The organism is Thermodesulfobacteriota bacterium, assembly GCA_025062045.1.
In the GTDB taxonomy this organism is placed as follows: domain Bacteria; phylum Desulfobacterota; class Syntrophorhabdia; order Syntrophorhabdales; family JANXAF01; genus JANXAF01.
Genome location: JANXAF010000012.1, coordinates 1 through 47,596, shown reverse-complemented (window position 1 = coordinate 47,596; position 47,596 = coordinate 1). Strand labels below are relative to the sequence as shown.

At 42.2% G+C, this 47,596-nt stretch carries 49 protein-coding genes and 1 pseudogene; 22 read left to right on the top strand and 28 right to left on the bottom strand.

All coding sequences use genetic code 11. The features are described 5' to 3' along the window. Both NZ583_08190 and NZ583_08185 read left to right on the top strand, forming a co-directional pair. Positions 1-77, top strand: a 77-nt coding sequence (locus NZ583_08190; protein MCS7281579.1) for a sodium ion-translocating decarboxylase subunit beta, incomplete at its 5' end; no start/stop codon positions are given. A 7-nt stretch (positions 78-84) separates the two neighbouring features. Further along, positions 85-789, top strand: a complete 705-nt coding sequence (locus NZ583_08185; GenBank protein MCS7281578.1) for a transglutaminase-like domain-containing protein — start codon at positions 85-87, stop codon at positions 787-789. Here NZ583_08185 and NZ583_08180 read toward each other — a convergent pair. Next, positions 778-1,284 carry a methylated-DNA--[protein]-cysteine S-methyltransferase gene (locus tag NZ583_08180; protein MCS7281577.1) on the bottom strand — a complete coding sequence of 169 codons (507 nt, stop codon included), beginning with the start codon at positions 1,282-1,284 and terminating at the stop codon, positions 778-780. The genes NZ583_08185 and NZ583_08180 overlap by 12 nt on opposite strands. Positions 1,285-1,346: 62 nt before the next feature. Between NZ583_08180 and NZ583_08175 the strand changes: the two genes are divergently transcribed. Continuing rightward, positions 1,347-2,114, top strand: coding sequence for an MBL fold metallo-hydrolase (locus NZ583_08175; protein ID MCS7281576.1), 768 nt, complete (start codon positions 1,347-1,349; stop codon positions 2,112-2,114). Here the strand turns inward: NZ583_08175 and NZ583_08170 are convergent. The 4 genes from NZ583_08170 to NZ583_08155 form a co-directional block, all read right to left on the bottom strand. Beyond that, entirely contained in the window at positions 2,087-2,986 is a 900-nt protein-coding gene (locus NZ583_08170) for an ATP-binding protein (protein MCS7281575.1), read from the bottom strand. The two genes, NZ583_08175 and NZ583_08170, sit on opposite strands and share 28 nt — an antisense overlap. A gap of 8 nt (positions 2,987-2,994) precedes the next feature. Continuing rightward, positions 2,995-3,444, bottom strand: coding sequence for a DUF2507 domain-containing protein (locus NZ583_08165; protein ID MCS7281574.1), 450 nt, complete (start codon positions 3,442-3,444; stop codon positions 2,995-2,997). Continuing rightward, the gene (locus NZ583_08160; protein ID MCS7281573.1) at positions 3,441-4,223 is read right to left on the bottom strand and encodes an inositol monophosphatase; all 783 of its coding nucleotides are present in this window, start codon (positions 4,221-4,223) and stop codon (positions 3,441-3,443) included. Before NZ583_08160 ends, NZ583_08165 begins: the two co-directional genes overlap by 4 nt. 74 nt (positions 4,224-4,297) lie before the next feature. After that, positions 4,298-5,542 carry a B12-binding domain-containing radical SAM protein gene (locus NZ583_08155; protein ID MCS7281572.1) on the bottom strand — a complete coding sequence of 415 codons (1,245 nt, stop codon included), beginning with the start codon at positions 5,540-5,542 and terminating at the stop codon, positions 4,298-4,300. Positions 5,543-5,722: 180 nt separating this feature from the next. On the opposite strand from NZ583_08155, the gene NZ583_08150 reads away from it, so the two are divergent. From NZ583_08150 to NZ583_08100, 11 genes are all read left to right on the top strand, one after another. Next, positions 5,723-6,175, top strand: a complete 453-nt coding sequence (locus NZ583_08150) for a pilin (GenBank protein MCS7281571.1) — start codon at positions 5,723-5,725, stop codon at positions 6,173-6,175. 52 nt (positions 6,176-6,227) lie between these two features. Further along, a complete protein-coding gene (locus NZ583_08145) occupies positions 6,228-7,010 on the top strand; it encodes a prepilin peptidase (protein MCS7281570.1) in 783 nt (260 codons plus the stop codon). A gap of 11 nt (positions 7,011-7,021) precedes the next feature. Further along, positions 7,022-7,294 (top strand): hypothetical protein, encoded by a 273-nt coding sequence (locus NZ583_08140; GenBank protein MCS7281569.1) that lies wholly within the window; start codon positions 7,022-7,024, stop codon positions 7,292-7,294. Positions 7,295-7,301: 7 nt separating this feature from the next. Next, positions 7,302-11,111 (top strand): PilC/PilY family type IV pilus protein, encoded by a 3,810-nt coding sequence (locus NZ583_08135; GenBank protein ID MCS7281568.1) that lies wholly within the window; start codon positions 7,302-7,304, stop codon positions 11,109-11,111. After that, the gene (locus NZ583_08130; GenBank protein MCS7281567.1) at positions 11,108-11,617 is read left to right on the top strand and encodes a type II secretion system GspH family protein; all 510 of its coding nucleotides are present in this window, start codon (positions 11,108-11,110) and stop codon (positions 11,615-11,617) included. The genes NZ583_08135 and NZ583_08130 overlap by 4 nt, the downstream gene beginning before the upstream one ends. Further along, on the top strand, positions 11,592-11,975 hold the full coding sequence (locus NZ583_08125; protein ID MCS7281566.1) for a prepilin-type N-terminal cleavage/methylation domain-containing protein: 384 nt from the start codon (positions 11,592-11,594) through the stop codon (positions 11,973-11,975). The genes NZ583_08130 and NZ583_08125 overlap by 26 nt, the downstream gene beginning before the upstream one ends. Position 11,976: 1 nt before the next feature. Then, the gene (locus NZ583_08120; protein MCS7281565.1) at positions 11,977-13,065 is read left to right on the top strand and encodes a PilW family protein; all 1,089 of its coding nucleotides are present in this window, start codon (positions 11,977-11,979) and stop codon (positions 13,063-13,065) included. After that, on the top strand, positions 13,020-13,688 hold the full coding sequence (locus NZ583_08115) for a hypothetical protein (GenBank protein ID MCS7281564.1): 669 nt from the start codon (positions 13,020-13,022) through the stop codon (positions 13,686-13,688). Before NZ583_08120 ends, NZ583_08115 begins: the two co-directional genes overlap by 46 nt. An 82-nt stretch (positions 13,689-13,770) precedes the next feature. Then, positions 13,771-14,910 carry an alanine--glyoxylate aminotransferase family protein gene (locus NZ583_08110; protein ID MCS7281563.1) on the top strand — a complete coding sequence of 380 codons (1,140 nt, stop codon included), beginning with the start codon at positions 13,771-13,773 and terminating at the stop codon, positions 14,908-14,910. Between the two features lie 9 nt (positions 14,911-14,919). After that, a complete protein-coding gene (serA, locus tag NZ583_08105; GenBank protein MCS7281562.1) occupies positions 14,920-16,521 on the top strand; it encodes a phosphoglycerate dehydrogenase in 1,602 nt (533 codons plus the stop codon). 8 nt (positions 16,522-16,529) lie between these two features. Then, positions 16,530-17,168, top strand: a complete 639-nt coding sequence (locus tag NZ583_08100; protein ID MCS7281561.1) for an HAD family hydrolase — start codon at positions 16,530-16,532, stop codon at positions 17,166-17,168. 2 nt (positions 17,169-17,170) lie between these two features. Here the strand turns inward: NZ583_08100 and NZ583_08095 are convergent, their stop codons facing one another. From NZ583_08095 to NZ583_08085, 3 genes and pseudogenes are all read right to left on the bottom strand, one after another. Continuing rightward, positions 17,171-17,413: a hypothetical protein gene (locus tag NZ583_08095; GenBank protein ID MCS7281560.1), complete on the bottom strand. Its 243-nt coding sequence runs from the start codon at positions 17,411-17,413 to the stop codon at positions 17,171-17,173. Further along, positions 17,403-18,415: pseudogene (locus tag NZ583_08090) on the bottom strand (SDR family oxidoreductase). Before NZ583_08090 ends, NZ583_08095 begins: the two are co-directional and overlap by 11 nt. After that, complete coding sequence (locus NZ583_08085) at positions 18,408-19,736, bottom strand: UDP-glucose/GDP-mannose dehydrogenase family protein (protein ID MCS7281559.1); 1,329 nt, start codon at positions 19,734-19,736, stop codon at positions 18,408-18,410. Before NZ583_08085 ends, NZ583_08090 begins: the two are co-directional and overlap by 8 nt. A 91-nt stretch (positions 19,737-19,827) precedes the next feature. Here NZ583_08085 and NZ583_08080 point away from each other — a divergent pair, with 91 nt between their 5' ends. Genes NZ583_08080 through NZ583_08050 form a run of 7 tightly spaced genes read left to right on the top strand, consistent with a single transcriptional unit; the run spans position 19,828 to position 27,086 of the window. Beyond that, complete coding sequence (locus NZ583_08080) at positions 19,828-20,616, top strand: glycosyltransferase family 2 protein (GenBank protein MCS7281558.1); 789 nt, start codon at positions 19,828-19,830, stop codon at positions 20,614-20,616. Continuing rightward, positions 20,594-21,586: a GDP-mannose 4,6-dehydratase gene (locus NZ583_08075; GenBank protein MCS7281557.1), complete on the top strand. Its 993-nt coding sequence runs from the start codon at positions 20,594-20,596 to the stop codon at positions 21,584-21,586. The genes NZ583_08080 and NZ583_08075 overlap by 23 nt, the downstream gene beginning before the upstream one ends. Further along, entirely contained in the window at positions 21,549-22,700 is a 1,152-nt protein-coding gene (locus NZ583_08070) for a DegT/DnrJ/EryC1/StrS family aminotransferase (protein ID MCS7281556.1), read from the top strand. The genes NZ583_08075 and NZ583_08070 overlap by 38 nt, the downstream gene beginning before the upstream one ends. Continuing rightward, positions 22,697-23,842, top strand: coding sequence for a glycosyltransferase family 4 protein (locus NZ583_08065; GenBank protein ID MCS7281555.1), 1,146 nt, complete (start codon positions 22,697-22,699; stop codon positions 23,840-23,842). Before NZ583_08070 ends, NZ583_08065 begins: the two co-directional genes overlap by 4 nt. Beyond that, positions 23,811-24,977: a glycosyltransferase family 4 protein gene (locus NZ583_08060; protein ID MCS7281554.1), complete on the top strand. Its 1,167-nt coding sequence runs from the start codon at positions 23,811-23,813 to the stop codon at positions 24,975-24,977. The genes NZ583_08065 and NZ583_08060 overlap by 32 nt, the downstream gene beginning before the upstream one ends. Positions 24,978-25,020: 43 nt before the next feature. Continuing rightward, complete coding sequence (locus NZ583_08055; GenBank protein MCS7281553.1) at positions 25,021-26,661, top strand: glycosyltransferase family 39 protein; 1,641 nt, start codon at positions 25,021-25,023, stop codon at positions 26,659-26,661. Positions 26,662-26,669: 8 nt separating this feature from the next. Then, positions 26,670-27,086 carry a DUF296 domain-containing protein gene (locus NZ583_08050; GenBank protein MCS7281552.1) on the top strand — a complete coding sequence of 139 codons (417 nt, stop codon included), beginning with the start codon at positions 26,670-26,672 and terminating at the stop codon, positions 27,084-27,086. Positions 27,087-27,091: 5 nt separating this feature from the next. On the opposite strand, the gene ybgF is transcribed toward NZ583_08050, so the two are convergent. From ybgF to rplU, 17 genes are read right to left on the bottom strand one after another with little or no spacing between them, the layout of a single operon-like run. Then, positions 27,092-27,940 carry a tol-pal system protein YbgF gene (gene ybgF, locus NZ583_08045; protein ID MCS7281551.1) on the bottom strand — a complete coding sequence of 283 codons (849 nt, stop codon included), beginning with the start codon at positions 27,938-27,940 and terminating at the stop codon, positions 27,092-27,094. An 11-nt stretch (positions 27,941-27,951) separates the two neighbouring features. Next, positions 27,952-28,572 carry a peptidoglycan-associated lipoprotein Pal gene (pal, locus tag NZ583_08040; protein MCS7281550.1) on the bottom strand — a complete coding sequence of 207 codons (621 nt, stop codon included), beginning with the start codon at positions 28,570-28,572 and terminating at the stop codon, positions 27,952-27,954. Between the two features lie 16 nt (positions 28,573-28,588). After that, positions 28,589-29,872: a hypothetical protein gene (locus NZ583_08035; GenBank protein MCS7281549.1), complete on the bottom strand. Its 1,284-nt coding sequence runs from the start codon at positions 29,870-29,872 to the stop codon at positions 28,589-28,591. A 15-nt stretch (positions 29,873-29,887) separates the two neighbouring features. Continuing rightward, positions 29,888-30,619, bottom strand: coding sequence for an NAD-dependent deacylase (locus tag NZ583_08030; protein MCS7281548.1), 732 nt, complete (start codon positions 30,617-30,619; stop codon positions 29,888-29,890). Between the two features lie 3 nt (positions 30,620-30,622). Then, positions 30,623-31,486, bottom strand: a complete 864-nt coding sequence (locus tag NZ583_08025) for a DUF2520 domain-containing protein (GenBank protein ID MCS7281547.1) — start codon at positions 31,484-31,486, stop codon at positions 30,623-30,625. A 2-nt stretch (positions 31,487-31,488) separates the two neighbouring features. After that, on the bottom strand, positions 31,489-34,545 hold the full coding sequence (locus tag NZ583_08020) for an AsmA-like C-terminal region-containing protein (GenBank protein ID MCS7281546.1): 3,057 nt from the start codon (positions 34,543-34,545) through the stop codon (positions 31,489-31,491). Beyond that, positions 34,545-35,237, bottom strand: coding sequence for a ComF family protein (locus tag NZ583_08015; GenBank protein MCS7281545.1), 693 nt, complete (start codon positions 35,235-35,237; stop codon positions 34,545-34,547). Before NZ583_08015 ends, NZ583_08020 begins: the two co-directional genes overlap by 1 nt. Continuing rightward, entirely contained in the window at positions 35,230-36,426 is a 1,197-nt protein-coding gene (locus tag NZ583_08010; GenBank protein ID MCS7281544.1) for a 2,3-bisphosphoglycerate-independent phosphoglycerate mutase, read from the bottom strand. The genes NZ583_08015 and NZ583_08010 overlap by 8 nt, the downstream gene beginning before the upstream one ends. After that, positions 36,423-37,784 (bottom strand): hypothetical protein, encoded by a 1,362-nt coding sequence (locus NZ583_08005; GenBank protein MCS7281543.1) that lies wholly within the window; start codon positions 37,782-37,784, stop codon positions 36,423-36,425. Before NZ583_08005 ends, NZ583_08010 begins: the two co-directional genes overlap by 4 nt. Next, entirely contained in the window at positions 37,784-38,137 is a 354-nt protein-coding gene (locus tag NZ583_08000; protein ID MCS7281542.1) for a TraR/DksA family transcriptional regulator, read from the bottom strand. Before NZ583_08000 ends, NZ583_08005 begins: the two co-directional genes overlap by 1 nt. After that, complete coding sequence (gene rsfS / locus NZ583_07995) at positions 38,130-38,504, bottom strand: ribosome silencing factor (GenBank protein MCS7281541.1); 375 nt, start codon at positions 38,502-38,504, stop codon at positions 38,130-38,132. The genes NZ583_08000 and rsfS overlap by 8 nt, the downstream gene beginning before the upstream one ends. Next, positions 38,505-39,140, bottom strand: coding sequence for a nicotinate-nucleotide adenylyltransferase (gene nadD / locus NZ583_07990; GenBank protein MCS7281540.1), 636 nt, complete (start codon positions 39,138-39,140; stop codon positions 38,505-38,507). Continuing rightward, positions 39,140-40,384, bottom strand: coding sequence for a glutamate-5-semialdehyde dehydrogenase (locus NZ583_07985; protein MCS7281539.1), 1,245 nt, complete (start codon positions 40,382-40,384; stop codon positions 39,140-39,142). Before NZ583_07985 ends, nadD begins: the two co-directional genes overlap by 1 nt. Next, positions 40,381-41,484 carry a glutamate 5-kinase gene (gene proB / locus NZ583_07980; protein ID MCS7281538.1) on the bottom strand — a complete coding sequence of 368 codons (1,104 nt, stop codon included), beginning with the start codon at positions 41,482-41,484 and terminating at the stop codon, positions 40,381-40,383. Before proB ends, NZ583_07985 begins: the two co-directional genes overlap by 4 nt. Continuing rightward, entirely contained in the window at positions 41,484-42,461 is a 978-nt protein-coding gene (gene obgE / locus NZ583_07975) for a GTPase ObgE (GenBank protein ID MCS7281537.1), read from the bottom strand. The genes proB and obgE overlap by 1 nt, the downstream gene beginning before the upstream one ends. Further along, a complete protein-coding gene (rpmA, locus tag NZ583_07970) occupies positions 42,458-42,712 on the bottom strand; it encodes a 50S ribosomal protein L27 (protein MCS7281536.1) in 255 nt (84 codons plus the stop codon). The genes obgE and rpmA overlap by 4 nt, the downstream gene beginning before the upstream one ends. Then, entirely contained in the window at positions 42,702-43,031 is a 330-nt protein-coding gene (rplU, locus tag NZ583_07965) for a 50S ribosomal protein L21 (GenBank protein MCS7281535.1), read from the bottom strand. The genes rpmA and rplU overlap by 11 nt, the downstream gene beginning before the upstream one ends. A gap of 192 nt (positions 43,032-43,223) precedes the next feature. Here rplU and NZ583_07960 point away from each other — a divergent pair, with 192 nt between their 5' ends. Then, positions 43,224-44,333: a tetratricopeptide repeat protein gene (locus tag NZ583_07960; protein ID MCS7281534.1), complete on the top strand. Its 1,110-nt coding sequence runs from the start codon at positions 43,224-43,226 to the stop codon at positions 44,331-44,333. Positions 44,334-44,373: 40 nt separating this feature from the next. On the opposite strand, the gene NZ583_07955 is transcribed toward NZ583_07960, so the two are convergent. The 3 genes from NZ583_07955 to NZ583_07945 all read right to left on the bottom strand — a co-directional run bounded on the left by NZ583_07955 (position 44,374) and on the right by NZ583_07945 (position 47,149). Then, positions 44,374-44,808 carry a glycine zipper 2TM domain-containing protein gene (locus NZ583_07955; GenBank protein MCS7281533.1) on the bottom strand — a complete coding sequence of 145 codons (435 nt, stop codon included), beginning with the start codon at positions 44,806-44,808 and terminating at the stop codon, positions 44,374-44,376. A 309-nt stretch (positions 44,809-45,117) separates the two neighbouring features. Further along, positions 45,118-46,257: a hypothetical protein gene (locus NZ583_07950; GenBank protein MCS7281532.1), complete on the bottom strand. Its 1,140-nt coding sequence runs from the start codon at positions 46,255-46,257 to the stop codon at positions 45,118-45,120. 166 nt (positions 46,258-46,423) lie between these two features. Continuing rightward, complete coding sequence (locus NZ583_07945) at positions 46,424-47,149, bottom strand: MBL fold metallo-hydrolase (protein MCS7281531.1); 726 nt, start codon at positions 47,147-47,149, stop codon at positions 46,424-46,426. Between the last annotated feature and the right edge of the window lie 447 nt (positions 47,150-47,596).

Here is a 47,596-nt window from a genome sequence, read left to right as displayed (position 1 = left end):
ACGCCATGGGTCCCAATGTGGCAGGTGTCATAGGAACAGCTGTTGCAGCAGGAGCATTTTTGACGTTGCTTAAGTGAGGGAAAGTTGGAAAAAGATCTCGAAATTTATCTAAAACCCACAGAAATCATAGATTCAAATAACCCACTAATAGTAGAGACATCACAAAAAATAAAAGGGAATTTAAAGGATCCTGTCGAGATTGCGAAAAAACTGTTCCTCTACGTAAGAGATACCATAATTTACGACCCATACACACCCTTTTTTCTTCCGGAACACTACAAAGCTAGTATCGTGCTTAAAAGGAAAAGGGGATTCTGCATCCCTAAAGCCTCCCTTCTCTGTGCTCTTTCAAGAGCCAGTAACATCCCAACGAGGGTAGGTTTCGCCACTGTGAGAAACCACTTAGCCACACCGCAGCTTATAGAGTTCTTAGGTAGTGACTTGTTTCCGTACCATGCGTACGTCGAATTCTACCTTAATGGTATTTGGGTAAAAGCAACCCCTGCTTTTAACAAAGAACTCTGCGAGAAATTTAGAGTTCCCCCTCTAGAATTCGACGGAAGAAATGACGCCATATTTCAGCCTTACAATCTGGAACAGAAGAAATTCATGGAATACGTCGAATTTTTAGGAGTTTATTCGGATATTCCCGTAGAAAGGATAGTGGAAGGGTTCAAAAAAGCTTACGGTAGTGAAAGAGTGGATCTATGGATTAAAACATACCTGGAAAAGGGTTATATAAGAGAACCATTCGAGAAAGAGGTCGAATCTTTCGTTTCATTTTTCTAGCTTTATTCCTTCCAGCTCGAGAAGTCGTCTCTTTATATGAACCCCGCAAGAGAACCCACCCAATCTTCCGTCTTTTTGGATGACCCTGTGGCAAGGGATAATAAGAGGGATGGGATTCCTTCTCAGAGCTTGTCCCACCGCCCTTGATGCGTTTCTGTATCCTATCTTTTCTGCAAGCCACCCGTACGTACGAGTCTCACCATAAGGGATCGTTCTCGTTTCAAGAAAAACTTTCTTTTCGAAGGGTGTTGAAGAGGGGAAGACCACATCCACATCAAAACCCACGTTTTCCCCCCTGAAATACCTTTCAAGAAGAATGCGTAAAACTTTAAATTGAGCTTCATCCTCATACGCATCCGGAAAGCGCGAAAGAATAAGTTTCTTTATCACCATCTCCTCCTCTTCAACTAGGCGAAGCTCAAAAAGTTTCCCATCCATCGCTAAAAGAGCTATGTTACAAAGGGATGTGGGGTAGATAGCGTAACTTATTACCAATGATTGACAACCTCTCTTTGCTCTTCGTATAATCGACTAACATTTTGCGGGCTTAAAATCAAATGGCTGATGGTTTTATAAAATTTTTAGGAACTGGAGGCGCAAGATTTGTACTTTCAAAACAGCTTCGGGCCACAGCAGGGCTCTGGTTAAATTACAAAAACACGAACGTTTATATAGATCCTGGTCCTGGCGCAATCGTCAAAATAAGGGCTTCGAAAAAGAATTTGGAACCTGAGCAACTGGACGGTCTTATCTTGACACATAGACACCTAGACCACTCAAGCGATGCAAATGTCCTAATTGAAGCTATGACGGAAGGAGGATTCAGAAAGAGGGGCGTTCTTTTGTGCCCAAAGGACGCCATCATCGGCGAACCTGTAATTTTTTCAAGTTTTTCAAAGAAACTTGAAAGAGTTGAAATCATGGAAGAAGGGAAGACCTACCGGATTGCGGATATCGTTCTTACTACACCCGTAAGACACATTCATCCTGTCGAAACGTATGGTCTTTTGTTCGATTTGGGTGTAAAAATCGGTTTAGTTTCCGATACTAAATACTTCGAAGACCTACCCCAGTATTACAGCTGCGATGTCCTTATTGTAAATGTTTTAAGGCTAAAGCCTATAGAAAAGAACGAGGAAATTGATCATTTATCCGTAGAGGACTTCAAAAGACTCATAGAAAAAATCAGGCCAAAGACAGCAATTATGACGCATTTCGGAATGAGTCTTATCCGACAAAAACCGCACACTATTGCGGAAGAAGTAAAAAGAGCAACAGGAATTGAAGTGATAGCTGCTTACGACGGTATGGAGTTTGAGTTCTGACCCACAGGGAAATGAACGAAAAATTTAGTACCGCGGCCTTCTTCGGTCTCAAAACTTATTCGGCCCCCATTTGCCTCCACAAGCCTTTTGCAGATAGCAAGACCTAAACCGGTACCCTCGTTTTTGGGCTTAGTGGTGTAAAAAGGTTCAAATAACTTATCTCGCACCTCTTCCGGAATTCCTTTGCCCCTGTCAATCACGGCAAAGTAAACACCTTCATCGTCCTTACCGGTCTTTATAACTATAGGCCCTCCATCCGGCATAGCCTGAGCCGCATTCACTAGAAGATTTGCAAGAACCTGTTGGATATGAATCTTGTCGACATGTAGATCCGGAAGGTTTTCAGCAAGTTCGAGATTAAGTTCGATTTTTTTAAACCGTGTAAGATGGTGTTCAAAAAATCCAAGTGTGTCCAAAATTAACCGATTGATGTTTATCCATTCTTTCTTTGGGTTCTCCATTCGCGAAAATTCTAAAAGTCTTGATAGAACCTCCGTTAGCTTTTCTGCGGACTCCAGTATGATCTTCGCGTAGGATTTGATTTTGTCCAAGTTTTCGGTATCCTGGATTCTTTTTGCGAAGCCTTGGATTGCGATAAGAGGATTTTTTATCTGATGCGCTATGGCCCCGGTTATTTCTCCCATAAGAGAGAGCTTGTTCGCTCTTTCAAGTTTCTCAGCGATTTCCCTTATTTTCAAATCTTTTTGCTTTAAATCTTCAAGTTTTTCTTTGAGTGAGGCATAAAGCTCTTCCATTTCCTTAAGACTTTTTTCCAATAGTTTCCTTCTTACTTCGGAGAGCTCTTTTTCTTCCGATATGACTAGTTCGAGTCTTTCTTTGTTTTTTACTAGTTCACGAATCTCGTCTTCCACTGGAAGTCTCAGTAAAGGATGATGTCGAATTCGCAGTAATTGTAACCTACGGACCAGCTCTTTGTCTGGGTTGATTTTGCCTTTTTGCCGGTCACTTTCTCAAAAAGTCCCGCAAGGATCCCGCTTTCCATATCACAAAACATTTCTCCTGTCACAGGAAAACCGGCGCAAGTGATACACTCGTAGAGTTTCACGGTGTAACGGTTTTCGTCGATTCTCTCTACTTCAGGTATGCCGATCCGCAAATCTTTGACGACACTAACAATGTCTTCTTCTGTTTTGGGTGTGAACATTGAGCCGACTTCTTTTCCCATCATATATAGAGCCGGTCCTGCGCTCTCTCCAAGGAGGTTTCTCATGCCTATTATCCTCAATACTCGAAAAAGCTCGAGCGGAACATCCGCACCTAATCGCGGTCTTACTATCTTCTTTATGTCGGAAAGAGTATACTCCTTCACCTTGACTCTCTAGAGTTTAATATCTCTAGCATCTGTTTGTGAATGATCCCGTTAGATGCCAGAATTTCGTCCTTGTAAATGTCTATCGGGTTTCCAGAAAAATCTGTAACCCTACCACCTGCTTCCATTACGAGCAATGTTCCAGCTGCGACGTCCCAGGGGTTAAGTTTTATCTCCCAAAACCCATCGAATATACCGGCTGCCACATAGGCAAGGTTAAGTGCAGCAGAACCGTCCCTACGTATGGCCTGTGCCTTAAAAATAAATCTCAAAAAGTTGTCGATATTGTTTCTTTTACTAGTTGCGAGATCGTAAGGAAATCCTGTGCTAAGTAATGCGATGGATATATCCGATATGGATGAGACTCTTATCCTTTCCCCGTTAAGATATGAACCATAGCCTTTCTTTGCGTAAAATAACTCTTCATGTATCGGATTGTAGATTGCCCCCGCGTAAAGCTCTCCGTCCATTTCGCACGCGATGGACGTGCAAAAGAACGGGTAGCCATGTGCATAATTTGTTGTTCCATCCAACGGATCTATTATCCACTTCCTTTTGGCGGAAGAGATTGTGTTAGTACCTTCCTCGCTTAAGATATCGTCCTCAGGAAACTCGGACCGAATCATGGAAACTATCTTTTCCTGACATTCCAAATCCACATTGGTGACGAGATTTATGCTTCCTTTGTGCTCAATCTGCAAGGTTTTCTGAAAATATTTCCTTTGTATTTTTCCCGACTCCTTCACGCAATGAATTACAAACTTTAAGATCTCATCCATGCTCATATTTTAAATATCCCAGGAAGAATTTTCAAAGAAAATCAGGGAATCTTCAAGCTCTTGTTGGAAATCCACTATCTTATAAAATCCCAGAAAAGTTTTAGTTCTCCGAGAGTGGGGAAACTCCTAAGTGTTCTGCGTAAAAGATAAGAAGGCCTAAGGTAAAACTTAAAAAAGGCCATTTTGGCCGTAAAGAAGGGCGCGTTCTTTCCCTCTTTCTGTGCCGTGCCGTAAAGAACGTCAGGATAGGGTATGTAGATGTGGAAGGATGCATAATCTAGAGGCAACTTCAAAGCAAACGAAACAGTTGCCTCAAGATCTCTCTCGCTCTCTCCGGGATATCCGAGGATAAAAAATCCGGCGGTCTTTATCCCTAGGCGGTTTGCTTTTTGAATAATGTTTTTAGCCTCCTCGAGATCTATACGTTTTCCCATTGAAGTAAGGGTTGTCTCTGAACCCGATTCCAAGCCGAAATGGATCAATCTACATCCGGCCCTTTGCATAAGGTGAAGGATTGGTTCATCGAGGGAATCGACCCGGGTCTGACAGCACCATTGAAAATTAAGCTTTTCCCTTATAATAGCTTTACACATCTCTTCAACATAAAGCCTGTCAAGGACAAATTCGGAATCGATGAAGTAGACATTTCTGGCACCGATCTTTCTTACAACGTAGTCTATTTCCTCCATTACCTTGGGGAGCGATTTTCTAAGAATCCTATTTCCATACATTAGCTTGAAGCAAAACTTACACTGGAAATAGCATCCGCGGGACGTTTCAAGAAGGGCAAATCTGGAACCTAGCAGTGGATAAAAGTATTTCTCTATTTTTACCTTTTCGTATGCGGGAGGGGAGAGAATGTCAAGATCGAAGGTATCTGAGCTTACTATGCCATCTCTATTTTTTAGACAAGCCTCGAGGATACCGAGTTCTGGTTGACCCATAACGACTCCTTTTATTTTTGTTTCGAAGAGACACTCCTCGGGCATCAACGTAATGTGGGGGCCCAAAGCGTATATCTTTTCCTTTGCAGGTAAAGATTTCAAAAACTCCATAAATTCCTTCGTGTAAGGCGGCGGACATGTCCACCTATCTATAGACGCAGATGAGACAAAAATTTTGTCGAACCTCTGGATTAATCTATTAAGGCTTCCACTTGATAGTCTTTCCGTATTTAAATCCAGAATCAAATTTTCTATCCCGTGTCGGGAAAGGAGTGTGGAAGCATTCAAAAGGTCAAGAGGAGGCCACTTTCTACTTATGATTTTCCAGGGATGAATAGATTTTTCAGTAAAAAAATTGATTAGGAGGACCTTCATCCGCAAAAACTTAAAATTATCCTAAAAAACATGTCAATCGTTTGTTTCTGACAGAAACTTTAAAGGACCCGATATTAGGGACCTTCTTCTTTAAAAAGGCTGTGACAAAAATCATTTACAGTCTCCTCACCTGGTGGTAAAATTGAAAGGAAATTTTATAAAAAAACAGGAGGTGTCCTCATGCTAAAGGCTAAAAAGGTTTCAAAAGGTTTCACGCTTATCGAACTACTTATCGTGATAGCCATCATAGGGATCCTTGCGGCAATTGCAATACCGGCTTACACTGGTTATACGAAGAAGTCGAAAATCTCAGGGGTCATCAATGCGATGGGTGCGGTGAAGAATGCCGTGGTTGCATATCATACTGAAAAAGGGACTGTAGAAGGGCTAAATCTTGACACGGAAGCGAAAGTAAAAGAGAGCTTGGGAATTTCTTTTCCTATGCAGTACGCAAAAGCAATAACAGTGGTAGGCCAGGGTCCAGACAAAGTTGTGATCACGGTGACTCTAGATAAAGTAGCATCTGATGTTAATGATAAGAAAATCACACTCACCGGGGAAAACCTGGGTGGTAGTGCCAAATGGACTTGGGGAGGAGATGACGAAGTCAAAGAATACCTTCCAAAGGGCTAAGGTAGCTTGATGGGGGCTATGCCCCCTTTTTATTTTCATAGCTATGGGATAGATGGAAGAGCTTGGCGTTATCATATTCCTACTTGGTTTGGCCGTTGGAAGCTTTCTTAACGTCTGTATTTACAGGATACCGCGAAAAAGATCCATCTTAAGACCATTCTCCTATTGTCCATCCTGTGGAAAGACTATCCGGTTTTACGATAATGTACCCCTCTTAAGTTTTATCCTTCTCAAAGGGAAATGCAGAGAATGCAAAAGCCGAATCCCTGTAAGGTACCCGCTCGTGGAACTTCTCACGGGAGTTATCTTTTACAGTCTCTATACTACGAAGGGTATTGGGGTAGAATCCTTGGTCTTTATGGTCCTTCTTTGTTTGCTTATCGTTATATCCTTCATAGATTTGGAATTTCAGATAATCCCTGATCTTTTGAGTGTAGGCGGTATGTTTGCCGGTTTTGCGTTCTCTTTTTTTAGGAATCCTCATTTTCACTTAAAAGACGCTATCTATGGCACACTTTTCGGAGGAGGGGTCCTGTTTATCATAGCTTACATTTACGAGTTTTTAGCAAAGAGGGAAGGAATGGGTTTTGGAGACGTAAAACTTCTTGCCATGATAGGCTCTTTTCTGGGTGTGAGAGGAGCCATTTTTTCTTTAATCTCTGGTGCCTTTTTCGGGACCATATTGGGTATAGTACTTATCGCTGGATACGGGAAGAATTTGAAATACGCAATCCCATTTGGCCCATTTCTTTCCCTCGGTGCAGCAACTTTCATATTCTTTGGGGACACGCTAACATGGTTTTTAATAAGAACCATCTTCGCTCGTGGCTTATAATTGGTTTCTTCTTGGCATTTTTTTTGCTAAAATCTATCACTCATCAGGACGTTTACGCTCAAGACAATCTTTATCTTACCGGATACATAAGGGCAATTGATAGATCGAGAGGAATAGTAACGATCTTTGTAACAACACCGAGCTGTGAAGGATCAAGGCAGTTTTTTATGCCAGAGGATGCAAAGGAGGATTTCGATCCGTCCCTTATAGGCAAAACTATAAGTTTTTTTATCAATAGCTCGGTATGCGAGAAAGGAAAGATATATCAGATGATTTTCAAATAGCAATTCTATGAGAGTTTTCGTTCTCGTTGTTATTTTCATCTATTCGATCTTTTTTCCTTCCTTTTTGGGATCACAATCGATGATTGATTATTGCCAATTACCAACGTCAATTGCTCCTCCTATTGAGCCGAATGTCCTTTTTGTAATCGATACAAGTGGTAGTATGGCTTGGAAGGCCTATTCTTTGGGTGACAGCGATGCGAATGGTGATGGAGTGCTTGACCGTTACGATCCGTCAAAAACCTACGAGGGATATTTTGACCCAAAAAAATATTACAGGTTGGATGCGAGCGGAGTTTATGTTGAGACTACTCCTACAGGTATCCCATGCACGACCGAGTGTACGAGATGGGTTTGCAGAAGAAACCCAATAGGGTGTTATATCGTCGAGCCTATGGGTTCGCGCGGGTGTCGGGTAAATCAGTATGCCTGTTGTATAGAAGCTAAACAGTCAGGAGATTGTAATTTATATTCTGGAAACTATCTAAACTACGCGCTTATGTCTAGGATGGATGTTTTAAGATGGGCGCTTACAGGAGGATCCCCAGATAGTTGTAGTAACTCCGTAAAATCCTGTAACCCTGAGATGTATCCAGACCCTCAACTAAGTTGCGACAGTTTCGGATGCGTAATGAAAAGCACGGACGGATCAACAAAAGTAAAGGTGCCATGGGAAAGGATCACGGGTTCCCAAGGAGGACTTCTTTTCCAGCTAAAAGGTCTCTCTCCTAGACCTGTGATCGGTGCCATGTTTTACAATTCCTCAGGGGTTATACGGACCGTTTACATAGGAGATTTTACTGCGGCCGCAAATATCGATGCCGTAAATCCTTACAAGAACGTAATAACTGCCATAAATTCTGAACCACCAACTGGAGCTACACCTACCGCTCCTGCCCTTTGGGATGCCTATAACTATTTCGCGCAAAGAACTCCAAAATACGGAGGTCCCCATCCTCAGTCTGGAGAGGGCGATAAATGGAAGAATCCCATGTACAGGTGCTATGACAGAAATAACGACGGAAACTGCCAGGGTCACGAATTCGAGTTAGTCAGATGCGTAAAGAATTTTGTTGTCTTAATGTCGGACGGACAATGGAACAGGGGGGGTTATCCAGTTTCTTCGACTTGCAGAATAGATGCTGATATAGAGACAGAATCTCCCGATCCCGTTGTACCCGCGTATTACCTGCATAAGATAGGGTTTATAAATGAACCTACGGGTATAAGAAGTCACGTTGAAGCTATCTATTCTGTGGCTTTGTGGCTTGGTGGAACTGGTGAGCTTTCTATGAAAAATGTGGCTATGTACGGCTCCTTCGACAGGACAAGGACTTATCCAGGAGGAACGAACGGATTTCCTCAAGGTGTCTGCGGCCCTGTCGATGATTGCTGCACAACGGCCAACTGTGGAAAAGGTTCGGCCTGCACACCCATTCCAAGCTCATCCCCCGACTGGGATAAGGATGGAGATGGTGTACCTGATACGTTCTACAGCGCAAGTGACGCAATAGAGATAAAGCTGAAACTAGCGGAAGTAATACTCGACATATTAAGACAGGTCTCCACAGGGACTGCGGTTTCAGTTCTTGCATCGAGTGAAGGAAGTGGAGCTACCTTGCTACAGGCCCTTTACTATCCCAGAAAATCTTTTGGGGACCAGGAAATAACTTGGATTGGAAAAATGCATAGTCTCTGGTATTACGTAGATCCGTACCTTGAACTGACAAGTATAAGGGAAGATACGAATAGGGACCGAAAGCTGGATCTAAGACAGGACTATATAGTGCGGTTTTACTACGACGAGTCCGCAAACGAAACTATGGTCGAAAAATACCGGGACATCGACGGAAATGGAACGCCCGATGGCCTGGCCTCTAAAGATACGATTGAGAATATTCTTAGCCTATGGGAAGCTGGTTATAGGCTTTGGGAACGAGACATAGTTACATCTCCAAGACGGATCTATACTCAGATCGGAGGATCCCTGATCGAGTTTTCGATTTTAAATCTTTCTTCTCTTACACCACATCTTGGGGTTTCCACAGCTCAAGAGGCTGAAAAAATTGTAAGATTCGTCATTGGGGAAGAAGTCTCCGGAGCGAGAACAAGAAGAGTAAAAATAGGTGATAGAACTAGCATCTGGAGGCTTGGTGATATTGTCAATTCTACACCCAGGATCCAGTCGTTTAATCCGATAAACAGCTACCATCTTGCTCCACCTCTCGGATATAACGATTGGACTTATTATGAATTCGTAACAGCAGAAACTTACAAACGGAGGGCAGTTGCATACGTTGGGGCGAATGACGGGATGCTTCATGCGTTCTACATCGGAAATCTTAGACAGGATTGGCCAGGAAGAGTTTCCTTTGAGAAGGCTTATCTTGAGGGTTCTGAGCTTGGAAAGGAGCTATGGGCGTTTATACCGAGGAACGCTCTTCCCTATCTTAAGTACCTCTTAGATGAGGATTACTGCCACATATACTACGTTGATTCATCTCCCTACCTTGTGGAGGCAAGTATAAATGGCAATCCCGAGAGTCCAAAAACTAAAGAGAGCTGGAGAACGATTCTTATAGGGGGTATGGGTCTAGGTGGAGCCACGAGAAACTACGGTGCAGCGTGTACAGAATGCATAAAGACTCCTATTCCCAATATCGGATTTTCTTCCTACTTTGCTTTGGATGTGACGGATCCTGAAAATCCACAGTTCTTGTGGGAGTTTTCCGATCCGGAACTAGGTCTTACTACATCCGGTCCTGCAATTGTAAGACAGGGGGAAGGTACTAAGAATGGAAGATGGTTCGTGATCTTTGTATCCGGTCCAACAGGTCCAATCGATCGAAACTATAACCAGTTTCTTGGAAGATCAGACCAAAGCTTAAAAATTTTCATACTTGATCTTAGGACGGGAACGCTTTTAAGAAAGATCGATACCGGTATCTCTTCTGCCTTCGGTGGCTCTTTGTACAACTCCACTGTGGACACTGACCGTCATGATCCAAACTCTTCTGGTTTTTACAAAGATGATGCGATCTATTTAGGATTCACTAAGTGCGAGATGGGAAGCTGCACGAAAGGGGGTGTTCTTAGGATTCTCACGAATGAAAGTCAGAATCCTGCAGATTGGACAGTTTCTATTTTGATTGATAATGTGGGGCCAGTTACGGCTTCCGTTGCAAAACTGCAGGATAGGAGGAATGGAGCTCTTTGGCTCTATTTTGGAACTGGAAGGTATTTCTATAGAAGGGGAGCAGAAGTCGACGATCCGGGAAACCCGGCGGACGATTCAACAAGAAGGAGAATATTCGGGGTAAGGGAGCCGTGCTACCTACCTGCAAAAAACGATCTGATTTCTGGATGCTCTTTGAGTGTTAGTTTCTCTGCGTTAAAAAATCAGACTGAAAACCCGTCAGAAAACATAGGAACCCACATCGGCTGGTACGTAAACCTAGATCCTCCGACGGGAGAGGATCTCCAGGAAAGGGTGATTACCGATCCTTTGGCTACCCCGACGGGTACTGTCTTTTTTACGACATTTAAACCGTCTTCTGACATTTGCAAAATAGGCGGGTCTACGTATCTTTGGGCTCTGAAATACGACACAGGAGGAAGCCCGGGCTTTTTAAAAGGAAAGGCAATCCTTCAGGTCTCAACGGGTGAGATAAAAGAAGTGAACCTTTCCACCTTTTTTTCCGAAAAAGCTGGAAGAAGAGGAACAGCTGTAACTGGAATGCCACCTAAAGGACAGGGGCTTACTATCCTTGTTCCACCTCCACCACAGAGAAAGATCCTTCACATAAAAGAAAGATGAGAAAGAACGGCTTTTCGCTACTTGAGATCCTGGCAGTTATAGCAATAATTGGGATCCTTGCGTCTTTGTCTGCAGTCAGTTTCCGGGACCTTGTATTGAGGTACTCGATTGAGGGTCAGATAAAAGAGTTATACTCGGATTTGATGAATCTAAGGCTTAATGCGATGCACCGGAATAGAACGTGTTTCCTCGTAATCTCCACTTACGCGTATAGGGGTTACGAAGATTCGCACCCCTCACCATTTGGTGACGACGCTTTAGATCTGTCCCGAGATAACCTCATCCTTCCGGAAAAGAAAGTCAAGTTTCCTTTTACGTATGGCACTGGAGATAGAATTCTTTTCGACTCCAGGGGATATTCAGACACAAACAGAACAATCTGCGTTTTTTCAAACGTTAATCCCGGTTACGACTGCCTAAAAATTTCACGCACAAGGATAAGTATGGGAAAAATAAAGGATAGAACGAGAGCGTGTACAAGTGATAACTGCGAAGAGAAAGAGTAATGGATTTACACTTTTAGAGGTCCTTGTTGCATTTGTGATTCTCACCATCGGCATGCTTGCCATATTTGAGGGCCTCATACTTTACATGAGAATGAGTCTTATAAATCTAGCAAGGGATGAGGCTGTAAGGATAGTGGAGGAAAAGTTGAACCAATTTAGAAATTCAGGGATACCGTCTGCAAATGGAAGTGAGGTAGTAACAAGGCAGCTTAGAAACTTTTCTAAAGACTTTTTTGTGAGATGGACCTCGGAAAAGATATCGAACTTTAGCAGCTCCATAAGAATCGATGTAAGCTGGAACATAGGGGGAAAGGAATATACGCATTCTTCTGTTTCAATTCTTTCAAGGCCTCAGTGACATGAAAGGGACATCCAGAGGTTTTAGCCTTATAGAAATTCTCGTCGTTATGGCTATCCTTTGTATAGTGATAATGATGGGTTCAGAGACATTTATGGCGACGATTAAAGGAGCGAGAAGAGAAACAGCAAGCTCAATGACGCAGATAGAATTAACGGTTGCCCTAAATTATATCCGTTACGATGTCGAACACGCAGGATATGGCCTCTGCAGGAAATTTATGGGGAATATACGGTATGAAGAAGCCCGTGATTTAGAGATTTCACACCTCAATGATGCGCCGTCCGGAATTCCGCGACCAATCATTTCGGATAATAACAAGGGCATGAACGGATCGGATAGACTAGTGATAAAATCTGTTCTTGCCGGAACGAATGAAACCTGCACGAAGTGGACCTACGTGAAGTTCGGAGAGCCTCCGAAGATGTGGGACGATGCCAAACTGAGATTAAAAAATAACGAGAGGGTGATTGTTATAAAACCAGGAAGAGGGAAGGAACGTATAGATGAACTCGTTATGGACCCAAATGGTTCGTTTTTTACTTTATTTAAGGTAGAAGGTCTTGGTCCTAATTTTTCACCTAAGACGGAAAACGAGAGGTACATCATATACGGGGTTGATCCGGACACGAATTTGAGAATGCCTTTTAACAGGACAGACTATTTTATAAGAGTTCCTTCTTCGGGAATGCCATCTCGATGTGCTCCTAATACGGGTATCCTCTATAAAGCGACATTGAATCACAGCGACGGCAGATTTACCTACTTGCCTATTATGGACTGTGTGGCTGATTTTCAGGTAATTTTCGGTGTTGACCTAAATGGGGATGGACTTCTCGACTCCTACATTGACGATGTCTCAACTTATGATGCCGAGACTTTAAGAAAGAGAATAAAGGAGGTTCGCCTCTACATCCTCACCCACATTGGAAAAAAAGATGCGGACTACAGTTTCAATCAAGATAGAATCTATGTCGGAGAATTTGGAAAAGGTCGGGAGCTTAATTTGCCACAGGTTCTGGGTCAAACTTACAGAAATTACCGATGGAAGATTTACTCGGTGGCTGTACAACCGAAGAATCTACAATGATGGTAGATAGAGTAGAAGGGGTCGCACTTATTTCGATTCTTGCTCTAATCGTGATCGGATCGATCCTTGTCGGTGTAGTTTTATATCTTCTTGAAAGGGGTACGGAGATTTCGATTCTCGAAAAAAAGTACCGGGTTGAAAAGGAAGCTGCTCTCGGGGCCATAGAGTTTTTATGCACGGAGATTCTTCCCGATTCTATTCAAGTTGCATCCCAGTCTGGAGACGTAATAGCAAAAATTGCAAATAAGTACAGATCTTCGGAAATGACACGTTTCACGTTTATTACGAGTAACGAATGTATAAGGGACAAACTTTTAAAAAACACTAACCAGTGGGCAAACTTATGCAGTAGTTCGTCCGATCCTAAAGTTTCTCCGGACATAAAATTTACTCTGAAAAGCGAAGGTGACATCCCTTTCGGAGTCTATGTGAAGATCGTAGAGACTGTTGCAGGGAATACGTCAACCCAGCCTGTAAGTCTTGAAGGGGGCGGAGTTACCGATACTCAAGCAGGTATTATATCACCGCAACACTTTCCTTATCTTTATCGTATTGAGGTTCAGGCAGAAAGGGAGATAAATCCTAAAGAGAGGGTCAATCTGGAAGTGTTATTCGCCTACTGAGATTCCAAGCTCTTTCTGTTGTTTTTTTTTGCAATTTTTGGTAAAAACAGGGACGCGATAAAAAGTTTAGGAGGAATTCAAAATGTTGAAAAGATATCTTTTAGCCCCCGGGCCAACCACAATACCGCCAGAAGTCTTACTTAAAATGGCGGAGCCAATCCTTCACCATAGAAATCCTCTTTTTGAGGCGGTTCTCGAAGAAGTCAGGGAAAATCTTAAATATCTTTTCGGTACAAAGAATGAGGTTCTCATATTTGCGTCTTCCGGTACTGGCGCAATGGAAAGTGCGGTAACGAACGTTCTTTCACCTGGAGACAAAGCGATCTGTATAAGGGGAGGAAAGTTTGGAGAAAGATGGGCTAATATTTGTAAGGCTTACGGGGTTGAGACCATAAATATCGATGTTCCATGGGGAGAAGATCTGGACCCTGAGGAAGTTGAACGTACATTGAAGAAGCATCCTGATGCAAAAGCTATATACACCCAGGCAACAGAGACTTCAACCGGGGTCAAATTCCCCATAAAAGAGATTGCTGACATTGTAAAGAACTATCCGGATACCCTTATGGTTGTAGACGGGATAACTGGTGTTGGAGTCTTTGAACTTCCTCAGGATGCATGGAACATTGACGTACTAGTTGCGGGATCTCAGAAGGCGTTGATGTTACCACCAGGGCTCTCTTTTTGTGGCGTAAGTGACAAGGCTTGGGAATTTAATAAAAAGTCGAAACTTCCAAAGTTTTACTTTAATTGGCAGAAAGAACTAGAAAATCTAAAAAAGAATCAGACGAATTTTACTCCCGCAATTTCTCTCATCATGGGTCTTAGGGAATCTTTAAGAATGATAAGGACCGAAGGCTTGGAAAACATCTACCGAAGAATCGATATCCTAGCAAGAGCAACAAGGGAAGGGGCCAAGGCCCTCGGCCTAAAGATTTTTGCGAAAACTCCAAGTCCCGCAGTTACCGCGATCTGCGCTCCGGACGGGATCGACGGTCAGGAGATTTATAAAACGATGTGGAAAAAGTACGGGGTAACAGGTGCGGGAGGTCAAGATCAACTGAAAGGAAAAGTTTTCCGGATAGCCACCCTCGGATACGCTGACAAGTACGATGTGATAACAGCCATCTCCGCTTTGGAATTCACTCTCAGAGATTTAGGGTACAAGTTCGAACTTGGTAAGGGTGTATCTGCCGCACTGGAGGTTCTAAAGGAACTTTAGGAGGTCTATATGGTGAAGGTTTTAATCGCCGACGATCTTTCTGAAAAGGCATTGGAGATACTAAAAGAGAATAATTTCGAGTTTGACATAAAGACTGGACTTAAAGGCGAAGAGCTAAGAGCCATAATCGGAAATTACGATGCTCTCATTGTGAGAAGCGCAACGAAAGTGACAAAAGATGTTATAGAAAAGGCGGATAAATTAAAAATAATAGGAAGGGCGGGTATCGGCGTTGACAACGTCGATGTGGCGGCAGCTACAGAAAAAGGAATAATAGTCATGAACACACCACAAGGAAATGCTTTAGCCGCAGCCGAACATACAATCGGGCTTATATTCGCCGCCGCAAGAAAGATAGCGCAGGCCGATAGAACAATGAAAGAAGGAAAATGGGAAAAGAAGAAACTTATGGGTATAGAGATATACGGTAAGACACTAGGTATTATAGGGATTGGAAACATAGGTTCCCTTGTCGCTGAAAAGGCGTTAGGACTTGGCATGAGAGTGATAGCTTACGATCCATACGTTTCAAGAGAATATGCTGAGGCAAAGAAAGTCGAACTCGTGGACTTCGAAACACTCCTTAGAGAGAGTGACATAATAACGATCCACGTTCCCCTTTCCAAGGAAACGAAAAATATGATCAATAAAGAGGCCATCGAAAAGATGAAAGATGGGGTAATACTTGTTAATGTCGCAAGGGGTTCGATCGTTAACGAAAAGGACCTTCTTGATGCCTTAAACAGCGGAAAAGTGTCTTACGCAGCACTGGATGTATTCGAGGTAGAGCCCCCGCCTCCTTCTGACCCGCTCGTCCTTTCGGAGAAGACCGTTTGTACTCCTCATCTTGGAGCATCGACAGTGGAAGCCCAGGACAAGGTTGCAATAGACATAGCGAATCAGATAGTTGAGTATTTCAAATATGGAGTCATAAAGAACAGTGTGAATGCCCCATCCGTAAGCATGGAGACGGCAAAAGAGATCGCTCCTTATCTTGCCCTTTCAGAGAATCTTGCCTGTCTTTTAGGATCTATAACAGAGTTTCCGATAAAGGAGATATCTATCGACTACATTGGAGAAGTTTCAAGGCTGGAGACCAGGGTTTTAACTCAGGGCATCCTAAAAAATATACTTTCACCTCAGATAGAAGGAGTGAACTACGTTAACGCGCCTTTAGTGGCGAAAAGTAGAAACATCAAAGTAATAGAATCGAAAATAGGGGAACATCACGATTACGTCTCCTTAGTCGTTATAACAGTGAAAGAGAACGGACGTTCAAACAGTGTTGAAGGAACGCTTTTGGGGAAAAAAGAACCAAGGCTTATAAAGGTGAATAACATTTATGTGGAGGCGGATATAAAGGGAGGAACTTTCCTTTTCGTTTATAACTACGATAGACCAGGTGTGATAGCAAGTATTAGCAGCGTATTTCACAAAAAAGGAATAAACATCGGATCGATGCATTTTGGTAGGGAATCGAAAGGAGGGGTTGCCATATCCCTTTTGGGTTTGGATGAAGAAATCGATGATACGATCATAAAAGAGATAGAAGCCCTACCCAACATTTTGAAAGTTAAAAAGATCGAATTTCCCGTCCGGAAGCTAAGGTAGCACAATTTGTGGTAAAAGCAATAATCTTCGATTTTGACGGTACTCTTGCGCCTCTTAACCTCGATTTTTCACATCTGAGGCGGGAAGTACTAAAAATAGCATATCAATACTTACCGCCAGAGGCTCTGAACTCTTTTAACGATATGCCAGTCCTTGAAATGATATATGAACTTGAAGGAGTGCTCGAAGAAAGGGGTCAAGAGTTCAAAGACCAAGCCTTTTTGAAGCTTAACGAGCTGGAAATTGAGGCCGCGAAGAAAAAGGCACTTTTTCCTTACACCCGCCGTGTCCTCAATTATCTTAACGGGAAATCCATAAGAATCGGTATAATAACTCGCACGTGCATGGGTGCCGTAACTCAGGTCTTTCCTGATTTCGAAGATTACGTAAGTGCAGTCATAACGAGGGAGCATGTGCGGAGGGTTAAACCCCACCCGGAGCACATACTGAAAATTCTTCAAATCCTTTGCGTTCATGCGTATGATGCGATGGTTGTGGGTGACCACGTAACAGACATAATTGGAGGTAAGCTTGCGGGCACGAAGACAGCAGCAGTTCTTACAGGAAGAACTGAAAGAGACGAATTTTTGAAACTAGAACCGACCTATATACTAAACGATATAAGTGAAATCCTAGAGATCGTTTGAGATCATTCTTTTCTTCGGGTAAAAATGATTCTGTACTTATCCCTATTTTGTTCGTAGCAAAGAAGACACTCCTCGTCGCTATCAAGTGAAGATGAATCGAATTTTTCAACATCCGGAAGGGGTTCCAAATGGACCTCAAACCCTATCTCTTTATATAGCTCCACCAATTCAGAAAGCTTCGGCTCACAGGCTATCATCCTTTTTTCCCAACCCTGTTCTTTAAGGATCTTTTCTCTATTGGTCATAAAGGACACCTCTAAAATATTCTACGGTCCTTTTTAGGCCTTCCTCAAGACCTATCGTTGGCTCCCAATTGAGGAACTTTTTTGCGAGACTTATGTCCGGACATCTTCTCCTTGGATCATCGGGACTGCCTCTTTATGTACGATCTTCGACTTTGACCCAGTGATTTCGATGACCTTTTTAGCAAGTGTTTCAATTTGTATCTCTTCTGGATTACCAAGGTTTAGAGGACCTGGAAAACCGGAAAGTCTAGGCCTTGGAAAATCATAAGTTTCTCTATGATCTTCAATTTCGTAATCCATCATTCTAATCATACCCTCTATTACATCGTCCACATAACAGAACGATCTCGTCTGTTTTCCGTCGCCATATATCTCGAGATCTTCACCTTTTAGGGCTTTTGTTATGAAGTTACTTATAACTCTTCCATCGTCCAGTCTCATCCTAGGACCATAAGTATTAAAAATCCTCACAACTTTTATGTCCACAGAGTTCTGTCTCATGTAGTCAAAAAAAAGGGTCTCTGCCACCCTTTTTCCTTCATCATAGCAGCTCCTTAAACCAATAGGGTTAACCTTTCCCCAATAGTCTTCGCTCTGGGGATGGACTTCCGGGTCGCCATAAACTTCGCTTGTGGAAGCCTGCATAACACGAGCCTTAACCCTCTTTGCAATCCCAAGAACGTGCAGAGCACCGAGGACGTTCACTTTTACCGTTTTTACCGGATTATACTGATAGTGAACTGGGCTTGCAGGACATGCAAGATTGAAAATCCAGTCTACCTCCACAAAGATTGGCTGAGTTATGTCGTGTCTTATAAGTTCAAATCTAGGATTATTAAGGAGATGGGATATGTTTTTTTTCTGCCCAGTAAAGAAGTTATCCAGGCAGAGAACTTCATGACCGTCTTTTAAAAGCCTTTCACAAAGATGTGAACCTATGAAACCTGCCCCTCCTGTTACTAGAATTCTTTTCGGTCTGTGGTAGGTCTTGTACTTATACATCCTGCCTCCCAATAGAGATGTAGCGGAAACCGAGTTTCTTCATAGTCAAAGGGTTATACTGGTTTCTTCCATCGAATATCACAGGAGCCTTCATAAGAGCCTTCATCCTCTCGAAATCAGGTTCTCTGAAAGAGAGCCATTCGGTAACTAAAATCAGAGCGTCCGCGCCGGCTAAGACTTCGTACTGGTTGTTTCCAAAAGTCACGTTGCCATTGTCCTTAAAAAACTCTTTTGCGTTTTTTAAAGCCTTTGGGTCATAGCACGAACAAATCGCGCCATCCTGGGTTAAGGCTTTAACGATGAAAAGGGAAGGAGCATTTCTTATGTCGTCGGTATTGGGCTTAAAGGAAAGTCCCCAGACCGCAAATTTTTTTCCCTTTATATCTCCACCGTAAAAATTTTTTATCTTTTCCACAAAGATTCTCCTTTGCATCTCATTTACCTCTATTACCTGTTCCAGAATGGTTGGTCTATATCCAGCCTCCAATGAGGATCTAATAAGTGCCCTCACATCCTTTGGAAAGCAAGATCCACCGAAACCAACCCCGGGAAACAGAAACTTTGGACCTATTCTCGAGTCACTTCCGATCCCCCTCATCACCATCATCACATCACAACCGAGCCTTTCGCAGATGTTGGCTATCTGGTTCATAAAGGAGATCCTTGTCGCCAGCATACAGTTTGCGGCGTATTTTGTCATTTCGCTTGACTTTATATCCATAGTTATAATTGGCGCTCCAGTTCTAACAAAAGGAGAGTAAAGTTCTTTTAAAATCTCCTCAACTCTTGTGTTTTCGACACCTATAACTATCCTTTCCGGTTTCATACAATCTTCTACGGCGGAACCTTCCTTTAGAAATTCAGGATTAGAAGCTATATCGAAAGGTATGTCGAGATCCCTCTTTTTTAGCTCGGACTCGATAATGGCTTTAACCTTATAACAAGTACCAACAGGAACTGTAGACTTCACAACTATTATTCTGTATTTTTCCATGAATCTACCTATATTATGAGCTACTTCTTCCACAAATCGTAGATCTGCCGATCCATCTTTATCCTGTGGAGTACTCACAGCGATGAATATTATAAGACCGTGATCGATTGCCTCTTTTATATCTTCTGTGAAGCGAAGCCTTTCCTGAGCCAGATTATTCTTTATAAGCTCTTCTAGTTGTGGCTCGTATATAGGGACAAGCCCTTCCTTTAAAATCTTTATCTTTTCCGTATCTATGTCCATTATAACAACGTCATTCCCCGTTTCGGCAAAACACGCACCTGTTACTAGTCCAACGTATCCTGCCCCTATAATAGAAAGCCTCATCCCTCACCTCCTGGATCGCAATTTAAATAAATTTTTACCCGCTAGATGTTTGATTTCAAGGCTTTTTTGATGTAGATTTAAGGGGTTTTTTATGCTATCGGTCTTTATGATCACCTACAACAACGCCCCGACAATAGAGAGGGCACTTCTTAGTGTTTCTGATCTCAAGGACGAGTTAGTAGTTGTCGATTCCCACAGTACGGATGGAACGACTGAAATAGTTGCAAAATATGCGGACAAGCTCTATCATCTGGACACAGATGATTTAAGAAAAAAATATCAATTCGCACAGGATCAATGTTCTTTTGAGTGGGTGCTATTCATAGATGCGGATGAGTGGTTAACAGAAGAGCTAAAACAAGAGATACGGGAAACCCTATCAAGAAAAGACGGCGGTTTTGACGGATACATAATTCACAGAAGGAATATCTATCTTGGCAGAGAGATAAAGCACGGTGGCTGGTATCCTGACAGAGAGATAAGGTTATATAAGCGAGAGAAGGGTAGGTGGGAGGGAGGAATCCACGCAAAGGTCGTAGTGGATGGAAAAATAGGAACGTTAAGGCATAAGTACATGCATACTCCGTATTCCAGTACGTCCCATCAAATTCACACAATTATTAGGTACTCGGAAGCTTATGCCTGGGACCTTTTTAATTCCAATAAAAAATTTAGCCTTCTAAAGATGATTGGGAGACCTTTTTTCAGATTTATCAGGGACTACTTTTTAAAGATGGGATTCCTAGATGGGATCCCCGGTCTTATAATTGCTGTCTCGACAGCTTATTATGTTTTCATGAAACAGGGAAAGCTCTGGGAAATACAAAACGTTCTCTCTCAGAGCGAAAGGGCTAACTATGGAAAGATTCGAGGCTTATAAAGATAAGGAGGTCTTAATAACTGGCGGTTTAGGCTTCATAGGCAGTAATTTGGCGATAGAGCTTGTAAAATATGGCGCGAAAGTAACGATAGTAGACAACATGCTTCCAAGGCAGGGCGGAAATCTTTTTAATATTCATGAAATAGAGGACAAAGTCAAGGTAAATTTCTCGGATGTCAGGAATCAGCTTTCCATGAACCACCTGGTGAAAGGAAAAGACTACGTTTTTCATCTGGCAGGACAGGTAAACCACGTAGACAGTATGAGAAATCCGATTCAGGATCTTGAGATAAATTGTCTTGGAACCCTTGTTCTTCTTGAGGCTTTGCGCCACAACAACAGGAACGCCAAAGTTATTTTTGCAGGAACACGGGGTGAGTACGGAAAATCGGTAAGACTCCCTGTCGATGAGGACCATCCAACTAACCCGAAGGGTATATATGCAGTAACGAATCTAACGGCCGAAAAAATGGTTCTCGTGTATCACGAGATTTTTGGAATCAAAGGGGTCTGTCTAAGAATCACAAACACGTACGGGCCACGTCACCAGATGCAGCACGATGAGTACGGTGTTTTAAATTGGTTTATCAGAAAGGCAATGGACGATGATGTTGTGCCTGTCTTCGGGGACGGAAAGATACTCAGAGACTTCCTGTACGTCGAGGATCTGGTGGAATGTATGCTGATTACGGCTCTGACTGAGGAAGCATACGGAATGGTTTTTAACGTTGGTACAGGGATACCTGTAAGCTTCATAGAGCTTGCAAAAAAGATAGTAGAAATAGTTGGCTCTGGTCGAGTGGAATTCAGAGAGTTTACTAAGGAAAGGAAGGAAGTGGAGCCGGGAGACTATTACGCGGACATATCAAGGATAAAAAAAGTGGTTAAGTGGGAGCCAAAAACATCCTTGGAGGAGGGCATAAGAAAGACAGTTGAATTCTACAGAAAGTACAAGGACAAATACTGGTGAAGTTATGGGAGTATACCCTTTTAACCTAGCAAGGGACGCGCTAGACATAAAAGAGGAGCTAAAAAAAATTTTTGAAGAGGTGCTAGATAGTGGAGAGTATATACTCGGCGATCAGCTGAGTCTCTTTGAGAAGGAATTTGCTGATTTTGTCGGAGTAAAGTACGCGGTTGGTGTTAACTCAGGTACAGATGCTTTGCGTATAGCTGCGCTTTCGCTAGGTCTTGAAAGAGGCGACAGGTTCGTCACGACACCTAACACCTACATAGCCACAGTGATGGCTCTTTCCGTGATGGGACTGGAACCAGTACTGTGTGACATAGAACTTGAAACTTACACGATGGATCCTAACCAACTGGAAGACATATTGCGAAAGGAAAATGGAATAAAACTGTGTATCCCTGTTCATCTTTACGGGCATCCGGCAAGGATGGATGAGATAACAGAGGTATGTAGAAAGTATGGGGTTTTCGTGCTAGAAGATGCATGCCAAGCTCACGGGGCAAAGTACAAGGAAAGAAAGGTCGGAAGCATAGGGGATGCGTCTGCTTTCAGTTTTTACCCTACAAAGAATCTTGGTTGCCTAGGCGATGGGGGAATCATTGTTACCTCTTCGGAAGAAGTTTATGATAAGGCCAGAATGCTTAGGAATTACGGACAGAAAGAAAAGCACGTGCACCTAACTCAGGGGTTTAATTCGAGGCTTGATGAAATACAGGCTGCGTTTTTAAGAAAAAAGCTTCCCCATCTCGAGGAACAAAACAAAAAAAGAAGGCATATAGCGTGGTTATACAAAAAAGAACTCCATGATTTACCACTAGATCTTCCGTATGAGGCAGATTGGGCATACCATGTGTACCATCTCTTCGTCGTAAGGACAGAAAAAAGGGACGAGCTCGCATCTTACCTTAGAAACTCGGGTATTCATACACTCATCCATTATCCAACGCCCATCCACTTGCAGCCGGCTTATAGCTTCCTAAATTACAGACGAGGAGATTTTCCAAACGCCGAAAAGGCGGCTTCACAGATCATCTCTTTACCAATGTACCCTTCCCTTAAGGAAGATGAAGTATTGAGAGTCTGTTACAGTATAAGAAAGTTTTTTGCTCAATGAAGATCCTCCACTTGATAAGTGACTGGAAGTGGACAGGTCCGGCAGAGCCAGTTGTGTCTTTATGCCAAGCTTTATTGGAGGAAGGTATAGAGGTAAGGATCGCCTATAGGAAAACTCCTATAGTCTTTCCTGAAAGGACAATTGAGAGCGAGGTGAAAAGAAGAGGGATACCATTTTATGAGAAGTTCAAGTTGAATAGGTACTTTTCAGCAAAAGATTGGATATACGATCTTTTTGAGATAGGGAGGTATTGCGAGAAAGAAGGAATTGAGATTTGCCATACACACCTTTCCCACGACCATTTTTTGGCATTTTTCTCCTTGATCTTGAGACCTAGAAGGCCGTTAATCGTTCGTACAGACCATAAGAGGGAAGGATTGAAAAAGGATCCTTTTTTTTCCTTCGTCGTAAAAAGAACTGATGGAATCGTAACCTACAGTGAAAGAATAAGGATTTGGGATGTGGAGAGGTTCGGTCTAGACCCCAAAAGGACATGCGTCATCCCACCTGGGGTAAATTTCGATTTCGGCACGATAAAGGAGATGAGAGGAGAGTTGGGAATAAGACCTAACGATAAAGTAATTGGAGTGATTGGGAGATTAAAGGCGGACAGGGGGTACGACACTATAATACGAGCATTCAGGATAGTGAAAAATAAAATCCCTGACTCGAAACTTCTCATTCTCGGTCGGAGCTCTCAGATTGAGAAGAGCGTATTAAAACCCATAAAGGAAGCTAAAATAGAAGATCATGTTATCCTTGCCGGATATAGGATAGATGACTACTACTCCGTGATCAACTGCTTCGATCTTTTCGTCATGATGAGGGCTGGAACGGATGGAACAGCGAGAGCTTTAAGGGAGGTTATGGCTATGGGAAAACCTGCTATTGTATCTGATTCTGGAATGCTTCCAGAACTTGTAAAGGAGGGAGAGACCGGATTTGTAGTTCCGAAAGATGAAGCGATCCTCGCAGAAAGAATAATAACCCTTCTTCTCAATGATGACTTGAGAAGACGCATGGGGGAGAATGCAAGGATTTATGCATCAGAAAACTGGACCTATAGGATGCAAGCTCACCGTCTTATAGAATTCTACGAAAGGCTTCTTTATGAGAAGACTAAAAATCGCCATCGTTCTTAACCGTTTTTTTCCTTCATCCGGAGGTCAGAGTTACTTTTCTTTTCTTGCTAGTGAGCTTTCAAAAAAAGGACACGAAGTTTACGTTTTTGCAATAGATGCGGAAGATAAAAATCCTAAAGACTATAAGCTCGTTTTGGTTCCAGTCATTAAAAGGCCAAAATTCTTAAGAATTATAAGTTTCATTCTAGCGACTCGCCGGATCTTAAGTAAGCACGAATTCGACATAATTCACATGGTAGACGAAGGACTAACGATGAACGTTTTTAATCCTCACGGAGGTGTAGAAAAGGCTTACCTTAAGCAGGAGTTCGCATCAATAGACAATAGGCTTTACTACTTACTAAGATGGCTAAGGAGGTATCTAAGCCCCTCCCATTATCTCATTTTATGGTTGCAGAAAAGACAGTTTAAGGGGGAGAAAGTAAAAAAGATAATAGCGATCTCCCAAATGGTAAAAGAGAATATACAAAGATATTACGGTATTGATGAAAGTAAAATTGCATACGTTTTCAACACGTGTGACTTGAATCGGTTCCGTCCAGAGAACAGGGAAAGATTTTTAGTGCCAGTACGGGAAAAATTAGGAATCCCTTTACATTCATGCGTTCTCATGTTTGCAGGGCACAACTTCCGACTAAAAGGGTTGAAAGTACTTCTTCGGGCTATGCAAACGCTCATTGTCGATGAAAAAAAGGACCTTTACCTTATAGTCCTTGGCAGGGGTCGGATTTCGAGCTACAAAAGGATGGCAAAAAAACTAAATATCGCAGACAGGGTCCTTTTTTTGGGATCAGTAAGTGACGTAGAGAGATACTACGCCGCAAGTGATATTTACGTCCATCCAACATTCTACGATTCTTGCTCTCTCTCCGTTCTTGAGGCTTTTGCTTCTGGTCTTCCCGTTATAACAACGAAATACAACGGAGCAAGTGACATCATAAGATCAAAAGATGGCGGGATCGTGCTTGAGGACCCAGCTGACTTTATGGCACTTAAAGATGCGATACTGTATTTTATGGATGAAGGAAGAAGAGCGTTCGCAAGAAAGATCGTGAGAAAATGGATGGAGGAATTCGGACCCGAGAGGAATATCGATGAGACGCTAAAAGTTTACCATGAAATCCTCACTAGATAAAAAATTGAAAATCCAAATTCTACGTAGGAACGGGGAGACAGATATGAATTGGAAAAAAGATGGATATGAGTATGTGATTCTTTTCGCTTTGACGGTTCTTATTTTCTTTTTAGGTTTAGGGAACAGAGACCTTTGGACACCTGATGAGCCACGAGTAGCAGAGATTGGAAGGGAGATGGCACTGGAAGGTAACTATGTCGTACCAATGCTTAACCGAAAACCATTTTTAGAACAGCCACCGCTATTCTATTTAAGTTTGGCCTTTGCCTATAGAATTACTGGAAGGGTTGAGGACTGGGTTGCGAGAATCCCTTCTGCGTTTTACAGTTTTTTAGGCACATTTGCCGTATTTCTCATCGGAAGAAACCTTTTCGGAACAAAAGTTGGGATTTTGGGCGCATTCATTCTTGCAACGTGTCTGGAATATTTTAGGGTTTCGCGATGGGTAATTGTAGACAGTGCTCTATCCTGTTTCATCTTTTTTGCGTTATGGGCGTTTCTAAAAGCTTATTTCGGTCACGAAGGAAGTAAAGCTCTGTATTATTTTTTAATGTGTATTTTTTCCACGCTTGCATTTTTTGTCAAAGGCTTTATTGGGGTTGCCATTCCTGCTCTTACCGTTATTTCCTTTCTCATTTTCGAGAGGAATGTAGGGGAGATAAGAAGGATGAAGCTTCAATACGGGATAACCGTATTTTTGGTAAGTTTGGGAATCTGGACATGGCTTTTATATAAAGAAGGCAATGTAGAGTATCTTAAGATTTTCTTCGTCGATAATAACCTTTTGAGATTTTTCCCCGGCGGAACATCGGGTCATCAAAACCCATTTTACTATTATTTTTTGGAGTTTCCATCTGCCTTCTTTCCTTGGATAATCCTATTTTTTCCAGCCCTTGTTTATGTCTTTTCTAAAAGCCCACAACACGAAAAAAAGGCTCTACTTTTTCTCAAATGCTACTTTATTTCGGGGTTCGTTCTTTTAAGCCTTGCTTCTACAAAAAGGATTCTGTATATGGTTCCTATTTTTCCATCGGCAGCACTGATGGTTGCTCTGTACCTCGATCATTTTTTTAGGTCTGAAAATCGGACTCTCATGGAAACGTCTTTTACCTACATTCATTCCGGTATCATTTTTGCCCTCGGGATCGGGCTTCTTCCTCTTGTTATCTTTTTCTCGAATAAATATGGAACAGACCTTAAAGGAGAGGACATTTTAAGGATTTCTATCTTCTCTTTTGCCATCGCTTCCCTTTCTGCAATCTCAATTTTTGATCTTAGGCGACTCAGGTTTAAAAAAAGTATTTTCTTTAGCGGAATGGCTCATTTTTCTTTTCTTCTCTTTCTTCTTTTCTGGGTGAGTCCTTACATAAATCCCTACAAGAGTTTTAAGCCCTTTATGGAGAAGGTCCTTAAAGAGATTCCTAAAGGTGAACCGGTCTATGCTTACAAACCCGATGAAACCTTAAGAGGGTTTTTCCCTTTTTACAGCGGAATTTACCCGATAGAAGTAAAAGAAGAGAACGAAATACGCTCGTCGTTACGTAATAACCCAATGTACGTTGTAATAAGGGATAAGAACGATGTTTTAAGAAAAGAACTCCTTAATCTCGGCTTAAAGGAGGTTTTTTACGTACAAAGGGCCGACAGAAGGTCCCTTGCCCTTTTCAAATCATATGATAGATAGGGGGTTTCATGGACGCTGTATACACATTGGAAAGGCTACATATGGGATCACTAAGGAAAGGGGAGGATCTTGTTCAAGGACTAACCCAGTTCGTTCAAACGAAAGGAATAAGAATGGGTATCCTTTGGGCCATTGGCGCCTTAGAATCCGCTAGACTTGCCTACTATGATCAAAAGAAAAGGGAGTACGTTCAAATATCTATCGAGGACGGTGTAGAGATTTTGTCTATGTTTGGAAACATATCGGAAAAAGACGGAAGACCCTTCATCCATGCCCACATCGTTGTTGGCGACAAAGATCGTGTCTTTGGTGGACATGTGCAGGAAGGATGTAGGGTATTTGCTCTGGAATACCTCATTTTGGAACTCAGTGGACCTATTCTCGCAAGAAGTTTTGATCACGAAACGGGACTATTCCTTTGGTAATCTTATCATTCGGAAGCTAGGGTCTTTAATCTTCTTTCCGCAATTTTTGCTTCTTCGGATTTAGGGAAAAGCTCGATGATACGTTTAAATGCGGTTAGTGCATTCTTTTTGTCGCCTAAACCGAGGAAAGCCTCAGCCTGGGATAAATAGGCTTTCCTTAAAAATTCGGATCGCCGATATTTTTCAATTATAGCCTGAAACGAAAGGATCGCCTTCTCGTATTCACCCTGACTCATATAAGCCTCACCAAGCCAGTAATAAGCGTTAGGAGTAAAAGGGGTATCAGGATAATTTTTGACGAATTCACTAAATCTCCTTATCGATTCGTCGTAGTTTCCTTTTTGATACAAATTGAACGCTTCTCTGTAAAGTTGTTCAAAAGTCTTTTCCTCCTTTTTTTCCTCCTTTTTTTCTTCCTTTTTCTGGGCCGCAATGATGGATGCCACTTGTTTTCTAAGATCGGATATGTTTTCTTTAGTCTCCTTCCAGTAGGTATTGAGCTGGTATTCCAATTCGTCTACCTTACCAGTTAGGAACTTTATCATCTCATTTAGTGAATCGATCGTTATCATAAGCCTTATGAGCTGTTCTGACTCCTTTTCACGCAATTTCTGCTCCTTCTGGACCTGTTCGTAGGCTTTCGCCTCATACTCCTTTAACCTTCTTTCGACTTTGCCTTCTAGCCTTGTTTCAAGCCTACTTTCACTTTCGGCAATTCTTCTTAAAAGTTCTTCCCTTTGATTGTAAAGCTCGACCCGAAGTGAAGCAAGACTTCTCTGAGTTTGTACAAGCTCGTCAGTTGTTGCGCATCCAAAAAGGACAAGAATAAGAAATAAAGAGACAAGTCTCCACATGGTGCTTCGCTCTATTCGAGTCTGAAGTGGGCTCTTCTGTTTTTAGCCCATGCCTCTTCCGTCGAACGTGGGTCGACAGGTCTTTCCTTTCCGTATGAAATGACTCTTAACCTCTTTGAATCAACTCCCTTCCTTACCAAGTATTCCTTGACCGCTTCGGCCCTTTTCTGACCAAGGATCAAGTTGTACTCCTGGGTTCCCCTTTCATCGCAATGGCCCTCGATTATGACACCCTGTTCACTTTTTGACTTTAGCCATTCCGAAATTGCATCGAGAATCGCGTAATATTCGGGCTTTATAGTGTAACTGTCAAAGTCAAAGAGAATATCCTGAAAAGGAAAACTAAGCTCTTTATCATCAGTTGGCCTACGAATCTCACTTTTCGCCCTGTATTCTTTTTTTGCGATGTCCTCAATTTCTATCTTTGCCTCTTTGTGCGTTTCATAGGGAATCTGTTCGGGTCGTATCTCTCTTTTTTTTACCTGATCTGCTTCTTTTAGAATTCTTATCTCCGGTTTCGACTCTTCGGGGTAGGATAAAGCTCTATCTGGATACGAAACAGGCTGTATCACTTTCGGAGAACACCCGGAGAGAACAAAAATAATTAAAAGAAGAATGACTAAAATGCCCATCGGCTCACTCCTTTCTTTAGTATGGAACAAACCTGCCCTGTGTTTCGTTCTGACCTGTAAGGTTTAGAGTCCTTCTATTTTCTCCATTTACAAACATGACGTTGAGAGTCGCTTTTGGGCCTTTCTGCGAAGAAAAAAGGATGTATCTCCCACAGGGAGAGAAATGTGGCGAATCATTGATACCACCTGAATTTGTAAGGACCCTTACGTTGTTACCCGATGCATCCATAACACATATCTCCAAAGCACCCTCAATCTTCGACACGAAAGCTATAAGATCGCCTTTGGGCGAGTAAGACGGGGAAGTGTTGTATCTGCCCTGGTAGGTTAGTCTTTTTATCTCTCCTGAAGTGAGATCCATTGAAAATATCTGGGGTGTTCCGTGCATGTCCGATGTGAAAACGATCTTCTTTCCGTCTGGCGAGGGTGCCGGGCCTGCAAGTATACCTTCTTTTTTAAGGATCGTCTTTTTTATCTTGGTTTCAAGATCGAGTTTTACTATTGAGGAGTACCTGCCAGATGTATGGGTATAAAGAAGGGTCTTTCTGTCAAGCCACTCCCTACCGACTTTCATTCCATCATCTCTGTCCACGTATACGATCACGTTTCTTTCCCGGTCCACGACATAGAGGTTCGGTTTACCTTCCTTGTAGGAGGTATAGGAGAGGTACTTTCCATCAGGGGAAACAGAGGGAAAGACCGTGATGGTCTTATAATCAGTGAGCTTTTTTAAACCGAATCCGTCTATCCCCGATACAAATATTTCGGTTGAAGCTTTAGGTCCCGCAACAAAGATGACCCTCGAACTCTGTATTCCTCTCATACCGGTAACCAACTCTATCACGTCGTCCGCTATCCTGTGCGCAAGTGGTTTTATTAGGTCCTTTTTTGCCCTGTATCTTTTTGCGAATTCCAACGATCCTGCCGTTGTGTCATACAAGAAAACCTCTGTCATTACCTCACCGTTCTGAAGACTAAACCTTCCTTTTATAATCAGCTCAGTGCCTATGGATTTCCATTTGTTAAACTGTATCTCATGCCTTTCTAGGCCTTCTTCTTTTAATTCCCTGTCCATCAGTGATTCAGGAACGCACGTAAAAAAACCTGAAAATTCGAGATCACTTCTTATTAGCTCTGAAATATCGACTTCGGTTTTTAAAACTTCCTTTGTTTTAAAAGGTGGAACCGCGATGACTATCTTTTTTAAGCCTGTCGCATATACATCAAGGTAAACTTTGGCTGAGGCTAATTCGGGAAGCAATAAAATAATCGCGAGAAAGAAAGATTTGAGAAATCTCATTTAATTCCGATAATTCTAAACCATCTTCTTCAATCCTTCAACAATTTCGGGAAGCACTTCCCCTGTCTTTCCCATAATTGAGACATCCGCAATCGCACTTATGGGAGTTTTTTCGATATTTATCTCTATCACTTTAGTACCCTTCGACTTTGCGTAAGTGGGGAAGGAGGCCACGGGATAAACTACACCTGAAGTTCCAGCAACGATTAAAGTGTCCGACGCTTCTAGAAGAGAGTAGGCCTTCATCATAAGATCCTCAGGAATAGATTCGCCAAACCAGACAACATCCGGCCTAAGTATGGCGCCACAATCGCATCTTGGCGGAATCTGTCGAAGAGGAACATCTAATAAAGTTGAAACCTTTCTTTCTTTTGTACATCTTACCCTCCAGAGATTACCGTGTATCTCTATCATTTTTTTTACACCTGTTCTTCCGTGCAATCCATCCACATTTTGTGTGATAAGAAAGAACCTCTCATACATATCCTCAAGCTCCTTTATAGCCAAATGACCCTTGTTTGGTTCCGCTTTGTGAATTATACCCCTTCTCCAGTCATACCATCTCCATACAGTCTCCGGATCTCTCTGGAATGCCCAAGGGGTGGCAAGATCTTCGGCCCTAAAATTTTCCCATAAACCGTCCTTACCTCTGAACGTCGGAATTCCGCTCTCAGAAGAGACTCCCGCTCCTGTAATAACGAGCAAACTCGTCGTATTCTTGAGGATCTTTATTGCTTCCTCGATCATGATTTACCTCCGAAGTTCGCTTAAGATTTCTTCTATCTCTCTTTCGGTTTGAGGATCTATGCTCCTTCTTTTCTTTGCGATTTCCAACGCGAAGACCGAAAGGGAAGAGTAAACACTTAGATGATCGGGCATATTTTTTAAGATCTCAATGTGAGATTTAATAGTCTCAACGTCACCTCTCACCACAGGTCCTGTAAGTGAGTGGACCGGACCCTTTTCTTTCACATTTTTTATAGTCGTCTCTATTATTGGATAGAACGGTTGGAGATCGAAGCCTATCATATCTATTAGGTTAGAGCCCGCATACAAAAGAGCGCAGAGAAGGTTGCAGACGAAGACGGCCGCCAAGTGATAAATTACTTTTTTTTCGCTCTCTATCCGGTAAACCCGAAATCCTATGAGTTGAGCCAAATTTTCAAGCACTGGCATTGCCTCTTCTTCTCCTTCCACAAAGACGTACGTTTTTGGAAGAGCCGTAATCGCACTTTCCACATCCGGAAATGTTTGGAGCGGATGAATCGATCCCAAGGCGGCACCCTTCTCTTTAAGGGGGAGTAGAGGACCCAGAGAGTGGGAACCGCTTGTATGAAAGAATATCTTTCCTTTAAGGTTTAAAAACGAATCGGATATAGCTTTTGCAACGACACTTATGTTTTTGTCCTGGGTCGTAATACCGATTACATCACAGGCTTGAACAATTTCGAAGTTGTCGGTAGTGTATACTAAAGACTCGCCTAAATAGTTTTTCGCTAAAGCCAGAGCTTCTTCCCTCCTAGAAGAGACCCCGTAAAGATCTATTCCTTTACTTTTTAAAACGTAACTAATCGAAATCCCAACTTTTCCTGCTCCAATTATTCCGAGTCTCACAGTTAATCCTTTTTCTTTTGCAATTCAAGAGCTTCAAAAGGTAAAGTAAAAATGTTTTTCAAGATGTCGTAGATCTTTCCAGGTACCGTTCTTACAAGGTCTATACTCACTTCCGGATCCGAAATTTTTCCCCGCACAGAGTAATCGACGCTCAAAAATCCTTTTTCTTTGCCTCTAAGTAAATTCCTTATGATGGGTATCTTATCCAATGTTTTTTCGAAAGCAACAAGGGGTGATACCGAGATGTTACCTTTCATTTGACCGTTTCCCATATCTATCTCAAGGCGGGAAGACATGATAAGAGATGGGCTATCGATTGCAAAATTCTGGGTGGAAAGTTTTCCATCCTTTATCGAGAAGGAACCGCCCATTCTATTATAAGCGAGACCTTGCCTTGTAAGGTCGATCTTTAGTCTCACAATCTGGTAAACATTTAGAAGCTCCAAAACCTTTGCGATTAAGTTCCACTTTTTTATTACGCCTTTTTTGCTTATCGCCAAAACCTCTCCTTTAAGATTCTTTCTCATCTCATCTAAATCGTCTCCTTCTGTTTTGAATTTCGCCCATATATCTGCCTTCCCTTCCACCTGATAATGGTGTTTTAGGTGGGAAGTCATCCGTGAGAGGCTAAATCCCTTGAGATTAAATTTTCCTTCAAAGACCGGTTTTGGCTTTTGTAGCTTAAATGAGTTTTCCGTTATGAATTCTCCTGCAAATAGATCTGGGCAGTAACCCCTTATGTAAAAATGGGCTCCGTTTTTTTTGAGAAATAGCGAGCTATCCGCGAACCCAAGATCTCTATATACGATTTGCCCAAATGAAAGATCCAAAAACAGTTTTGTTCTCCAGATAAGTGTATCCTCTTCGATTAGTGGAATCCGTGATTTTCCGTCACCCCTTTTAAAATCCGATATGTCCAACTTATCAAACCGCAAAACACCGGATATAACTGGCTCTCTCACACCCTCCAATTTTAGATCCGCTTCTTTCAAGGAGGAATTACCAATCCTTGCCCGTAGGACCCTTACATGCATCTTTTCCCCTTCAAAATCCATTCGGAGATCTATGTTCCTAATTGGAGGATCGAAATATGGAAGTTTTAAAAACCCATCCTTGACCTCAAGGAAACCTTTGATAAAAGGTAGCTTATCCAAACTGAAACGAAAATCAGTCATACTAATCTTTCCTTTTAAGCTTCCCGCATCAGAAATCTCAGGAACGTTAAAAAGACGGGCTATCTTTTCCAAATCTTTAGCTTCCAAAGAAAAATCGCAGTCCATTGCATGAGGATCTCCCCGGCCGAGACCCTCAATCCGAAGCCCACCCAGTGTGAATAGTAAGTGTTTCACCTCTACTAATTTTCCACGTTTTAGAAGCTCTAAGGACAGATTTGCTGGAAAACCTTCCTTCTTTTCAAATATTTTGGACACAGATAATGAAAGCTTTGTAAAATCAAAGCCCCCCTTTATTCTCAACCTCCCATTGGACATACTAACATTCACGTTTATTTTTGAAATGCCACCAATGCTAAAAGGAAGAGTCCTAAACGACGTAATTGTCGGTGCCGAAATAGCCCCTTCTACGTGGAGATCGAATTCGTTCTTTCCCTTTATAAGTCCGGTTAATCTCAGCACAGTTCCATTGTGGGCCAGATAGATAGGTAAACACTCAAATCCATGATCGGTAAATCTGAACTTTCCCTCCACGTTTACGGGAACCCCATTAAATATGAGATTACCACCCTCAATTTGGCCAATGAGATCGTACTTTATGCCAGTTAATTCGTCCCAAAAAAAGTGTAAGGTTCCTTTCGATCTTCCTTTTGCAACCTTTATATTCTCATTATGAATGAAGCTAGAAAGATCCTTAAGGTTCGCAAAAAAAGAGCCTTCCATTATCAGGCTCTTTTTTCCGCTAAGCTCAAATCTACCGTTTACCTTATCGAGAAAGCTTGACTTGTACTGCCCCGAGATCCCAGAAAAGGCAAGGTTTTTTCCATCGATTGTCAAATCGCCAGTCACATTCGTGAATAGGAATCTTCCAAAAGATACGGAAGTTCCATCCAGTGCTAACTTTGCGGAAATTGGTTGCCCTGAAAGATACGTGAGGTCATCTACTTTAACCTTTCCACCCCAAATGTAATTCCAAGGACTATAGCCGGTTAGGCTTTCCACAGCTACAACATCTTTAAGCTTTTGAATCTCTATGAAGTTTGTAGAGATTTTTAAGCGCTTCAAATATCTCTTTTTCAGATCCATTTCTAGTTTTATCCCTACACCATCCGAATTTGAAAGGGAAACTGTAAGATCCGAAGCATAAGGTTCCACTTTGAGCCTATACGAACCCTGTGCATCGATAAGACGATATGGTACTTTTAAGAAACTTACACTTATTGAGCCGTCTGCCAAAACAAAAAAACCTTCTGTTTCGAGTCTCGACCCCTTATAAACCACACCTCCTCGAAGATCGGCACTTCCATCTACCGCCTGGTCGATTCTGAAGAGTTTTAAGTTCTTTACTTCGTATGTACCATCTCTGATCTCTATCTTTTCCCCAAAATGCCCTTTGGCGTTTATCTTTGCTTCTGAAAAATAGGGTTCCATTCTTATACGCATAGATAGACCAAAGGCCCGTCCGCGAACCAAATTTTCGAGCCTCAAATCTTCAACGCAAAATTCGTACTTTCCGATCTTAAAACTTCCCTGAAACGCCTCTAAGTTTTCTATGGGAGGAAAGGATGTTTTGGCCTTTCCGTTTGGTTTCACCGAGATCTCAAAATCGGAAAGGGAAATATTTTTTAACCAGATGCCTTTTTCGAGGTCTATGAGGAGCTTCGATTTCCCAATATATCCATCAATTGGCCCTGTAAGCTTTGCCCCATCGATTTCGACGAGTAATTCCCAGGGTCTGAATCTCAAATTGACATTTGAAGGTTCAAGGTTTATGCTTGTAACTTTTCTAAAAAGGTACGTAAAGACCTGAAGGAAGTTCGATTTCAAGTAGAGAAATCCAATGACGAAAAGCGAAACAATGAAAATGATTGCTAAAAGCTTTTTCATCAGATTGCTCGGGCAAGTGCGAAAACGCAAACTGTGTCAGCTCCGGCAAGCTTGACTACCTTTGAAGCTTCCATAAGAGTAGATCCTGTTGTGAAAAGATCATCGACGATCAGTATCTTTTTTCCTTTAAAGTAACTTCCGTTTCTTATTTTGAATGCACCCTTTACGTTCTTTTCCCTTTCTTTTTTTGAAAGACTTGACTGGTCCATAGTTTCTTTACTCTTAATCAGATGGCCGCAAAGGATAGGGATCCTCGTTATGCGGGATATTTCCTGAGCAATTATGTATGCTTGATTGAAACCTCTCTCTTTTCTCTTTTTTTCTGTAACCGGAATAGGAACTATATAATCGAACTTCAAACCCATCCCCAAAATCCTTCTTTCCGAAAGCCTTACGAGAATCCTTCCAGCTCTTTTTCTTCCTTCAAATTTAAAAGCACAGAGAGCATTCTTCACAGGTCCCGTGTAATAGTACAGAAAAAAACCTGCGGAGTAATTTCTTTCTTGCTCTAAACATTCTCCACAAAGAGAAAGCTTTCCAATTAACCTGCCGCAGAGAAAACACGAAAGATGAGGCTCCACAAAAGATAAACTTTTACTACAATCCTCGCAGAATACTTTTCCGTCCCGACCACAGCCAGCGCAGGTTTCCGGAAAAACTAAATGCAAAACGGACTTTAATGAATCAAGCACCGAACTTATCAAGTTTTGCACTCATGGCGAGAACAAGGTTCATTAAGTTTTTGCTATAGATTGTGCCAATGCTTCCTCTCAAGCAGTTCTTCTCGTGGAACTCTAATCGATCCCTTTCACCATATCTACTGAGTATTAAGATAGGACAAGGATGCCAACTGTGTCCCTTAAGTAGACAGGGCGTAGAGTGGTCTCCGGTAATGACCATTACATCTGGTTTAAGCTCCCATATCTCTGGCACAAGCTTGTCAACTTCCTCTATCACTTTTGTTTTTTCCTCGAAGTTTCCATCTTCTCCCGCTGTGTCGGTCTCTTTTACGTGGATAAAAAAGAATTCGTAATTTCCAAAATTGTCCTTTAGCAGAGAGACGATCTCGTCCTTTGTTGTAGGATTTCCAAGGACCTCCATCCCTAGTATGCGCGATATCCCCCTGTACATCGGATAGGTGCAGATGGAGGCAGCACCCATCATATACTTCTCCTTAAAAGGTGTGAGCTTTGGCATCATGGAGAATCCCCTAAGAAGAATTCCATTCGCGGTCTTTTCATGGGACAGAACCTTTTGTGCTCTGAACAAAAATTCTTTCACGATTTTTGCAGTGAACTCAGCTTCTTTTTCTTTCGGCTGTGGATAAATATAAGGTAGTCCATCCTTGTGGGGATCAGCGTCTGTGAGTCTATCTGAAAGATCCTTACCCCTAAAAAGCACAACGAACCTGTGAGATTTTCCGGGTTTTATGATGACCTCGATCCCATCTAATTTTCTTACTTCCTCCGAAATCATAGCGCATATCCTACGAGTTTCCTCTGTGCTTAATCTTCCGGCCCTCCTGTCAATTACAATCCCGGCCTGTACGGTACAAAAATTTGCTCTTGCTGCCAAATCTCCCTCTTTAAGTTCCATGTCCAAACCTAAGGCCTCGAGTACCCCTCTTCCTATCTCATGCTTTAGTGGGTCGTAACCAAAAAGACTAAGATGAGCTGGCCCGCTTCCCGGGGTAATTCCTATCTCTACCGGGATTATCCGTCCAAGAATACCAAACTCTAATGACAAAGAATCGATATTGGGTTTTTTTGCCACCTCAAGAGGTGTCTTGTCATTATACCTTTTATCTGGAATATCGCCTAATCCATCGAGAATCAAAAAGACTATCTTTCTCTCGTTGCTGATAACCACGCTCTCTATCAAAAGGTATCGCCCCCTTCCTCCGAGTAAAGCCTTTTGAACTCCTGAGATTCCTCAAAGGCAAACTCGTCCTTTTTAACGTTTATCGTGTTCCAGGAATAACAAGTGCTGCAAAATGGGGTCCACTCTTTCTTTGGAGTGTAGCAGTTGGTACAGATGAATGGGATTAAAAGCTCACCCGATGGGTATGCCTTAAGAAAATTCTCGACGGCTTTCTTTAGTTCCCCCCTATGGACGTAAGCGTGTGCCATAGCTAGATAAAGAGCAGGGATGTTCAAGCCTTCGTAATGAAGCTGGTTTAGAACGTCCATCGCTTCCCCAATCATTTCAAGCCTCAAGCAGAGTAAAGCATAAAGAAAGGAGATCAATTTGTCTTTGGGCGAGATTTCAAGAATTCTTCTGTAGATCTTTAGGATGACCCCCGGGTCGCCACGTCCGATGTAGAGATCCTCCATCTTTCTAAGAAATATCACGTGACCTGTCTTACTGTAACCCCTCCCGTATACCCTTCCTGCATCATTCAGTTTACCCATTTTCTTATAAATGTCTGCAAGGAGAATGTATGCTGGTATGAAACGTTTGTCATCGCTTATCATTTCTCTAAGTTCATTAGCTAATGTTTCATACGTTGAAGGACCGTTTTTTTCGAAAGCGTCTCTTATCTTTTCAAACTTTATCCCCAAAAGATTCCTTTCCTCTTCAGGTGTTTTTAGGTGCTTTACGATCCTTCTCTGAATATTTAGAGCTTCGTCCCACCTTTTCTGCGAGACATAGATCTTTCTTAACATTTTGAGCGCCTTAAAGTTTAGCTCGTTTATTTTTAGAATTTCTTTAAGATTGGTCTCTGCCGTATATAGGTCTTTCCTTTCTACATCGAGCACTGCTTTCCTTTCGAGAAAAGCCTCTCTTTTACCAACATTCATCTCGGCAAGATTAAGTGTCTCATAGGCTTTTTCGAAGTCATTCGAGGAAGCGTACACATCTGAAAGGAATATATACGGATCTTCAAAAGCTGGATTTTTACGGATTATACGATTCGCAAGCTCAATTGCCTTATCCCTTTCGCCCTTTGAATCGTAGTATCTTGCCTTTTCCAGCATGCTCTGAACTTCTTTACGCTTTCTTTCCTCTCTTTTTTCTTTCCAACGTGTAAATGAGCGAGCAAAATCTGAAAAAAACCCAACGATTAGAGAGATGAGTAAGCCGAACAAAAATCCGACCATCACATGTGTTGCCAATGTGGCTTCAAAAGCCTTTCCTCCACCTATGTGGAATGTGACTCTATCGGGATTTAAGTAAGAGAAGTAAAGGTAGACGAGAAAAAAAAGGACAAGTAGAAGGAAAAAGAGCTTAAGCTTCATCACATTCCTTTCATCTCTATCATTCTTTGACAGTTTATACAGTAACGGGCAGTTGGGTTTACCTCAAGCCTTTTTTCATTTATTGGCTCTTCACATTCTTCACATATTCCGAATAGACCCTTTTCGATTTTGTCTAAAGCGGTATCGATATCTTTTAGAAGATTCATGTCGTTGTCACTTAAACTCATAAGAATGTCAACGTTGTACGTGTTACTTGCCGCATCTGCCATGTCTTGGATACCGTCCGTTCCAATAGAGAGGGAATCGTCCTTTAGGCGTTTCGATTTGTTTACAATGTCCTCCCTCATCTTTAGAAGCCTCTTTTTGAATGAAAGTAGCTTTTCTTTATCCATCAACGGCTCCTTTTAATTTTTTTTCTCCAGAAAACGTGTATTTTTTTGCCTCGTACCAGAGACTTTCAAGATCGTACAGTTCCCGCAGTGGCTGAAGGAAAAGGTGGACAACGACAGTTGAGAAGTCTATAACTGCCCATCTTCCGTTTTCGACACCTTCTGTGGAATAAACCTTGATTCCCATGTGCTTTGCAGACTCCAATATGTGTTCTGCAATTGTCTTTACGTGCCTTTCGTTACGACCACTGGCTATTAAAAAGTAATCAGCAATGTCTGTAAGGCCGATAAGTTCAAGTATTACTATATCCTTTGCCTTTTTTTCCTCTGCTAGCCTTCCTGCCGTTTTTGCCAGTTCGAACGCGTCCAACTATTCCTTGTAAAGCCCCCTTTCCTTTATGTATTCCTCCACCTGGGGAGGGACCAAATACTTTATGGAAATTCCTTTTTTTACGTATTCGCGGATCTTAGATGAGGAGATGTCAAGCTGCGTGACCCAAATAACGTAAGTCATATTTGACGAGACATGCCTATACGTGTTTTCGCCGAGATCGACCATTTTCTCTCTAACTTTTAAAGGAAACGATTCAAGCCCTAAGAATGTCCTCTTTGAAGGCCTTGCCATTACGATGAAGTTTGTGTGGTAGAAGAGTTCTTCGTACATGTACCATGTATCGATCTCATGGAAGGCATCTACACCTATAAGGTAATAGACCTCTCCATAGTTTTTTTTAAACTCAAAAACCGTATCCAGAGTGTAAGATATACCCCCTCTTTGGATTTCCACATCCGACACCTCGAAAGCTTCATTTCCGGTTATGGCCATCCGGACCATGTTCAACCTGTCCTCGGCCGAAGAGATTTTGAAATCTCTTTTGTGAGGCGGAATGTTCACCGGCACCATCACTACTTTTTCCAAACCGAAAGATACTCTTACTTCCTCAGCTGCTCTTAGGTGCCCAAGGTGAATAGGGTCAAAAGTTCCCCCCATTACGCCAATTTTCATCAATACCTCAGTTGTCCTTCTCCAAAGGCCACAAATTTTGTAACCGTAAGCTCCTCAAGGCCCATTGGTCCAAAAGCGTGTAGTTTGGTAGTGCTTATACCCATCTCGGCGCCAAGACCGAGCTGAAATCCGTCATTCAGTCTAGTTGAAGCATTAACGAGCACCAATGAAGAATTAACTTCCTTTATGAAGCGCCACGCACGATAGTAATCCCGAGTGATTATAGCATCGGTATGGTTAGATCCGTACTTTTTAATATGGGCTATAGCCTCATCTATGTCCTTTACCACCTTTATTGAGAGGATGAGGTCCAGATACTCCTCGTACCAGTCCGATTCTTTCGCTTCCTCAACTCCATCGAGTATGGTTCTCGTCTTTTCACATCCTTTAAGTCTGACACCGTAATTCAAAAACTTTTTTCCCATCTCAGGCAGAAAAATGGGGGCTATCTTTTCGTGAACAAGCAGAGTCTCCATGGCATTGCAAGTTGCCGGTTTCTGAACTTTGGCGTTTAGACACACCTCGTATGCCATATCGAGATCGGCGGACTCGTCCACGAATATGTGACATACACCTTTATAGTGTTTAAGCACCGGAATCTTGGACTTTTCAACTACGGTTCTTATAAGTTCTTCTCCGCCTCTAGGGATAACGAGATCTATAAACTCATCAAGGCTAAGAAGCTCATATACGTATTCTCTTTCAGGAACTTGAACCATCTGAACTATTTCCGCTTCTACTTCTTCTTCCTGGATCGCCCTTCTTATGAGGGTGTAGAGGGCATTGTTAGAATTTAAAGCCTCAGACCCACCTTTAAGTATTACAGTATTTCCACTTTTGAGACAAAGAGAAAATGCTTCAACCGTCACGTTTGGCCTTGACTCGTAAATCACAAAAATGACACCTATAGGTATCCTCATCCTTCCGACAAGTAACCCGTTCGGTCGCTTCCACATCTTTGTTATCTCGCCTACTGGATCAGGTAACGAAACTACATCATTTATACTTGCCATCATTTCTCTCAGTACCTTTTCGTCAACCCTCATCCTGTCTATTAGGCTTTTTTGAACATTAAGTCTTTTTGCAAGCTCGAGATCTTTTTGGTTCTCAGAGAAGATGTAAGATCTTTCCAGTTCGAGTAAATCCCGCAGACGGAGGAGTATTCTGTTTTTCTTTTCCGTTGAAAGGTTAGCAGAAATAAAACTTGCCTCTTTTGCTTTTTTTGCTAGCTCATATGGTTTCATAGTATCACCATGTTGTCCCTGTGGATTACTTCTTCGGTGTATTTATATCCAAGTTTTTGTTCAATCTCAATAGTTTTCAGGCCTTTTATAAGATCAATCTCGTGTGATCCGTAATTGACAATCCCTTTAGAGATAAGCACACCCTTAATATTTACAACTTCCACGCAATCTCCTCTAGAGAAATCTCCTTCCACTTTCAACACCCCCGTTGGTAGAAGGCTTTTGCCGTTTTCCTTTATAGCTTTCTCAGCGCCATCGTCTATCCATATTTTGCCTTTAGTTCTGAAAGCAAAAGCGGTCCACCATTTTTTTCTGCTAAGTTTCCTTTCTGGAAGAAAGAGTGTTCCCAATTCCTCACCTAGAACAACTCTCACTATAACCTCCTCTGTATCTCCGCTTACGATTCGAGTAGGAATGCCATAAAGGCCGGCTTTTTTTGCTGCTTCTATCTTGCTTAGCATCCCTCCAATGCTCTTTTCACTTTCCGTACCTTCCGCTATACTCCATATTCTTTCGTCTATTTTCTTCACGACCTTTACAAGATTAGCGCCTGGATACTTCTTTGGATTTTTCTCATACAGTCCATCCACATCCGAAAGGAGAAGAAGCAAATCGGCATTTACGATCTGAGCAATCGTCGCAGAAAGATTGTCGTTGTCTCCGAATTGAATCTCTCTAAACGAAAGAGCATCGTTTTCATTTACAACTGGGATTATTCCAAGTGAAAGCAAGGTATTCAAAGTATTTGTCAGGTTGAGACACCTATCTTTGTCCTTTACGTCCTCATGGGTGAGAAGGATCTGGCCGATGTGGAGGTTATGCTCTTTGAACGCATGGGAGTAAAGGCTCATGAGGATTACCTGTCCGACAGATGCTAAAGCCTGTTTTTTTCCTATTTCTTTCGGTTTTCTATTTATCCCGAGAAGTTCCATCCCGCACGCAATGGCACCGCTTGTGACGACAAGGGGATCAACGCCCATCTCTTTCACCTTTTTTATTTGACGGGCTATGTCCTTTATCTTTTGCGGATTTATCCTTCCCAACTTGTCTGTGAGAATCGAAGTTCCAACCTTTACAACAAGCCTACTTATCTTTGTCATTAAAGGTTTTTTAACTTTTCAATCAAAGTTTCGATACCAACGTTATGTAAGGCACTGGTTGTGACAGTTTCTTCGCCTATATCTTCGAAATATTTTTCGTATTTCTCCTTTTTGCTCTCATCGACAAGATCCATCTTGTTAAGGACGAGAAGCCTCTTTTTTTGAAGCAAGCTTACATCGTAGGAGGCAAGCTCCTCTTTTAAAGTTCTATAGTCTTCTTCAGGCATATCCTTTGAAAGATCGATGACCCACACTAAAAAAGATGTCCTTTCTATATGTCTTAGAAACCTAAGACCCAATCCTTTACCCAATGATGCTCCTTTTATGATTCCCGGAATATCGGCGACGACAATGGCACCATCTTCGAAATTCACAACCCCCAGTTCTGGAATAAGCGTGGTGAAAGGATAGTCGGCAATTTTCGGTCTTGCATGGGTTATTTTTGAAATTAACGTCGATTTACCCGCGTTTGGAAGTCCTATGATACCAACATCGGCAATAAGCTTTAAAACTAGTCTTAGCCGTTTTTCCTCTCCCTTTTCTCCATACTCGAATGTCTCAGGTGCCTGGTTTACGGGGCTTACAAAACGGGCATTTCCCCTTCCACCCTTACCACCTTTTGCAACTATGAATGTTTGCTTATCTTCTAATATTTCGGTTAAAAAACGGAGACCGTTTTCTTCTTCGTATATTACGGTTCCAAGGGGGACTTTAATTACAGTATCCTTTCCATCTCTTCCTTTTTTATTGTTTCCTGAACCGTGAGATCCATTTTGTGCCCGGTAGATTCTACGGTACTTGAAATCAAGAAGACTAGTTAAGTTTCTATCGCCTTCTATGACTACGTTTCCACCTCTTCCGCCGTCTCCGCCATCGGGTCCGCCTTTTGGTACGTATTTTTCTCTCCTAAAACTCACGCAGCCGCGACCGCCATCCCCCGCCTTGACATAGATTCGTGCCTCATCGACAAACTTCATTTGATAGGATTTACGATTGCCACCTTCCTATCTTTTGTCTCCTGGAATGTAAGAATTCCATCGACTAAAGCGAAAAGCGTATGATCCTTTCCGCAGCCAACGTTTCTACCGGGGTGAATCTTTGTTCCCCTTTGTCTCACGATGATCTGACCAGCTCTTACGAATTGATTGCCGAAGATCTTTACACCCAGTCTCTGACCCCTACTGTCTCTTCCATTTCTTGAGCTTCCACCAGCCTTTTTATGAGCCATGTTCTCCCTCCAAACTGATCTTTTCTATCAAAAGCTCTGTGTAATGCTGGCGATGGCCAATCTTTTTCTTGTAGTCCTTTCTCCTTTTGTACTTGAAGACTATGATCTTCTTCGCACGCCCGTGGGAAAGAACCTTTGCCTTAACGGCTGCGCCTTGAACAAAGGGCGTGCCAGTATAGGCCTTTTCGCCGTTACTTACAAAGAGAACCTCCCTTATCTCGATAACATCATTTTCTGGAAAGGGAAGCTTTTCCACTTTCAATTTTTGTCCTTCCACAACTTTATACTGCTTTCCTCCTGTCTCGATTATAGCGTACATTTCCTTCTCCTTTTCGGCCTATTTAAAGCCACATATATTACGATAACTCCTATCCGAAGTCAAATTCGCACAAAACTTACCTAGAAGACCAACTCTCACATTTTATGTAATTCTTAATCTAAAGGGATCCGAAATAGAGTTTCTTTGCCAATGAGATTAATATTTTGCCAAAATGTGATATTATAGTCTTTGGTGACAAGAAAGCCTAAAGGTTCTCGTTTTTTCGTTGTTTTACTTTGCTTTTTTGGATTATCTTTTTCACATTCACAAGACGTCCTACTTAATGGTCTCCACAATTCCTCAGAAAAAAAGGGTAGGGTAGCAACGAGGGAAACGAAGAATCCTTCCTTAGTAGGTTCAGCAATTAAGCTTGAAAAAGCAGAAGAGAATTTGTCCACGAAAACAATAGTCTCAAACTCCTTCCAATGGAATGCGGATTCAAAAAGTCTAGAAACGCAATTTGGGTACGCAAATGAGTTTGTCCCTGAAAATAAAGAGGGTTCAAACCAAAACAACAAAAAACTCGCCCAATACTGGTTTTCTTTGGGTCTTTATCTGGCAAGATCCGGGCTTTTGAAAGAGGCCATAAAGGCTTACCAGGAGTCCATAAAGATATACCCAGAATATTACCAAGCTTACAATAACATGGGGATATGTTACCGAAAACTGAACCTCTATGATGAGGCAATAACGGCCTACATGCATGCGATAAAGATCAAACCCGACTATGCCGAGGCTTACTATAACTGTGGAATCGCATACGCCCAACTTGGCAAGATGTCTGAAGCACGCTTTGCGTATGAGAAGGCAATTGAATTTAAGCCTGATTATCCAGAGGCATATCTAAACCTCGGTCTTCTTTTGGCAAACCACGGCCTCTACGATGAGGCTATAAGCAAATATGACAAAGCTATAAAGCTTAAGCCAGATTTTCCCGAGGCTTACTACAATTTTGGCATAATAAAGGCATCCCTTGGTTTGTACAAAGAGGCAATTGAGGCGTATAAAAAAGCAATAAAGCTTAAACCTGATTTTGCAGAGGCCTACAATAACATGGGTAATGCGTATGCTGCTTTGGGAATGACAAGTGAAGAAATAAATTCGTACAAAACCGCAATACTCTTGAAACCTGACTTTGCCGAGGCCTATTACAATCTGGGCTTAGCATATCTGTCATTAGGTGATAAAATCTCTGCTCTAAAACAATACGAAATTTTGAAGAGCCTTGATCAGGACAAGGCTCTGGATCTCTATTGGATAATACGTAGAGTAGACCAGGAAGAAGAGAAGCTAAAAGACTAGAATTCCTTATATACTTCTGGAATCTGCCAATTAACCCAAATTAATACCGTCTTTCGTATTTTGTCCCCTCGCACACCTCTTTTATCTCTTCTTTTACTAACTTACCATCCTGCCAAATTCTCTCCTGTATCTTTGTACATTTGGTCGATGCGTCGTATCCTACGGGATCAGCCCTGTAGATTGTTCTACCATCCTCTGTTCTGTATTCAACAGGTCTTCCCGATGCGTGTGCTTCTTTTGCAGCCCTCGCAGATATCTCAGTGATTGTAGCTCCCGCAACAGCTCCAAGTGCACCGCCTATTACCCCACCCCGCCACGGATTCTCTCTATCAAGCAAGGCGCCGGCTATTCCACCTAGTACCGCTCCCACAGCCCCACCCTCGTAAGTGCGCTGGGATGTTGGCCGAACGGTCTCGCACGCATTTAACACCAAAAGACAAAGACTCGCAAAAAGCAAATGCTTAATAGTCTTCATACTTCCCTCCTATTGCTATGGGTTTTGGAGCTTTGCAGATCTTGGATTTCTTTACCCGAAGTAGAAAAAAACATTCAAGATCTACTAGGTGATAGCTTACACCGAAGAAGACTTTATTTTCCAGCAGTTTTTCTTGGCCATTTTCTGTCCTTATCTATTCGGAGCTAAAGTCCACAACGTTTAATAAAAAAGCTCCCTTACTCTAGATTCGAGGCCCCCAACCGGTCGATCTTCCCTAGAACGCATTTTTCGTACGCAAAAAAAGATCTGGCAGAATGTTTGTAAAGATACATCGAATAACCTTTTCCTTCAGGGAAGGGGATTTGAATACCAAAGTCTTCTATAGGCTAACTCGATTTCTCCATCTGGCAATCTTTCGCTTTTTAGTAGTTCTGTCCTTCTTTTTTTCCATTCCTTTGCTTCCTCTTCGCTTATGACAAACCGTTTTCTGATGTCCATCTTTCCTTTGAGAATAGAGGACCAGGAAGGAAAATATACTACCCCTCTTTTTTCGGTCCAAGAATAAGGATTTGTAAGCTGGTGCTCTAATCTATATCCTGGCTCTACTTTCCGGAGTACTTCATTCGCCATCCGAACTGTCCCTGTATGAAGGGCAATCAAGGTATCCAAATCGGCATATCCTCCAGCGAGCACCCATGTGACGGGAATGCCCAAAGATCGACATAGGGCAAAAACAAAGGCATCCCTAAGTTCGAGGGCTTTCTTTGTTATGGATGCACAATCGAAAGGATCCATCCCTGCCTGGTAAAGGACAATATCTGGTTTCTGAAGTAGAATCAATTCGGGTACTATCTTTGCGATCACGGCAAGGTAATGTGTATCCCTTTGTTTTCCGACCTCGAAGGCCGAATGCTGAACTTGAATAACGTGATTGTTTGTCGAAGCCGGAGGTCCTCCCATGTGACTTCCGAATATTGTAACATTCCATATCTCCGGATCGCCGATGATACACTCCGCCGTACCGTCCCCTTCATGGTGATCGAGATCGAGGATCATTACTTTTTTCGCATCTCCCTCTCGGATTAGTTTTCTGGCCACAACTACTAGGCCGTTAATTGTGCAAAAACCTCCACCCCTGTTGATAGTCGCGTGGTGGTAGCCGTGGCCTAAATTAGCAGTGATGGTTCTCTTTTTTAGGGCAGTCCGGGCAGCCTCATAAAGTCCACCTACGTTTAAAAGCCAACCCCTTGCAATGTTTTCGTTCCAGACTGGAAGACCCTGGGAGGTGGCAAGATGAAAGGGGTCTCCAGTAAAAAGAGCTTTTAAATATCGATCTGTGTGAACTTCGCGCAGACTTTCGAGGTCGATTGGCGGTGCAGGTGGTTTTCTTCCTATAACTTGAGGATGATCGGTGTGAATTTGCTCGGGTCTTACAAGCCGATTTCGCAAAATCGCTTCAAAAATGAGAGGCATCTTTGTAGGTCCCATCAACGCAGACATTCCTTGCCTAGGCCCGACAATTCCTCCAGGATACCCTGTGTGATACCATATCTCTTGCTCAGCCTGGCTAAAAGAAGGGCGGGATTCAGAAACAAAGAAAAGGAACAGAAAAAATAGGAAGAAAAAATGAAAAGTTCGAGGATTGATCATCTTCTTAGAGAAGGTAGGGCTCCCATTGAGCTAAAGTTGCTTTTATATAGCCGGAAGGTGGATTCGTCACAATGCGGTTGTGACCGGGAAGGAGAATATCCACGTCAAGTTTCGAAAGACGCCTAAGCGACTCATGTAAGGCATGTCTATCTGCACTGAAGAGATCGAAACGACCGATGGCATAGTCAGCATAGATCACATCTCCAGAAATTAGAACCCTTTGAGAGGGACAATATAGGCCGATACTACCTGCCGAATGACCAGGGATGTGAAGTACTTGCCAAGACATCCCACCGATATTTAAGACTTCTCCCTCCTTAAGTTTCTTATGGATCTTCATGCGGAAGGCACCCTCTTTTATCCCGTACTGTGCCTGACACATCTGCCTAAACATTTCCATGCCGTAAATTAATCGCTCGTCCCCTTGTTCCATAAGCTCACTTTCTATTTCATGAACCCAAAGCTCAGCCCATGGAATTTTTTCTTTAATCTCAGTTATAGCACTTAAATGGTCGAAATGGGTATGGGTCAAGATTATCCTCTTTATATCTTCGAGCGCGACTCCCATCTTTCTAATGGAATCAAGTTTATACTTCGCTTTACCTATAAGGCCCGGATCAATGAGACAAAGATCTTTCGAAGTTGGATATCCGATGATATAAGTGTGAGCATCCGGTATCATTTCGTCTTTGCCTGGAACGAAGTATACTCCTTCAATTACTTTAGGCACGCATTCCTCCTTTCCTTTGTGATGCTTTTCTCATAACCCAATAGGCCAACGAAGTCAATCTGGGTTGAAGGTTCTAGTCTTAAGCATAAAATAGACTGAGCATAAAATAGACTGAAAGAACCAGAGTCATCACACCTTGCCTATATGCTCTCGTACAAGCTTTCCTGACTTAAAGTAGGGTATAGACAGAATACGGACGTTTCAGTAAAAAATCCCTAGACCCATCTGCAATGAAATTTTAGAAAGCTTCGTGGCATACCTGACACCTTCAAGCCTACTGTTTTTTTTCCTTATGAAGTAATTACTCTACAGAAGATAATCATCAACCGTATAGAGAGTTTCCAAACAGGAACTGCACAAAAATAACCACAAAGGGTCAGTCCATCCGCACAATAGATGCGATCTTACAGAGTATCTTGACGAGATAATATAACAACCCTTCGATTA

What these genes read in the sequence shown, in the direction of transcription:
- ybgF (MCS7281551.1), bottom strand. Translation starts at nt 27,940, where the DNA reads ATGTGGAGACTTGTCTCTTTATTTCTTATTCTTGTCCTTTTTGGATGC.
- NZ583_07950 (MCS7281532.1), bottom strand. Translation starts at nt 46,257, where the DNA reads ATGGGACCTACAAAGATGCCTCTCATTTTTGAAGCGATTTTGCGAAAT.
- NZ583_08130 (MCS7281567.1), top strand. Translation starts at nt 11,108, where the DNA reads ATGAGAAAGAACGGCTTTTCGCTACTTGAGATCCTGGCAGTTATAGCA.
- NZ583_08150 (MCS7281571.1), top strand. Translation starts at nt 5,723, where the DNA reads ATGCTAAAGGCTAAAAAGGTTTCAAAAGGTTTCACGCTTATCGAACTA.
- NZ583_08085 (MCS7281559.1), bottom strand. Translation starts at nt 19,736, where the DNA reads ATGAGGCTTTCTATTATAGGGGCAGGATACGTTGGACTAGTAACAGGT.
- NZ583_08120 (MCS7281565.1), top strand. Translation starts at nt 11,977, where the DNA reads ATGAAAGGGACATCCAGAGGTTTTAGCCTTATAGAAATTCTCGTCGTT.
- NZ583_08145 (MCS7281570.1), top strand. Translation starts at nt 6,228, where the DNA reads ATGGAAGAGCTTGGCGTTATCATATTCCTACTTGGTTTGGCCGTTGGA.
- NZ583_08065 (MCS7281555.1), top strand. Translation starts at nt 22,697, where the DNA reads ATGAAGATCCTCCACTTGATAAGTGACTGGAAGTGGACAGGTCCGGCA.
- NZ583_08075 (MCS7281557.1), top strand. Translation starts at nt 20,594, where the DNA reads ATGGAAAGATTCGAGGCTTATAAAGATAAGGAGGTCTTAATAACTGGC.
- NZ583_07985 (MCS7281539.1), bottom strand. Translation starts at nt 40,384, where the DNA reads ATGAAACCATATGAGCTAGCAAAAAAAGCAAAAGAGGCAAGTTTTATT.
- pal (MCS7281550.1), bottom strand. Translation starts at nt 28,572, where the DNA reads ATGGGCATTTTAGTCATTCTTCTTTTAATTATTTTTGTTCTCTCCGGG.
- serA (MCS7281562.1), top strand. Translation starts at nt 14,920, where the DNA reads ATGGTGAAGGTTTTAATCGCCGACGATCTTTCTGAAAAGGCATTGGAG.
- NZ583_07955 (MCS7281533.1), bottom strand. Translation starts at nt 44,808, where the DNA reads ATGAAGACTATTAAGCATTTGCTTTTTGCGAGTCTTTGTCTTTTGGTG.
- NZ583_08060 (MCS7281554.1), top strand. Translation starts at nt 23,811, where the DNA reads ATGAGAAGACTAAAAATCGCCATCGTTCTTAACCGTTTTTTTCCTTCA.
- NZ583_08095 (MCS7281560.1), bottom strand. Translation starts at nt 17,413, where the DNA reads ATGACCAATAGAGAAAAGATCCTTAAAGAACAGGGTTGGGAAAAAAGG.
- NZ583_08005 (MCS7281543.1), bottom strand. Translation starts at nt 37,784, where the DNA reads ATGAAGCTTAAGCTCTTTTTCCTTCTACTTGTCCTTTTTTTTCTCGTC.
- NZ583_08000 (MCS7281542.1), bottom strand. Translation starts at nt 38,137, where the DNA reads ATGGATAAAGAAAAGCTACTTTCATTCAAAAAGAGGCTTCTAAAGATG.
- NZ583_08055 (MCS7281553.1), top strand. Translation starts at nt 25,021, where the DNA reads ATGAATTGGAAAAAAGATGGATATGAGTATGTGATTCTTTTCGCTTTG.
- NZ583_08135 (MCS7281568.1), top strand. Translation starts at nt 7,302, where the DNA reads ATGAGAGTTTTCGTTCTCGTTGTTATTTTCATCTATTCGATCTTTTTT.
- NZ583_08020 (MCS7281546.1), bottom strand. Translation starts at nt 34,545, where the DNA reads ATGAAAAAGCTTTTAGCAATCATTTTCATTGTTTCGCTTTTCGTCATT.
- rplU (MCS7281535.1), bottom strand. Translation starts at nt 43,031, where the DNA reads ATGTACGCTATAATCGAGACAGGAGGAAAGCAGTATAAAGTTGTGGAA.
- rpmA (MCS7281536.1), bottom strand. Translation starts at nt 42,712, where the DNA reads ATGGCTCATAAAAAGGCTGGTGGAAGCTCAAGAAATGGAAGAGACAGT.
- NZ583_08035 (MCS7281549.1), bottom strand. Translation starts at nt 29,872, where the DNA reads ATGAGATTTCTCAAATCTTTCTTTCTCGCGATTATTTTATTGCTTCCC.
- NZ583_08110 (MCS7281563.1), top strand. Translation starts at nt 13,771, where the DNA reads ATGTTGAAAAGATATCTTTTAGCCCCCGGGCCAACCACAATACCGCCA.
- NZ583_08080 (MCS7281558.1), top strand. Translation starts at nt 19,828, where the DNA reads ATGCTATCGGTCTTTATGATCACCTACAACAACGCCCCGACAATAGAG.
- proB (MCS7281538.1), bottom strand. Translation starts at nt 41,484, where the DNA reads ATGACAAAGATAAGTAGGCTTGTTGTAAAGGTTGGAACTTCGATTCTC.
- obgE (MCS7281537.1), bottom strand. Translation starts at nt 42,461, where the DNA reads ATGAAGTTTGTCGATGAGGCACGAATCTATGTCAAGGCGGGGGATGGC.
- NZ583_08115 (MCS7281564.1), top strand. Translation starts at nt 13,020, where the DNA reads ATGGAAGATTTACTCGGTGGCTGTACAACCGAAGAATCTACAATGATG.
- NZ583_08160 (MCS7281573.1), bottom strand. Translation starts at nt 4,223, where the DNA reads ATGGATGAGATCTTAAAGTTTGTAATTCATTGCGTGAAGGAGTCGGGA.
- NZ583_08155 (MCS7281572.1), bottom strand. Translation starts at nt 5,542, where the DNA reads ATGAAGGTCCTCCTAATCAATTTTTTTACTGAAAAATCTATTCATCCC.
- nadD (MCS7281540.1), bottom strand. Translation starts at nt 39,140, where the DNA reads ATGAAAATTGGCGTAATGGGGGGAACTTTTGACCCTATTCACCTTGGG.
- NZ583_08050 (MCS7281552.1), top strand. Translation starts at nt 26,670, where the DNA reads ATGGACGCTGTATACACATTGGAAAGGCTACATATGGGATCACTAAGG.
- NZ583_08175 (MCS7281576.1), top strand. Translation starts at nt 1,347, where the DNA reads ATGGCTGATGGTTTTATAAAATTTTTAGGAACTGGAGGCGCAAGATTT.
- NZ583_08030 (MCS7281548.1), bottom strand. Translation starts at nt 30,619, where the DNA reads ATGATCGAGGAAGCAATAAAGATCCTCAAGAATACGACGAGTTTGCTC.